This window comes from Bacillus sp. BPN334, assembly GCF_008368885.1.
Lineage (GTDB): Bacteria > Bacillota > Bacilli > Bacillales > Bacillaceae_G > Bacillus_A > Bacillus_A wiedmannii.
Genome location: NZ_QOZW01000006.1, coordinates 690,690 through 735,075, shown reverse-complemented (window position 1 = coordinate 735,075; position 44,386 = coordinate 690,690). Strand labels below are relative to the sequence as shown.

The window sequence follows — 44,386 nt, the reverse complement described above, 5'->3', positions numbered from 1 at the left end:
ACAGGCGCTACTGGACCTCAAGGTGTTCAAGGGAACACGGGTGCCACTGGACCTCAAGGTGTTCAAGGGAACACGGGTGCTACTGGACCTCAAGGTGTTCAAGGGAACACGGGTGCTACTGGACCTCAAGGTGTTCAAGGGCCAACAGGCGCTACCGGTGCCACTGGTATAGGAGTTACTGGCCCTACTGGACCTAGCTTCCCTGTAGCAACAATTGTTGTTACAAACAACATTCAACAAACAGTACTACAATTTAATAACTTTATTTTCAGTACTGCAATTAACGTAAACAATATTATCTTTAATGGCACAGATACAGTTACGGTTATCAACGGCGGTATTTATGTGATTAGCGTATCTATTTCTACAACTGCGCCAGGATGCGCTCCTCTTGGAGTAGGCATTTCAATTAATGGAGCAGTCGCAACTGATAACTTTTCTTCAAATTTAATAGGCGACTCACTTTCATTCACTACAATCGAAACGTTAAGAGCTGGCGCAAACATTTCTGTCCAATCTACTCTTAACGAGATTACGATCCCTGCAACAGGAAACACTAACATTCGCCTTACTGTATTTAGAATTGCTTAAATTTCACTATGTATTGTTTATAGCAAATAAAAAAAGAGCGAGAAACTCGCTCTTTTTTTGTTATGTACAATAATTCATTACTACTCTAATTCAATTGAAACATTTTTTTGTGGTACAAATGTAGAAATTGCATGTTTATAAATAAGCTGTTGCTTACCCTCTGTTTCCAGTAGGACTGTAAAATTATCAAATCCTTTAATTAATCCACGAAGCTGGAAACCATTTAATAAGTACAGCGTAACAAACGTATTTTCTTTACGGAGTTGATTTAAAAACTGATCTTGAATATTGATTGATTGCTTCATGTCGAATCCTCCTCTTTTTCTCTACTTACTATTATTCGACTTTAGTTGTAATTTTCCTTCTATGTATCGTAAAATTTCTGACGTTTTTTCACCGCCTGTAACATCAAACCACGTGACATCCATCTTATTACGGAACCACGTTAATTGACGCTTTGCATAACGACGTGAATTAGTCTTTAATTGTGATACCGCTTCTTCTAAAGAGACACGATCCTCAAAATAATCATATATCTCTTTATACCCAATCGCTTGAATAGATTGACAATCTCGTATCCCTCTATTATACAATCCTTCTACTTCTTCTAATAACCCTTGGTCCATCATTATATCAACTCGTAAGTTAATGCGATCGTATAGCATTTCTCGATCCATTGTCAAGCCAATCAAGGAAACATCGTATAATAACTCGTTTTCTTGTTTTTCAAGTTGATCACTCATTTTTTCACCCGTCGTGTGGAAAATTTCTAACGCTCTAATGACACGACGTACATTATTTGCATGAATACGCTCAGCACTTTCTGGGTCTACTTCTTGTAATTTCTTATGTACATATTCCACACCACGTTCTAATGCTAACTTTTCCATTTGTTCTCGGTATATAGTATCGCCAGCATCATCCGTAAACTGATAATCGAATAAAACAGATTGTATATACAGACCAGTTCCACCAACGATAATTGGCAATTTACCACGCTCTGTAATCTCTCGAATATGCTTACGAACACGTTCTTGAAATTCGGCAACAGAAAATGATTCTTCCGGATTTTTTATATCGACCATATAATGCGGCATTCCATCCATCTCTTCTTCTGTCACCTTTGCAGTTCCAATATCCATCGTACGATAAATCTGCATGGAATCTCCACTTATAATTTCACCATTCAACGCTTTGGCAAGATCAATACTTAACTTCGTCTTTCCAACAGCAGTTGGTCCAATGATGACAGCAACTTTTTCACGTTGCACTTCTCCCATATCATTCAACTCTCTTTATGTAATGTACTCCATCTATTGATTATATCCAATCTTACCAATTTTAACGGCATGATTGCAAGTTCTTTCATTTCGGTACATGAAATTATAAATAAAAAAGAACATAGTTTGTCCAATTCCGCATATACATGATTAAAAATACCTTCGAGAGGATGAGTTGACTATGAAACAATCCACCATTAATTTTTCATCTTTAACAAAAGACCTTATTTTAGCTACTGCTACAAAAGAACAAAATTGTTCACAAGAAGAATTATATTTCGCCTTAAATTGTTTGCTACGTTCTTTTCATTCTACTCTCCAAGAAACAACATTACATCCAGAAAATAAAAATACAGAGTATATACAAAATCAATTTTGCAGTGCCTATAAAATTATTACAGGTAAAACTATTTATCCTTTTCAATAACCTATAAAAGGCGGTTGCTTACATACTTTCAAGCAACCGCCTTTTATATTAATACATATACACTATTTGATCACTTTCACTTTTACAGATTTGCGCCCCCAGCTATTGGCACTACCATCTGAACCGACTAATACATCAATACGATTTCCTTTAATCGCACCACCAGTATCTCCAGCAATCGCTTCTCCATATCCTTCTACCCATACTTTTGATCCAAGCGGAATTACTTTAGGATCAACAGCAATTACTTTCATATTCGGATTTGCTGTTAAATCATGCCCCATTGCAGTTAATACACGACCACCATACGTACCATTCTCACTTGGATGGGCTGTATACGCTGTCGCTTCTACTGTTATTTCACGTCCACCAGCAGGTGCACTTGTTTCAGTAGATTTCGTAACTTGTTTCGTAGTTGACTGTTGTTTTGCGACAGGTTTACTTGATTCTACATTTTTAACAGACTCTTTGCTCTTAACTACTTTATTATTTTTAACTGGCGTATTTACTCTTACTGGCGCCTCTTCTTGCGTTACAACTTCTTTCTTTTCTATTACAGGTGCCGTCCCTGTTAAAAATGGCATGTGAACATATCCCGTTTTTCCATTATAGTCAAATTGTAACCATTCATTTTGAACTTGATTTGTCGTTTCAATTACATCATCTTTATTCAGTTTACCAAGAATTTCAGAGTCAGTATTCGCTCCAGCACGAACATTTAACGCGCCCGCCGTTACATAATATGTACTTTTTGTAAATTCAGCACTTACAAACGCTTCTTTACCATTTAATTTAATTTTTGCCCATCCGTTTTCTGTATTTATAACATCTAATTTATTTCCACTTAACATTTTACCTACAAGCTTTGACTCTACAGTTGGGTTTTCTCTAACATTTAATACGTCTGTTGTTACAATCGTTTCTGCTTTCGCAGAACCTGCAAAAATCCCAAGACCAAAAACTGCCGCCGTTGCTATACCTAATAATTTTTTCATGAATAGCCTCCATTTGCTTTGTTTTCGTATTTTCATTATAGCAACAGATTTTTAAGATTTTTAGAAATCACACAATTACAAACCATTCGTAATACACGATTAATGAGTTGTAACATAAATTTCCATATTAATGAATTCCATTTCTAATAGAATTCCCAATAGTTTTCATATATTTTCTACATATCAGCCCAGAATTTTTTTCCAAAAAAAATTACAGTATTACTTTTTTGTTACAAAAAAACCATATTTCATTACATCTTTTACCAAAATTCATCATTCTCCAATTATTAATCTCCTTTTTTGTAATAAAAAAGAGCAGCTAATAAAAGCTACTCCTTTTTCATGTGTTATTTAACTTTCTTTTTCCAAATCCCCATCATAAGAGCTGAAATAACTGTCCCTATAAATATCGAGAAAATATATAGCACCGGTTTATTTACTAATGCGATAACAAACAATCCACCATGCGGTGCTGGTAATGTAATTTGGAATAACATAGATAATGCACCCGCAATACTTGAACCAACAACACAACTTACTATTACTCGAATCGGATCTGCAGCTGCAAATGGAATCGCACCTTCTGTAATAAACGATGCTCCCATAATATAATTTGTTAAACCAGATTTACGTTCTGCTTCAGTAAATTTCGATTTAAAGAAAGTAGTTGCGAATGCAATCGCTAATGGTGGTACCATACCACCCGCCATAACAGCAGAGTGCACGCCAAAGTTCTGCGCTTCTATTGCAGCAATACCAAATGTAAATGCAGCTTTGTTAATTGGACCACCCATATCAATTGCCATCATACCACCTAATATAAGACCTAGTAATATAGCATTTGTACCGTTCAAACCATTTAACCAACCTGTTAACATTTCATTCAATGCTACTACAGGCGGAATTACTACTTTTTGCATAACAACTCCTGTAATCAACAATCCAAAGACCGGATATAACAATACAGGTTTAATTCCTTCTAACTGTGCTGGTAATCCTGAAAACAATCTTTTCAATCCTAAAACAACATACCCAGCTAAGAAACCAGCAATTAATCCCCCTAAAAATCCAGCATTCGCATGTGCTGCTAAGAATCCACCGACAACACCAGGCATAAATCCTGGACGATCAGCAATAGAACTCGCAATAAATCCAGCTAAAATTGGTACGAGGAATAAAAACGCACCTGTTTTGCCTCCACCAATAGACATTAACAATTCAGCCAATGGTCCTTCTGCTTTTATACCACCAATCCAAAATGCTAGTGCAATTAAAATCCCGCCACCAACAACGAATGGAAGCATATTACTTACACCACTCATTAAGTGCTTATAAATCCCTAATCCTTTTTCTTCCTCTGTACTTTCTGTCTTCCCATCTTCCTTTATTCCTTTAAAGATTGGCGCATCTTGTTTTACAGCTCGATTAAGAAGCGCTTCCGTTTTTCTAATCCCATCAGCGACTGGCACTTGAATGACATGTTTCCCAGCAAAACGGTTCATTTCTACTTGTTTATCTGCCGCAACAATTATAGCCGTTGCGCGTTCAATGTCCTCTTTCGTTAAACCGTTTTTTACTCCTGTTGATCCGTTCGTCTCAACTTTAATTGCTATACCTAGCTCTGCTGCTTTTGCTTTCAAGCTATCCGCTGCCATATAGGTGTGAGCGATTCCAGTTGGGCAAGCCGTAACTGCTAGTACGTATGGTTCGTTTCCTTCTGGTTTTGCAACTTCAATGTCTTCTTCTTCTTTTTCATTCTCTTTTTCATCAAATAAACGAAGAAGTTCCTCTTCATCCTTTGCTTCTAACAATTGCTTACGAAATCCTTCATCCATTAATAATGTAGATAGGCGCGATAACGTTTCTAAATGAGTATTATTCGCCCCTTCGCTCGCAGCAATCATAAAGAATAAATGCGCTGGCTGTCCGTCAAGCGATTCATAGTTGATACCGCTTACACTTCTACCAAAACAAATCGCTGGTTGTTTAACAGCTTTTGTTTTCGCATGAGGTATTGCAATCCCTTCCCCTATGCCAGTTGTACTTTGTGACTCCCGCTTTAAAATAGCTTCTTTAAATTCAGCTTTACTATTTAAACGATTTGCGCCGTCTAATTTCTCAACTAATTCATCTATGACAGCTTCTTTATTTGAAGCTGTCAAATTCATAATAACTGTATCCCTTTTTAATAGTTCTGTAATTTTCATATGTTGCTCCCCCCTATCGCTTAGCTACAATTACTTGCGACAATAATTCTTCTACTTTTTCTTTTTCACATAAATCAGCTGAAAATGCTGTTGCACTCCCTGTTGCAACGCCATATTGAAATGCCTTTTCAATATCTTTTGTCTGTTCATATTTACCCACAAATCCTGCAACGAGAGAATCTCCGGCCCCAACCGAATTAATTACAACACCTTTTGGAACAGTTGCTTCATATATACCTTCTGCCGTAAATAATAAAGCCCCATCTCCAGCCATTGATACGATAACATGCTCTACACCTTGTTCAACTAATTTTCTTCCAAACGGTAAAACATCTTCTACTGTTGAAATCTCTACTCCGAATAACTCACCAAGTTCATGATGATTAGGCTTTATTAAAAATGGTTTATTTTTAATTACATGCTGCAGCGCACTTCCACTTGCATCGACTACTACGCGAATACCTTTCTCAGCTCCGAGCGTTGCGATTGATTCATAAAAAGTAGTTGAGATAGACGCCGGTACACTTCCAGCTAGTACAACACAATCTCCCTGCCTCATACTTTCGATTTGTTTCATTAATTGTTCAAATTGTTCATTTGTCACATTAGGACCTTGCCCATTTAATTCTGTCTCTTCTTGCCCTTTTATTTTCACATTAATTCGGGAATCACCGTCTACTTGGACGAAGTTTGTTGTTACACCTTCCGCCTGTAATACATCTTTAATAAATCGACCGGTAAATCCACCAGTAAATCCAAGCGCTACATTTTCAACACCTAAACGATGAAGAACACGAGAAACGTTAATACCTTTCCCTCCAGGAAATTTCATATCTTTCTCTGCTCGATTTACTGCGCCTAAATCGAAGGAATTAACTTGTACTACATAATCAATAGATGGGTTTAAAGTAACTGTATAGATCATTGTTTATCAGCCTCAATTACATTGGTTTGTCTTTTATATTTTTCTAAATCAATTTCTAAATGGTTTGTAATAATATTCGCTTCTTCAACATTGGCTATTTTCGCAAACGCAACTTCTGAAAACTTACTTTCATCAATTAAGAAATATCCTTCGTTCGCAAATGTTAATGCCATTTGTTTTAAAAGTGCCTCTTCTGGATCTGGAGTTGTAAAACCAAGCTGTTCATGTACACCATTCGCTCCTAAGAAACATTTATCAAAACGGTACTTCTGCATGCTTTCCTGTGCCATAGCACCAATTAAAGCTTTCGTCCTACTTTTCATCATTCCACCTAGTAAATACGCACGAATATTATTTTCAGCTAAAGCTTCAATATGCATAAGTCCATTCGTAACGACAGTAACATCTTTATTTATTAAAAATGGAATCATTTCAAATGTTGTACTTCCTGCATCTAAATAAATGCAATCACCTTGTTCAACAATGCTAGCCGCATAGTTAGCAATTTGTTGCTTTATTTGAATGTTTTTGGATGATTTTTCAACCATCGTTGGCTCTTGCCCTTTTCCTGTTAAAACAGCAGCACCACCATGAACTCTTTTTAATAACCTTTGCTTTTCCAATTGCGCTAAATCACGACGAATTGTTGATTCAGAGCTTTCTGTTCTTTCCACTAATTGCTGTAATTTAACAACCTTCTGCTCTTTTACAAGTTGCAATATCATTTGATGACGTTCAGGAGTTAACATTTTATTCACCTCTTCTTTGATTACAGTATAATGAAAACGATCACAAAAATCAACCATAAACATTCACAAATAACCAAAACCAGTCATAAACAGTTATAAACAATAAAAAAGAAACCCATTTGATTGTTATATCAAATGGGTTTCTTTTTTCGATTCACTTATAAAGAAGCTTTATATATACTTAAAACATCGTCTTTATTTAATTTTTTAAAGTTACCAAATTCACCATAAGCCATCGCTTTATCAGCCATTAAATCAATTTCATTTTCCCCAATACCGTAATCCGCTAACCTTACTGGTGCCTCAATTGAAGTCCAAAATTGACGTAACGCCTCAATTCCTTCTAGCGCAATTTCTCGATCAGCCTTTTCATCTGTTTCTACATCGAATACACGAATAGCGAACTGTTTAAAACGACTTACATTTTCATCTACAACACGCTTCATCCAGTTCGGGAATAAAATCGCAAGGCCACCCCCGTGTGGTATATCATGAACCGCAGATACTGCATGTTCAATATTATGAGTCGCCCAATCTCCTTTTACTCCCATCGCTAAAATACCGTTTAACGCCATAGTACCGCAATATAAAATAGTTTCTCTATGCTCATAATTTTCTAAATCACTTAAAAGCTTAGGAGCAGTTTCAATTACTGTTTTTAAAACAGATTCACAATAACGATCTTGTAATTCTGTATTTGTTCCATGATGGAAGTATTGCTCTAATACGTGCGACATAATATCTACCATACCGTAAATTGTTTGATCCCTCGGCACAGAAACAGTATGAACTGGATCTAAAATCGAAAACTGCGGGAAAGTAACTGGGCTACCCCAGCCATATTTTTCATTCGTTTCCCAGTTTGTAATGACAGAACCAGCATTCATTTCAGATCCTGTTGCCGCAAGCGTAAGTACCGTACCAAATGGTAACGCCCCACTAGCAAATGCTTTTTTCGTTACAATATCCCATACATCTCCATCATATTTGCTACCAGCAGCAATCGCCTTCGTACAGTCGATTACACTTCCTCCGCCAACCGCCAATATGAATTCGACGCCATTATCTTTACAGATTTGAATCCCTTTCTTTACAGTTGATACACGCGGATTCGGTTCAACACCTGTCAATTCAAATATTTCTGCATTTATATCTTTTAAAATAGAAATTACATTATCATAAATACCATTTCTTTTAATACTGCCTCCCCCGTATACGAGAAGAACCTTTTTACCGAACTGTGGAATTTCAGTTTTCAACTGTTCTAATTGACCTTTACCGAAAATAAGTTTCGTTGGATTACGAAATACAAAATTTTGCATATTTCTTTACCATCCCTTCTATATGAAAAGCAACTATACTTTTGTATACCATATTTTTTTCATTTCACAAAAATATTTGCCTAACAAAAAAATCCCAGCCTACAGGCTGAGATTTTTTTATTGGTAATAAGGTGAGATCATTAAGTAAACAATAACACCAGATAAACTTACATATAACCAAATTGGCATCGTCCAACGTACAATTTTACGATGACGTGTTAATTGATTTGTAAAACCAAATACAAGTGCAAACAATGCAAGTGGTACAATAATAGCTGCCAGGATAATATGTGTAATTAAAATAATGAAGTACACATATTTAATGAATCCTTCCCCACCAAAATGTGTTGCCGGCGCCAAGTAATGATACGATAAATAAGAAACACAAAATAGCAACGTCGTTGTAAATGCTGCGAGGATGAAACCACGGTGCATTTTCACATTCTTCTTAATAATAGAGTATAAAGCTGCTAATAAGAATACGAACGTAAAGCTATTAAAAATTGCATTTAACATTGGTAAAATTGTTACATCAAAATGTACTTCTCCTTCATAGCCAACAGGTCCAAAGAACAAAAATAAAATAATCGCATTTACAATTACAGAAAGCGTTATCACAATAGGAGCATAGCTTTTCTGATTCGTTGATTGATCCACCAAAATGGTCACTCCTCTTCCTTCAAATATGTATACGTAACCTCACTATTTTAACATATTATTCACAGTGTAAATGTGACAATAGTTTGACACAGTAAGACAAAGCAAAGAAAAAAATCCTTCTTAATAAAACTTCTTAAGAAGGATTTTATCGCTTTATTATTTAAATAGCAATGTAATTAGTTTTTGTTAAAAAACGTATTGCTATATGCTTGATAAATTTCAGACACTTGATATCCCATTAAAGAAATTGCTGTTAATGAAAAGAAACCAATCATAAGAAATCGAAACCACATATAAATCTCCTCCTTGTATTTAGCTTAAAAAGCAGTCGCTATATTACAAGTTGAGTGGCACTCTTCATCGTCACTTTCCTTTTTCTTTACAATTGCTGTTATAAATCGAAGCATAAAGAAAATCACAAAAGGAAATTGTTCGTAATTTACCTTGGCATAGTTTGGCAACGGCTCGCGTTGCACATCGAACGGAGATGCGAAGGAATAGAACATACCTTGCTCTTCCATATATACAATTACAATTTTCATACAAAACATTATTCCTAGAAACGAAACAATATCTTGCCATTCTGTCGTATATAACAAGTTATACAGCTCTAATACGTACTCTTCCATCGTCATCCCCCTTCCTTTTTTATCATTTTGCTCGCCTTCGTATAAAAAGTCAAGAAAAAAGTTTATATTCACTATGACAATAGTAATTACTTGTTTCTATGATTATATATGATTCTTTTATAGCAATGATTGGGTGTAACTCTCTTCTAAAACAAGAAATTAGAATCGAACAGATTCCTCATTCTTACTTTTAGGATTCAACAATGTACTATTTTTATTTCTATTAAAAATAAAATAAGAAATTATTATAAGAACAGTAACAAGCATTGTTAAAAGCGCTTGTGAACGTAAAGATTCAATTGCGATCATGGCAACTAAAACTGCTATAATCGCAGCAATTGTAACATATGTTACATATGGAAAAAGCCACATTTTCACTTTCAAATTTTGTTGTTCCGCTTTCCCCATTTTTTTACGTATCTTGAAATGTGAAACTGCTATAACGAGATAAACGAGTAACGCAATCCCGCCAGATGCATTCACTAAAAATAAAAATACTTTATCTGGAGATATGTAACTAAAAACAACTCCAATGTAAGCAAAGAAAGTTCCAAATAAAACCGCCCGAACTGGAACACCACTACTATTCAATTTCAAAAATGCCTTTGGCGCATCTCCTCTTTCTGCCATTGAAAAAAGCATTCTTGAGTTCGTATATAAACCCGAATTTAAACAAGAAAGTACAGCTGTTAAAACGATAAAATTCATAATTTGTGCTGCCGCTGGTATCCCTATATGTTCCAGTACCGCCACAAACGGACTTTTTAGTATGTTCGCTGAATTCCACGGAAGGAGTGTAACAACTACAGCAATCGATCCAATGAAAAATACGAGAATACGCCAAATTACACTATTTGTTGCTGTTTTTACTGCTTTTACAGGTTCGGCAGATTCACCAGCGGCTACTGCAACAATCTCAGATCCCATAAATGAAAATATAACGACGGTAATTCCAAGTAGCACCGAACTTATACCATTTGGCATAAATCCTCCTTGCCCTACTAAATTCGAAGTGCCAGGTGCTTCCGTTCCTGGTACAAATCCTAAAATAACAGCGAGCCCAAGACAAAGGAACAAAACAATACTTATTACTTTAATAAATGAAAACCAATATTCAAATTCTCCAAATGATTTCACCGAGAAAACATTCGTCAACGTTAATAAAATCGTTAATATTAAGCTTAATAACCAGAGCGGGATTTCTGGAATCCAATATTGAATAATACCAGCACCTGCTGTAGCTTCTATTGCAATAACAATTACCCAGAAAAACCAATATAGCCACCCAATTGTATAACCCGCCCATGGACCAATTGCTTCTCTTGCATATGTTGCAAATGAACCACTTGTCGGGTTAATAGCTGCCATTTCCCCTAGCATTCTCATAACGAAAATAACTAGAAGTCCTGCTAATGCATATGAAACGATAGAACCTGGTCCGGCTGAATGCACAACCGCACCGCTTCCAACAAACAAACCAGCTCCTATTACGCCACCAATGGAAATCATTGTAATGTGGCGTATTTTGAGGTCTTTCTTAAGATTTTTATCCAACTCTTGTACATCCCCTTCCAAACTTAATTTTGAAATTTATGTAAGAGTATTATGCGAAAAATCTTGTCCTATATTTTAAAATATATCAAAATATTCTGAATTTAACAATCGTAATTCGACCTCCTTCAAAAATTATTTCATTAGGTTTAATAGTTTTCCATATACAATTGTTGAGAAAATTATAATCGACTTACAAAAGAATGAATTTTCAGATATTATTAAACGAACAAGATTATACATCTAGACAACTTTTTGTATAGGAGTGTTGATATGTTAAACAAGTTCAAATTCATTTGTTGCGCTTTAGTAATTTTCTTACTGCTACCGCTAGCTCCCTTTCAAGCACAAGCAGCAAACAATTTAGAATCAAAATTACTCGTTGGATACTGGCATAACTTTGATAACGGTACTGGCATTATTAAATTAAGAGACGTTTCACCAAAATGGGATGTAATCAATGTATCTTTCGGTGAAACTGGGGGTGATCGTTCCACTGTTGAATTTTCTCCTGTGTATGGTACGGATGCAGAGTTCAAATCAGATATTTCTTATTTAAAAAGTAAAGGTAAGAAAATAGTTCTTTCAATAGGTGGACAAAATGGGGTCGTTTTACTTCCTGACAATGCGGCTAAGCAACGTTTTATTAATTCCATACAATCTCTGATCGATAAATACGGTTTTGATGGAATAGATATTGACCTTGAATCAGGTATTTACTTAAACGGAAATGACACTAATTTCAAAAACCCCACGACTCCTCAAATCGTAAATCTTATTTCAGCTATTCGGACAATCTCAGATCATTATGGTCCAGATTTTCTATTAAGCATGGCCCCTGAAACAGCTTATGTTCAAGGTGGTTATAGCGCATATGGAAGCATCTGGGGTGCTTATTTACCGATTATTTACGGAGTAAAAGACAAACTAACATACATTCACGTTCAACACTACAATGCTGGTAGCGGGATTGGAATGGACGGTAATAACTACAATCAAGGTACTGCAGACTACGAAGTCGCTATGGCAGATATGCTCTTACATGGTTTTCCTGTAGGTGGTAATACAAATAACATTTTCCCAGCTCTTCGTTCGGATCAAGTCATGATTGGACTTCCTGCAGCACCAGCAGCTGCTCCAAGTGGCGGATATATTTCTCCAACTGAAATGAAAAAAGCTTTAGATTATATCATTAAAGGAATTCCTTTTGGAGGAAAGTATAAACTTTCAAATCAGAATGGCTATCCTGCATTCCGCGGCCTAATGTCTTGGTCTATTAATTGGGATGCAAAAAACAACTTTGAATTCTCTAATAACTATAGAACATATTTTGATAGTCTTTCCTTGCAAAAATAATAAAAAACAACAATAGGTTTTATATGACCTATTGTTGTTTTTTATTTATGTAAATTACTTTTTCACTTCTACATGATGAAGAGATTCTTTTCCATCTCTTACATAACTATTTACAAGACTTAAAAGTAATTTTCCACCAATTAACATTGCTCGTTCATCAAAATCAAATTGAGGATGATGATGTGGATATGTTGCTCCTATTTCTTCATTACGCGCACCTGTGAAAAAAAATGCTCCTGGAACACATTCTAAGTAATATGCAAAATCTTCTCCACCCATAATAGGTGGCACTTCAATGACCCTTTCTCTTCCAAGGTCACGTTTCGCAATCTCCATAAAATGACTCGTTTCATCTAAATGATTTATTAATATTGGATAGCCTCGTTTATATTGAATACTAACCTCAGCATGAAGAGACTGACAAAGCCCCTCAACAACTCGTTTAAATTCATTCTCCATATATTCTCTCACTTCAGGATCTAGCGTTCGAATGGTTCCTGTAAACGTAGCAGTATCCGCAATGATATTATCCGCCTGACCAGCATGGAATGTACCAACTGTTAATACCGCAGATTGAAGCGGATCTATTTTTCGACTCACTAAAAGTTGTAACTGATTAATTACTTGTGTTGCAACGATAATAGCATCAACAGTATGATGCGGCATACCGCCGTGACCGCCTCGCCCTTGAATCTTTACTTCAAATGTATCAGCTGCCGCCATCATTGCTCCAGCTTTCGCTCCAACCATTCCTATAGGCATTTGAGAAGATAAATGTGTTCCAAACACAACATCTACACCTTCTAAACAACCATCCTCAATCATAGCAATTGCTCCGCCAGGCTCTTTCTCTTCTGCATGTTGATGTATAAGAACTATTTTTCCAGAAAGCTGGTCTCTATGATCACTTAATATTTTTGCAACGCCTAAAAGTGTTGCTGTATGTCCATCATGTCCACAAGCGTGCATTACGCCGGGAACCTTTGATTTATATGAAACTTGCTTTTCATCTTGAATAGGTAGTGCATCAAAATCAGCACGTAGCGCTATCGTCTTCCCAGGTTTTCCACCTTCAATTACGCCGATTACCCCTCTTCCCCCAACATTTGTTGTCACATCAATATGAAAACTTTTTAAGATTTCAGCTATTTTTTTCGGTGTTTCTATTTCTTGAAACGATAGCTCTGGGTATTGATGAAAATCTCTTCGCCACAAAACCATTTCGTTATATAAACTTTCCAATTCTTTATACCATGTTTCTATCATAGAAATGCCCCTTTCTTTTTTAACACTTTAATTAAAAGTTACATAATATTCCGTGTTTAATCAATAAAAAAGAGCACTTTCTTTGAAAGCCCTCCTACTACTCTAAAATAGTCTAGTTACTATTTTGCTTCAATACAAATACTGAAAGTTCAGGTACACTCCAAAATCTAACAGGCATTCGGGTTGTCCCAATACCACGATTTACGTATAAATGTAACGGCTTATTCTTCCCTTCTAATTCATACATACCTTCAACATGACTCTCAGCTAACTTTGTAGTAATTAATGGACCTATAAAAGGAATTTGAACTTGTCCTCCGTGACTATGGCCTGACATTTGAAAATCAACTGGGTAACGAGCTACTCTATCTACAACATCTGGCTCATGTACTAATAGCATATTGAAATCTTGTTGCCTTATATGTTTTAAAGTCGAGTCTATTTGCGGCTTACCTAATAAAAAATCATCCAAACCTGCTATTGTAATATACTTACCGTTTTCCGCTTTTATTTTCTGCACTTCATTTACTAACACAGAGAAACCAGCTTCCTCCATATACTTTTTATAAAATAAACTACCTCCCCCGCCCCTATCATGATTCCCAAACACAGCATATTTCCCTAAAGGCGCATGTATTTTCTGTAAAATACTTTTCGCTTCTTCTCTTTCGGCTTTATACGATCCAAACTTATCTATTAAATCCCCTGTAAAAACTACTACATCTGGATGTAACGCATTCATCTTCTCCACCAAATTTTCTAGTTGTTTCAGTGTAAATTCTGGCCCTAAATGTACATCTGAGAATTGTAATATTTTTTTATTATTAAACTCTTTAGGAATTGTAGATGCTTCTATTTCATTCCACGTAACTGTTACTAGTTTTCGTTCTATTTCTGTCGCATAGAAATACAAACTTACTGAAATCATTATTATACTTATGAAACTGATTGCAAATATTTTTATGATTGATTTTTTTTGTTCTTTTTTTACATGATGCGTATTCATGTTCTCACCTCTAGAAATACTTTAAAGCCTTATTGTTACATTAATGTGACAACATGAACAATGTTAGTTATATCCAATTCTACCCATTCACTTTGACAATTTTATACAGAAGGCATAACATATTTTTATAATACATAGATTCTTAAAAACATTCCTTCTATTTATTCTATCATTTTATTAAGGAGAGATTATTCATGTCTGTATTTACACCAGAAGAAATTACGGAACTTGCTGCGAATTCCGGAAGAAAAAAAGCTCATTTATCATTACTCCCTATGTTAATTCTCGGTTTTTTTGGTGGTGCTTTCATAGCATTAGGGTATTTACTCGATATTCATGTTATTGGAACAATGCCAAATTCTTGGGGATCATTTACTAGTTTTCTAGGTGCCGCTGTATTCCCTATCGGTCTTATACTCGTTATTCTTGCAGGCGGTGAGTTAGTAACTGGCAATATGATGACCGTCTCAATGGCGTGGCTTCACAAAAAAATCGACTTATTTCACTTCATTCAAAATTTAGTTATTGTTACGTTTAGCAACTTCATAGGTGCTGTATTCGTTGCTTATTTTTTCGGTCATATCGTCGGATTAACAGAGGGAGCTTTTTTAACGAAAACAGTTTCTATTGCGCAAACTAAACTACAAGATACACCACTACAAGCCTTCATTTCTGCAATCGGATGTAATTGGCTCGTTTGTTTAGCTGTTTGGCTCAGTATGGGAAGTAAAGAATTTATCGGAAAGATTATCGGCATTTGGTTCCCAGTTATGACTTTTGTTGCGATTGGATTTCAACACGTTGTAGCTAATATGTTTGTCATCCCAGCTGCAATTTTTGCCGGTCATTTAACTTGGATTGAATATTTTCCAAACTTCATTTTTGTTTTCTTCGGAAACTTAGTAGGAGGTATGTTATTTGTAGCATTACCTTATTTCATATCCTATAATAAGAAACTCCCTTCCAATAAAGAGCAAACTGCATTAAAGAAAAAATCTGTATCCGCTTAAATTGAATGTCTATAAAGTAGCTCTCAAAAATATTACAAATTTCATTTTTTTTACGAATATATGTACGTACACTTGTTCTCGAATGTTTTATACGTTATAATAACAACTTAAATAGCATTATTTACATATGAGGTGAAAAACATGAACAAAACAGAATTAATTAAAAACGTAGCACAAAATGCTGAGATTTCTCAAAAAGAAGCTACTGTAGTTGTACAAACTGTAGTAGAATCAATCACTAACACTTTAGCTGCTGGTGAGAAAGTACAACTTATCGGATTCGGTACATTCGAAGTTCGCGAAAGAGCTGCTCGTACAGGCCGTAACCCACAAACTGGTGAAGAAATGCAAATCGCAGCTTCTAAAGTACCTGCTTTCAAAGCTGGTAAAGAACTAAAAGAAGCTGTAAAATAATGAAAAAATAGCCTTCTCGTTTACGAGAGGGCTATTTTTTCATTACATAATTAATAAAAATCTGACCATTATGCTGTTTCTTTTGTTCCTTTATGCAAATAAAACCTTTACTTTCAAAGAAAGGTTTTGCTGTAATACTCGCCTCTGTATATACCTCCCCATGCCCCAAGTTCACTGCTTTTTTTTCTAACTTCTGTAGTATATAGGAAGCTATCCTTTTCCCTTGATAATCTTTATGCGTAAATAAGCGATCTACGTAATGATCTTCATTATAATCCCCAAATCCCACTATCACACCGTTATGATCCGCTACATAACTAATATTCCTCTCTAAAGAATTTAACCAGCTTTCTCTATCTAGTCAATCCGGTGCCCATGCCTGTAGCTGTAATACGTTATAATCTTTTGCATTAATTGTATGAACTGTTTCATAGAACAACTGTAATACTTGTTCTAAATCCTCTTTATGAAATGTTCTAATAATCGTGTCTTTTAACATATACGAACCTCCTTACTAAACTATCATTTAACTTTTCTACCATCTAGTATTCAATATTTCTGCTTTATTATATCTTTTTTCTTTCTATAGAAAGAAAAAAACAATACTTATTTCAAAGTATTGTTTTTTTGTTTGTAAGCATCTGCAATTACTCTATAGATTTTTATTTTTTAAATTTCACTCTTTGCAGTCGTAATGCGTTTAATACAACGGATACAGAACTAAATGCCATCGCGGCTCCAGCAACCCAAGGTGCTAAGAAACCGAACGCTGCAATCGGGATGCCTAAGCCGTTATAAGCTAGTGCCCAAAATAAATTTTGCTTAATATTTCTTATCGTCATCTTACTCATAAAGATTGCATCAGCAATACTATTTAAATCACCACGGATTAACGTAATATCTGCCGCCTCCATCGCTACATCCGTTCCTGTTCCAATTGCCATACCGATATCCGCCGTAGCAAGTGCAGGAGCATCATTTATTCCATCCCCAACCATTGCTACTTTCTTACCTTGTGCTTGCAGTTTTTTCACTTCTTCTGCTTTTCCTTCTGGTAATACTTCTGCAATTACGTGATCAATACAAACTTGCTTAGCGATTGCCTCAGCAGTTTGTGTATTATCTCCTGTAATCATAACAACGTCTAGACCCATTTTCTTAAGTCTTGAGATAGCTGCTTTTGAAGTATCTTTTACAGTATCTGCAACGGCAACTATTCCAGCATACTCCTTATCTATTGCTATTAACATTGCCGTTTTTCCTTCTCGTTCTAGGGCTTCCATCGATTTAGAAACTTCTTCAATATCAATATCGAATTTCTTCATTAATCGACGTGTACCAATTAATAATTGTTTCCCTTCTACGACTGATTCGATGCCGAATCCCGGAATTGCTTCAAACGTTTCTGAACTTGGGATTTCAATTTTCTTTTCTTTAATTCCTTCTACAATCGCTTCTGCAAGTGGATGTTCAGAATTTTTTTCTGCCGCACCTACTAAACGTAGTATTTCTTCTTTGTGGAATCCATCTGCTACAATTACATCTGTTAGCACCGGCTTCCCATTTGTCACAGTACCTGTTTTATCTAAAATAACTGTATCTAATCGGTGCGTTGCTTCTAAATGCTCCCCGCCTTTAAATAAAATACCATACTCTGCTGATCTTCCTGATCCCGCCATAATAGATGTAGGCGTTGCAAGACCTAATGCACATGGACAAGCGATAACAAGTACGGCTATCATTTTTTCAAGTGCTCCGCCAAAATCACCAGGTGTAACAAATAGCATCCACACTGCGAATGTGATAATAGCAATCACAACTACAACCGGTACGAAAATACCAGAAATTTGATCTGCTACCCGTTGAATAGGAGCTTTTGAACCTTGCGCCTCTTCTACTACTTTAATAATTTGAGCTAATGCAGTATCTCTTCCTACCTTAGTTGCTTTCACTTTTAAAAAGCCATTTTTATTTATTGTAGAACCAATTACTACATCCCCAATTGTTTTATCAACCGGAATACTTTCACCTGTTAACATCGATTCATCTATTGCTGACTTTCCTTCTACAATTTCCCCATCTACTGGGATTTTTTCACCAGGCTTTACATAAACGATATCACCAGCTACCACTTCTTCGATTAAAATTTTTATTTCTGTTCCATCTCGTACAACAGTAGCAGTTTTCGCCTGTAATCCCATTAATTTTTTAATCGCTTCTGACGAGCGTCCTTTTGCTTTCGCCTCAAATAATTTACCTAAAATAATTAATGTAATAAGTACTGCACTCGTTTCAAAATACAAGTCTGTCATATGTTCCGAAGAACCAATCGACCTAATACTTAAATACACACTGTAGAAATACGCTGCAGACGTTCCAAGTGCCACGAGAACATCCATATTGGCGCTTTTATTTCGTAACGCTTTATAAGCCCCAACATAAAACTGCCCACCAATGATAAACTGAACTGGAGTTGCAAGAGCTAGCTGCACCCAAGGGTTCATAAGCATATCAGGTAAATAAATAAATGATGTAAATGAGAAATGACTTACCATTGCCCACAGTAACGGGAATGATAAAATAAACGAAATGATAAATTTCTTCTTTTGTCGCTCAATTTCTTGTAAGCGATGATCAGTTGATCCATCTTGCTCATCTGATTTCACTTCTAATTTATATCCTAATTTCGTAATTGCACTCTTCATTTCATTTACATTAATTTCATCAGGATTAAAATCTACTGTAGCTGATTCCAAAGCGAAATTTACTGTCGCTCCGTTCACACCTTCTAACTTATTTAAACGCTTTTCTACTCTATTCGCACATGCTGCGCATGTCATCCCAGAAACAGTAAACTCAGCTTTATCACTGACAATTCCATATCCTAACGATTCAACTTTTTCCTTAAATTGTTGCGGATTTGTTTTTTTGGGATCATACATTATTTTTGTTTTTTCAAGTGCAAAATTTACATTTGCATCATGAACACCTTCTACTTTTTTTAGACCTTTTTCAATTCTATTTGCACATGCCGCACATGTCATTCCTGATATTTGAAGATTGGCCTCTTTCTGTTCATTCATGTCTCTCACCTCTATATACCCTCATAAGGTATAATTATTAACAAAATAAATCGTACTTCCTATAAAGTACGATTTATTTCCATATCTAAAAATAATTATTGAACATCGTACCCTTGATCTTCAATTACAGCAACGATATCTTTTAACGTTACAACTGATGAATCGATAGTAACTTCAACAGTACCTTCTGCTAATTGAACTTTCACTTGCTCAACACCGTTTAGTTCTTTCACACTGCTTTCAATAGAATTTACACAATGTCCACAAGACATACCTTCAACTTGTAATGTTAACTGTTCCATTTAAAATCCTCCTCTTGTTTCTTCATTGTTTGTTAATCACAATTACATCTTACCATACCCCCCTAAGGTAATCAATGGTTTTATATCATGATTTTTCAATTATTTTCTAAAAGTTTATTTTACACACACTTTTTCACACCAATACCTCGAAATCCTATATAAAAATAAACAAAAAAACAAGCCAGTGACATACTAGCTTGTTTTTACGCTTTTGAAAAACGTTCAAATACTGTCATTAATTCTTCAATTGCTTCGTCACCATTGCCATCTTTAATAGCACCTGAAACACAATGACTTGTATGGTTTTTTAATACACCCATTCCTACTTTTTTCATTGCTGCATTAATCGCTGAAATTTGCACTAAAATATCCACGCAATAACGATCATTTTCAATCATATTTTGAATACCGCGGACTTGTCCTTCAATTCTCTTTAATCTATTTATAATTTGTTCTTTTTCTTTTTCTGATCTATGTGTTACCGCTTCATGATCTTTATGATCCATATTATCACCTTCTTAAAGTTTCTCTTCATCCAATAAAACAATTGCTTTTACGAGTATACCAATTATAGCATTAAATATCTACGTATGATACCCCATATGAGTATATTTCTGCTCTATGCTTATTCTTAACAACTTATTAGCTTCTCAGACTCAATTATTATGATACCCTTACCTTTTTTTCAAAAAACAATAATAAGCAGGGATTATTCCTCCCCGCTTATTATTCATCCACAAATATAAAAGTCTCAATTTTCATACGTGTAAATTGAGACTTTTTTCTTCCTATATATAATTATTGCTGATCACATACTTTTGTGTCATTCACTACTGAAGTTCCTTCAACGGTTACCGTATGAAAACAGTCATTTACACGAACTGTCACGACATTATCTTGCCGATCAATGATATGATATTCATTAAAATTTTTATTCAGAGCACTGCGAATTTGTTCTCCTTCATAAATTGGAATGCCATGTGATAAAACCCAAATAAGCCCAGCGATAGCAAGAATAGTTTTCATACGATCTACCTCCTTGAGAATATAGTGAACTTTTAATCCATGCTTTTTCAGCTCTACTAATCATGACTGGAATGAATCAAGCCTTTTTGGAAATAAGTTCATTTCGTCTATTTTATGTTTATGCTAATTGTGACCGAATTGTGACAACTTTTTGTCTCTTTAGACGAAAAGTTGAAACAAAACTTTCAAAAAGGACAATTCTACTTGCACAAACAAAAGGCTATGGAGAATTTCCCCATAGCCTTTTGTTTGCATTTTATTAGACAATCATTTCATTATGTTTAATGTTAAGTGTTTCAATTTGAATTGTAGCATGTTCAATATGGATCTCTTTTTTTAGCATATCAATAATATTTTGAAGTACTTCTTGATCATCCTGTTTTTTATCAATTATTACATGGACACTTAATGCATCTAATCCCGATGTAATTGTCCAAATATGAAGGTCATGTAAATCACGTACACCTTCTACTCCTTTAATTGCTTGCTTCACTTTCTCTATTTCAATTGCAACCGGTGTACCCTCCATAAGTATATGAATAGAATGTTTTGTTACTCCCCATGCGCTCTTTAAAATTAATAAAGCTACAACTACTGAAATAATTGGATCTGCAATATACCATGAGAATAATGACATAAGTACACCAGCTACTAATGCTCCCACTGACCCTAAAGCATCCCCAAGAACATGTAAATACGCGCTACGTAAATTCACGTTATTTTTCACGTCACCTTGTCTCATAAGTGCCCATGCACTAATTAAATTTGCTAATAAACCAATTGATGCGATTAACATCATTGGACCACTTGCTACAGTTGGTGGTTCAAAAAAACGACCAATTGCTTCCCATACGATAAGCCCTGCTACAACAAATAATGTGATTCCATTAATTAATGCTGCTAAAATTTCAAAACGATAATATCCATATGTTTTTGTAGAAGTAACCGTTCTAGCTGCAAGTCCGATTGCAATTAAACTTAATAATAATGAACTCGTATCACTTAACATATGTCCTGAATCTGATAATAAAGCTAAACTATTTGTAACTAGTCCTCCAAAAAATTCAAGAAACATAATAGTTGCTGTAATTACTAAAGCTGTAATTAATCCTTTTTTATTCCCTTTTCTACTCTCCTCAAAATGATGATGTCCATGGGAATGCCCGTGAGCATGCCCATGATGTTGGTGACCGTGATGATGTCCCATATAAATTCCTCCTTTTAATTTTGTTTTATCCTTAATACTTCCTCTATTGAATTTTCATTTTCTTTATAAATGGTTCTTTTCTTACCTGAATTGAACTTGTTGGGCAGCCATCACTAGCCGCCAACATTGCTTGCAAGAAAGTTTTTGGGATCCCCATTATTCCTTGATTACTATCTAATAGACCAAATGATTTTCCTCTTCCATCTAATTGATATATATCAGGTGCTATAGAAGTGCATAATCCACATGACTCACAATTCTTTTTATCTACAACCGTATAATGTAACACTATAAATCTCCTCCGTTATTTATATACAATACATAGGTAGGGTATATAAAACCGTTTGTTTTATACCAAATTTCCTTCCAAAGTTTCTATTTCCCTATTTAAATAATAATGGCATATCGGTTTTAAATCATTATCCAACTCATAAACCAATGGTGTTCCTGTTGGAATGTTTACATTTTCTATTTCTTCATCTGAAATTTGATCTAAATGTTTTACTAAAGCACGTATTGTATTTCCATGTGCTGCAATAATTACTTGTTTACCAGCTTTTACATTAGGAGCTACCTCTTCATTCCAATATGAAACAACTCGTTTCTCTGTATCTTCTAGATCTTCTGTAAGAGGAAATTCATACTCTTTTACATCTCTATATTTCGGATGTGCTGCTTCATATCTTTCGTCATCTTTTGTAAGTGCTGGTGGGCGTACATTTGTTGAACGTCTCCATAAAGTTACTTGCTCATCGCCATATTTTCTCGCTGTTTCTTCCTTATTTAATCCTTGAAGCGCACCGTAATGGCGCTCATTTAATTTCCATGTTTTATGAACAGGTATCCACATCAAATCCATTTCTTCGAGAGTGATCCATAAAGTACGCATCGCTCTTCTCAAAACAGACGTATATGCGATATCAAATGAGAAACCATTCGCTTTCAGCATTACTCCGGCTTCTCTTGCTTCTTCCAAACCTTTATTGGATAAATCAACATCCGTCCAACCAGTAAACCTATTTTCAACATTCCATTCACTTTGTCCGTGTCGTATTAAAACTAGCTTTACCATACTTGCTATCTCCTCTCCTTTTAAAGTTGCATTTTCATAAAGAAGTATCTTTATGAAAATGCGCGATTACATATCAAGTTCTTTATTCTTCATTTCACTACTATGACTAAACGCTAATTCAATTAATCCATTTACGTGAGAATCATCTAATGAATAAAAAACAAGTTTCCCCTCTTTACGCTTTTTCGCTAATCCTATCGTTTGTAATAGTCTTAAGTGATGTGAAGCTGTTGCAATACTACTATGAATAATACTTGCGACATCACGTACACAAAGTTCTTTCTCCGTATACAACGCATAAGCAATTTTCAAACGTGTTTCATCTGCAAGTGCTTTAAACATTTTTGCTACACTACTTATATTTTCTTTCTCTAGCATATCACTTGCATGTTTTACTTTTTGTTCATCATGATAACAAAGTTCACAATGCTCTTCGCTCATATGTAACACCTCTTATTCAAGTATATATTTGATTATGTATGTAGTATACCTTATAAACGAGAAACATTCAAACGTTTATTTGAATGTTTCTCGTTTATCCTAAAAACCCCACTAATTATTAGCCCGCAGTAATCGATCTTATGAGCTGTCCGACCGTTAATACCGGATAAATTAAACCATTTTTCTTTTAGTATTCCCCCTTTAAAAAACAAAACTTAGAAAAAAGCTCCCATATAAGTTCGTTTCTACTGCCTACTCCGACCTTTTCAAAAATTGACTTGAAATGATCCTGAACTGTATACGTAGAAATACACAATTCTTTTGCCACTTCTTTCGTTGACATCCCCCTAACAATTCCTACTATCACTTCTTTCTCTCTTTGAGACAAACTATAAGAATCTGCAAGAAGAGGAAAAACTTCTTCTGGCCGTGCACTTTCGAACAAAACCCTATATCCTGTATGACAACTACTGTAACTTTCTAACCTACTTGCACGAATAACCAAAAATTGTCCACACGTTAAACTTATACAGACTGTTGCTTCTTTATTAGTTTCATTTGCTTTTACTTGCGAACAAACTGCACGTATCGGCCTTGGAATGTCCTCTTCAGTCAATTGTTCATACTTTCTAAAGTTTGATAACCATATGTATCCTGTTTCATCCCAATAATTTAGTTTAAGATTTTCATTTAATATAATCATGCCCATTCCTACTACTTCTATTTTTTCTTCTGAACGGGTTATAAAGGATGTTCTTAAAGTATCTCCTGCCAATAAACCCACCTTCGATAAATACTTACATTCATCATGCTGAAAAGGTATTTTTGTATTATCTCGAAACAAACTTAAGTGTCCAAAACATTTTCCTTTACTCATACAAACCACTCTTACTTCATCTATAAAACCGGCTGGTTTTAAAATATTTCGATACCTAGCGCTTTTTATCGAATTATCATTTGTGACAATACGTATCGCACCAACATGAGGAGGCTTTCGTGCTAACTCTTTAAATTTGTTATAATCATCCTCTAAAAATTCATTCATAAATAACTGCGGATGCAGTTGTTCAATTCTTTGATCTGTATATGCTCCGGTTGATAAAAATGTACGCGGGTCTATAGCGGTGAAGCAGGAAGCATCAAAAGGAATTACCTTTTTTAATATATTTAAAAAATCTTTTTGAAATTGTCTAGTTGAGCTCTCGCTTTTCATTAACAGTGTTATTTCTTTCGTTGCCTGTTCATAAATCATCTTTATTCCCCCCAGATTTATGGGATTGTTTCCTCTAACCATTTCATTTCATAATAAAGTGAAACTTTATTGGAAAAGAGGAGGCTAAAAAATGAGCTGGAATGATCATACTGTACATACATATGAACGAACAATTCCGTTGAAAATCCCTGGATATTTTACCCTTTATAACATGATGAATCATTTTTTACTTACTACACTCCCTAAAGAAAATATGAATCCCAATTTAATAGTTATAGGTGCTGGTGGTGGACAAGAAATTCTCTCAATAGGCAAACAAAATAGCAACTTATCTTTTACAGGTGTTGATCCATCTGAAAGCATGCTACAGTTAGCTAAAAAAAGAATTGAAAACGAAGGCATACAAAATCCAATTCACTTTGTACATGGAACTGTGCATTCATTATTAACCAATCCATTATTTGACGCTGCTACTTGTATGCTTGTTCTTCACTTCATCCCAACTATTAAGGAGAAAAAAGAGTTACTTAATGAAATTAGTAGTCGCTTAAAGCCTGGTGCTCCATTCTTTCTCTCTTCAATAAATGGTGTACCCCATACAAGTATGTTTTCTGCACAATTAAATGCTTGGCACAACCATATGATGCAAAATCAAATTCCATTAGAAGATTGGAACAGATTTGAAAATTCTTTTGAAACGGAAATATTCCCTATTTCCGAAACGAATCTACTAACTATTATGGAGGAATGTGGCTTTACTCAAATTACTCGCTTTTTTACTAGTTTTTTAATTGATGGATACGTTGCCTTTAAACAATAAGGAAAAAAGGTAAGCAATTGCTTACCTTTTTTCTACCTTCTATACGTGACTAATAAATCTTAACCCTTTACTTAAAGAGGTCGGCACAACTGATGCGTGATTCTCCCCTTCAGCCTCATAAAACGTAAATCTAAACTGATCGTGTTTTACTTGAAGAAGGCGCTCTGATAATTCGTTTGCCCCTACAACCATATGCTCTCGTTCTAGTGATCCGACTGTAAGGAACACTCCTGTTTCAAACTTAGCGTTGTTTAATTCACTTATAAGGTTCTCTTCTTTTTCAAGTACGGATTGGTTATTCCACCAAATAGATGGACTACTTATAAAATAATTTTGAAAGGCATTTAAGTTGGTAAATAGTATATGTAAAGCAAATAAGCCACCTAACGAATGCCCAAATAACGTTTGCTTTCCTTTATCAATCTCATAATTATTTTCAATTTGAGGTTTCAGTTCTTCTTCCAGAAATGTAAAGAAGTTATGTGCTCCTCCTGTTTTAGGCCACGGTTTGCCATCTGGTTTTAAAGGTGCATCTTTTGAAATTACACTAGGCGTAAAATCATAGCATCTTTCTTCACCTGAAAATGCCCCTTCAATTGGATAACCAATACCTACTATAATGGCTGGTGAAACACCTGTTTTTTCCGCTCTAACTGATTGTATTTTAACCGCTTCATGGAATGTTTGAAAAAAAGCATTGCCATCTAATACGTATATAACAGGATATCCTGACTCTGGCGCTGGTCGCCTCGGCTTTGAAATATGAATTTGATATTCCTTACCTTCTAATTTCGAATACATTTTCCACTGTTCTGTATTAGTTGTTATAATCTGCTGTTTTTCAATAGTAGTATTCATCTTATATCCCTCCCTCTTAACTCGTTACATATATTTCTACTTTCTCTTCTTGAGAGACAACACTATCGTATCCAAAGCAAACAGGAGATCCATTATACGGATCAATCATGACACGCGCATCAATATGAAATACTTCTTTTAACACTTCATTTGTAATGATTTCTTCTGGGATACCAGTTGTAACGATTTCCCCTTCCTTCATTGCAATAATCTCATCTGAAAACCTTGCTGCATGGTTAATATCATGTAGTACCATTACAACTGTACAATTATGTTCTTTATTTAACTTCTCCACAATTTGTAATACATCTAATTGATGAGACATATCAAGATATGTCGTTGGTTCATCTAGTAGTAACACTTCTGTCTCTTGTGCTAAAGCCATCGCTAGCCATACCTTTTGCCTTTGACCACCTGATAAATTGGCAATTTGTCTCGTTCGAAATTCAGAAGTTTTCGTTATATCTAATGCCCAGTCAATCATCTCTTTATCTTTTGAAGTTAACTTATTTACATTATTTCGATGTGGATAGCGTCCATAAGAAATTAATTCTTCCACTTTAAGTTCTCCTGGTGCAATTGGAGTTTGCGGGAGTAAAGCTAACTGCTTCGCAATTTCTTTCGTTGGAATCGTATTTAAATCCTGTCCTTGCAAATATACTTTACCGCTCTTTTGCTTTAAAATTCTTCCCATCGTTTTTAACAGTGTTGATTTACCGCACCCGTTTGGCCCTATAATTGTCGTTACTTTTCCTTCTTGTATTTCCACATTTAAATCGCGAAACACTGTAAGCTTTTCATAACTCGTTTCTAAATTTTTTGCACTTAAAATACTCACTTTTATTCCTCCTCTTACGCTTTCGCCTTATAAAGTAAATATAAGAAATACGGTACACCGACAATAGAAATAACGATCCCAACAGGTAACTCTACAGGGGTGAAAACTGTTTTTGCAATAAAGTCTGAAGCTATTACAAGGAACATTCCGATTACTCCACACGTAGGAATGATATGCTTATGTTGAATACCAACAAGTCTTTTCGCTATATGCGGTGCCATTAAACCAATGAAACCAATACTTCCTGAAACTGCAACACATGCACTGACAAGTCCGATACTACTTAGTAGTAAAATAGATTTCTCTCTTTCTACCGAAACACCTAAACTTGTAATACTCGTTTCTTCCAATTGAAATAAATCTAATAAATAAGCTTTTTTTTGTATAAGCGGAATTAATATGATAAGCCACGGCAACATAGCAACAATATACTTCCAGTTTGCGCTATATATGCTTCCTGACACCCAAACTGCAGCCATTTCGAAATCAGTTGACTTCATTTTGAGTGATAAGTACATAGAAAATGCTCCAAATCCTGATCCAATTGCAATCCCTGTTAATAAAAGACGTTGCGAGTCTAGCTTACCGTTTTTCCATGAAAACAGATAAATGATGATAGCTGCACCTAATCCGCCGACTAAACCAAACATTGGCATCATCATAATAGACATCCAGTCTGTGCTCTTTAATTGCCCTTGAAAGAAAAACATAAAAATAACGATGGCTGTGCCGGCCCCAGCATTCACTCCTAAAATACCTGGGTCTGCCAATCCATTCCTCGTAATCCCTTGAATAACAGCACCTGCAACGCCTAGGCCTAATCCTACTAATCCAGCGATTACGATGCGCGGAAGACGAAACTCAAAAATAACTAAATCATGATCTGGTACTGGATCTATTCTAAAGAGTGTTTTAAATACATCTTTAATCGTAATATCAAACGTACCATTCGTTAAACTAATATAAATTGCACATAGTATTAAAAATATAATAATCCCCATTGTCATTCCAAAGCGCTGACTCGAACTTTTAAGCATGTCTCTCTCCTCCTCTTGTACGGATTAAATAAAGGAAGAAAGGAATTCCAATTAAGGAGGTAACGACTCCAATTGGTGTTTCAAATGGATAGTTTACAAATCTACTTAAAACGTCACATAACGCTAAAAACACGCCACCAATCACGCCTGCACATGGCAATATCCACTTATAATCTACTCCAATGATAAAGCGAGTAATGTGCGGAATAATTAAGCCTACAAAACCAACTTTCCCCACTAAAGCAACTGCCGTTCCTGTTAAGAAAATAACCGATAAAATAGCCATCGCTTTAACTAGTTTTGTACGCTGTCCTAGATTAATAGAAACTTCTTCTCCTAAAGAAAGAATAGTAATAGATTTTGATATTAACAGCGCTAAAACTATTCCAATTATCCCAAACGGTATCGTGATTTTAATGATATTAGGGTCCACTTGGTCTAACTTTGCATTAAACCAAAAACTAACATTTTGAGAAATTTGGAAATATGAAGCCATTGCAGCAGATACACTACTTAAAAATGTTCCAATAACTGTTCCGATAATCGCTAACCTAACTGGTGATAAGCCATTTTGAAGGAGCGAACCAAAACCAAAAACGATACCGGCTCCTAGTGCAGAACCAATCATTGAACATAAAACCATACCAATTGATGACATTCCTGGAAGAAAAATCATGCAAAGTGTAATAACAAAGGCTGCCCCATCCGTCACACCCATAATAGAAGGGGATGCAAGATAGTTTCTTGTCATCCCCTGCATAAGTGCTCCTGATATGGCTAGAAACGCTCCGACTAAAAGAGCTGCAACTACCCTTGGTAAACGTGAAGTAATAATAATATTATGATTTACATCGCTTGAATCAAAATGAAATAATGCGTTCCACACTGTTTCAGCATCAATACTTTTCGCCCCATACAAAATAGAAAGTATAACTGTAAATAAGATCAGTATGGGTGCTATACATAATATGGTTACTGGTACTGCATTTGTTTTCTGCATATCATTCAACGCACCTTACTTATTGTATTATTTAGATAAATTTTTTACTGCTTCTTTTAAGAATACTGTTTTACTCCAAGCTGTACCACCTTGTGCCATTGGGTCTACAACGTTTACAAATACTTTCTTTTCCTTCGCAGCATTCATACTTTGCCAAATTGGATTGCTTTCAATTTCTTCTAGCACTTTCGGATTTTTATTTTCACTTGCCTCATATTGTAAGAAAATATAATCTGGGTTAAGTTCAGCAAGTTTTTCAAATGAAATTTTCTCTTGTGCTTTTACAGCTTTAAGTTGTTCTGGAGCAGTTAGCCCAAGATCTTTATAAATGACAGGGTTGAAGTATACTCCTTCTGGATATAGGAATAATTCGTTTGCTCTTAGTCTAATGACAAGTACTTTTTTGTCTTTTAACTTATCTCCTAGTTTTGCTTTTGCTTTTTCAGCATCTGCATTGTAATCTTTAATAATTTTTTCTGCTTTATCTTTTTTACCAGTTAATTCTCCCATTAACTTTAAGTTATCTTCCCAATCTGTTGAAACATGTGATACTGGGAATGTCGGAGCTACTTTCGTAAACTTTTCAGCTGTTTCTGCTGGGAATTTCGTACTTGATGTAATAACGTCTGGCTTTAATTGTAGTAATGTTTCAAAATTTGGTTGCATTTTCTCACCAACAGATTTCGCACCCTCTAAATCTTTCTCAAGATACTTCGGTAATTTACCACCTACAGTAATGGCACCTACCGGCTTAATACCAAGTACCGCTGCATCTTCCATTGACTCTAAACTAGCTGTCGCAATTTTATCTACTTTTGCTGGTACTGTATATTCTTTACCTAAATATGTAATTTTTCTTTTTTCGTCTTTTTTCGTTTCCGTAGCTTTTGTCTGTTGCTTTTGTTCTCCTGAAGTTTTATCCGTACTATTGCATGCTGCTAGTCCTACACTTAATACTGTAACCATCCCTAATGTAAATAACTTCTTATTCATCTTTATATATCTCCTCTCGAATTTTCAAACAATATTCTTAATAAAATTTAACTATATGAAACTTATCTTACATATATATTTCATTAAATTAATAATTCTATCCAGAACTCATTCTCGTTCACTTCCCCTAAGCTATAATTCTTTTTACACCTCATCCTTTGATAACCTTCCCCACTGATAATGATTATCGTTACTAAGTATATATTTAATATGCGATTATTTCAAGAAAGATTTGAAAAATTTTAACAAAATGAATAAAAAAAGAAGTATCTGCCTAATCCTAGGAAGATACTTCTTTTTTTAGAAATTTATATGTAATTCAACTGGGCAATGATCTGATCCCATTACTTCACTATTAATTTTCGCCTCTGTTATTTTATCTTTCATTCTTTCCGAAACAACAAAATAATCTAAACGCCATCCAATATTTTTTGCTCTCGCTCCCATACGATACGACCACCACGAATATGCACCTTCCTGATCAGGATACAGATAACGATACGTATCAATAAATCCCTCTTCTAAAATACGTGTGAATTTCTCCCTTTCCTCATCAGAGAATCCAGGATTTTTACGATTACTTTTTGGATTTTTTAAATCGATTTCTTTATGAGCAACATTTAAATCTCCGCAAAAAACAACGGGCTTTTTTTTATCTAATTGCTTAATATAAGCCCGGAAATCATCTTCCCATTTCATTCTGTAATCTAATCGTTCTAATCCACGTTTTGAATTTGGTGTATATAACGTAATTATGTAAAAATCTTCGAATTCTAAAGTGATAACTCGTCCTTCTTGATCATGCTCTTCAATTCCTAAACCGTATGTAACAGCAAGCGGTTCTTTTTTCGAAAAAATTGCTGTTCCTGAATAACCTTTTTTCACGGCATAATTCCAATATGCATAATATCCCTCTGGATTTAAATCAATTTGTCCATCTTGTAATTTAATCTCTTGTAGACAAAATATATCAGCACTTGATTCCTCGAGATATTCTAAAAATCCACCTTTTGCGATAACAGCTCGCAAGCCATTTACATTCCATGAAATTAACTTCACTTATAGCCCTCCTCTTGATGTTTATTTCCAAATTTCATGCTATCACAAAATAGAAAAACAATCATATTTTCACCTTTGTAATCTTGCTCTTACATTTGTGAATACATACATACGCACTTTATTCAGGTTATACTAATTTCAGAGGTGATGTTCTTTGCACAATGAAGGGGTTACGTTAACAAATGAGCATTGGCAAGCAATTATTCATAATGATTCTTCCTATGATAGTAAATTCTTTTATGCTGTGAAATCAACCGGAATCTTTTGCAGGCCATCATGCAAATCAAGAATACCGAATAGAAACAATGTACGAATTTTTCATCACGCAGAGCAAGCATTGAGTGAAAACTTTCGCCCGTGCAAACGTTGTAAGCCAAATGGGATCACTTTACCTAATGAAGAGTGGGTAAAACAAATTAAAGATTGTATCGAAAAAGACTTTAACGAATTATTAACTCTCGACATACTTGCTGAAATGTGCCATGGTAGCCCATTTCATTTACAACGCACTTTCAAAAAAATGACTGGGATAAGCCCAATAGAATATATACAACAGTTTAGGATTGTTAAAGCGGCAGAGCACCTTTTACAAACAAATCAATCCATTAAAGAAATTAGTACTGCTATCGGGATAGAAAACCCAGAGTATTTCGCAACTTTATTTAAAAAGAAAACCGGGTTTACTCCTACTGAATATCGAAAAAAGAACGAAATGAAAGAAGGATACAATAATGAATTCCTCCAAAAATAAATTTATATATTGGACGCTACTTACACATGAAGATTGGCATTTTCATATTGCTGCAACTGAAAATGGACTATGCTTCATTGGATCACAAGATGAAAGCTTTGAAGAACTAAATATATGGGCTAGAAAAAAATTGCCACAACATATATTGGCATGTAATCCAGATTACCTGCCATCATATACGAAAGAAGTTATCGAGTATTTAGAAAGTAAGCGAGAAACTTTTACATTCCCTATCGATGCTTACGGAACTGATTTTCAATTATCTGTTTGGAATACGGTACGTGAAATTCCTTATGGAAAGACATATTCTTATTCAGAAATTTCCGAAAGAATGCACAAACCTACTGCTGTGCGTGCCGTTGCTACTGCTATTGCTGCCAACCCTCTTCTCATTACAATTCCTTGCCATCGTGTTATTGGAAAGAATGGTAAACTAACTGGTTTTAGAGGTGGATTAGGAATGAAGAAAGAGTTGCTTACATTAGAAAAGTCGCAGGTAGAATTCATATGACAACAGAATATACTAACGCATTAACTTTAGCAGTTCCAACAGAATTTAGTTTCCAAGAAAATTTACGCTATCTATCACGTTCTAACAATGAATGTATGTTCCAAATTGAAGATAACAAAATTTATAAAGTTATTCCTGTTCACGATGTAAATCCTTTAGTTGAAATTAGTATGAATACGAATGGTAATATTCAAATACGTTTTTTAGAAGAATTATATACATCTGAAGAATCGGTATGCGAAGCTGTAGCTACTTATGTGAAGGATTGGTTTGATTTAACTACTGATTTAGCTCCCTTTTATACATTAGCTAAACTTGATGTACTCCTTCAAGGACCAATTGAACAATATTATGGCCTTCGTACTTTAGGTATTCCAGACTTATTTGAAGCACTTTCCTGGGGAATTATCGGTCAGCAAATTAACCTCACATATGCTTATACGCTAAAAAGAAGATTAGTCGAGCAATTTGGTAATTATGTAGAATGGAATGATAGAAAACATTGGATATTCCCTTCTCCTGAAACGATTGCACATTTACACGTAGAGGAACTTAAAAAATTAAAAATGACGACTAGAAAATGTGAATATTTAATCGGTATTGCAAAGCTTATTACAGAAGGAAAACTATCAAAAGAATCTTTACTGCAAATACAAGATGTGAAACAAGCTGAAAAACAATTAACTGCTATACACGGTATAGGACCGTGGACTGCCAACTATGTTTTAATGCGTTGTTTACGATTTCCTTCCGCTTTTCCAATTGACGATGTTGGCTTGCACAATGCAATTAAATATATAACAGGTTCTGAAAGTAAACCGACTAAACAGGAAATAAAAGATTTTGCGGCAAATTGGACCAACTGGGAGTCTTACGCAACTTTTTATTTGTGGCGAGTATTATACTAAAAAACCAAGTAGCGCATCCGCACTACTTGGTTCTTTTTTAAGCTTGTTCCTCGAATCGTCTTGCGATTTCCACAATAACTTGAACAGCTTTTTCCATCGTATCCACCGAAACATATTCAAATTTACCGTGATAGTTTTCACCACCTGTGAAAATATTCGGCGTTGGTAATCCCATATACGATAATTGTGATCCATCTGTTCCACCACGAATCGGATGAATGTTTGGTTCGATATTTAAACTTTTCATCGCTTCATATGCAATATCAACAATTTCTCTCACTGGTTCGATTTTTTCAAGCATGTTATAGTATTGATCATTCATTTCTAAAACGACTGCATTTTGTCCATACTTCTCTTGCATTTGCTTCACAATATTTTCAACGTTATGTTTACGCGCCTCAAAATTTTCACGATCAAAATCTCGAATAATATAATACGCTTTACTTTGCTCAACATCACCATTTAATGAAAGTAAATGATAGAATCCTTCATAGCCTTCTGTATATTCTGGTGCCTCTTCTACTGGTAAATATCCATTAAACTCCATAGCAAGTTTAGTTGCGTTACGCATTTTATTTTTCGCTGTTCCAGGATGTGTATTCGTTCCATTAAACGTTAACTTAGCGCCTGCAGCATTAAAACTTTCATACTCTAAACCACCTAATGGACCGCCATCCATCGTATAAGCACATGATGCACCAAACGCTTCTACATCAAAATGCGCTGGCCCACGGCCAATTTCTTCATCCGGCGTAAATGCAACTCTTATTTTCCCATGCTTAATTTGTGGATTATGTATTAAATAGTTCATTGCAACCATAATTTCTGTAAGACCAGCTTTATCATCTGCTCCTAGAAGTGTCGTACCATCCGTTGTAATAATCGTATGTCCTTTATATAATGGTAATTCTGGAAACTGTTCTGGCGTTAACACAACATTTAGCTCTTCATTTAACGTAATCGCATTGCCATCAAAATTTTCATGAATTTGTGGTTTTACGTTTTTCCCTGTAAAATCTGTTGCCGTATCTAAATGTGCTAAAAAGCCGATTACTGGCACATCCTTATCCGTATTAGCAGGAAGTGTTGCCATTACATACCCATTATCATCCATTGTTACTTCTGTTAAGCCAATCTCTTTTAACTCTTCCACTAATAACTTACCAAACTCAATTTGTCCAGGTGTTGTTGGTACTGTATGACTTTCTTCATTTGATTGTGTATCAATCTTTACATATCTCGTAAATCTTTCAATAAGCTCTTGTTTCAAACTCGTTCACTCCCTTTTATATTTCTTTCTCTATTATAATCCTTGAGACGAAATATTTTAACTTTTTTGACTGTGAATGCATAAATTTCATTTGTATTCAACAGTTTTAAACAAACCCTAAAAAGTCGTAATATTTGTACATCAAAACTCTTACATGTAATATACATAATTATACAATATAGGAGGTTTTAAAGATGAGGCTAACTCTCTTTCGCTATTTTCTTTTTTTCTTAGGGTTAATTTTCTTTGGCCTTGGAAATGCTCTTGCAGTCAAAGTAAAATTTCTCGGTTTACATCCTTGGGAAGTTTTAAATATGGCTCTCTACCAAAGATTTGGATGGACCATTGGTACGTGGAGTGTCATATGTGGATTATGTCTCGTTCTCATTTCTTTATTAGTAGATCGAAAATATATAAATGTGGGTACATTTTTAAATGCACTACTTATCGGTCCCATTATGGACTTTTTCTTACAATCAAACATTCTTCCAAACGCTAGTAATTATTTATGGATAAACTTACTCATTTTATTTGCTGGTATTGCAATTACAGGTATTGGGGGAGGGATGTATGTTGCGGCTGGGATTGGTGCTGGCCCTCGAGATGGATTCATGCTTACTATTTCCGACAAAACAGGGCTATCTATTAGTCGTGCTAGAATCATAGTAGAATGTGTTGTACTAGTTATTGGATTTATGCTAGGAGGTCCTGTTTTCATCGTAACTTTTCTTTACACCTTTATTCAAAGTCCAATCTTTCAGCAATCATTTAAGATGTTTCAAGCCCTCTTACATACTTTACATAACAAAGAGAAAGTTAGTGAACATATTTAAAATACAACTTAATACAAAGTATTCACCCTATTTACGATTCTCATCGCAAATAGGGTGTTTCTTTTTTTATCTCACAATTTAAGAATATATACTACTCATTCACAATAAATGTATATATATCATCATAAATACAACCATTTACTTTAATAACATACTTCCCTGGTTTACTAAAACGAATTGTGTATTTATTTAACTGAATTGCTTCTTTATCTCCAGAAAGAATATCAATACTTCTACCACTCAATACATAAAATGCACTTTGATTCATCGTTACATCAATTGCATTGAAATTTTCTTCTTTTACCTGCTGGGTTTCCGCAGCGCTTACACTTGGTTCTAAAAATAGTAGTCCACTTAATCCAACCGTACCTGCTAAAGCTACTCCCGCAAACTTTTTAATCTTTTTCATCACATTGTCCTCCTTATAAATTTTGTATAAAGGTGATTTTCCCCTTTACACCACAAAGCCTATATGTAATGAAATGAAAAGTAAACGGGGACCGTAAGACAAAATTCTACATCTTTTTTTCCAATTGAATAGAAATCCAACGTTTGGAGTTTTGTCACATTTAAAATTGTTTCCTTAAACCAACTTCCATTTATATTATTCAGAAATTGAATAATTACTTATTAATTTAACATTCTAAAAATAGTTGATAAAAATGCATTCTATAAAAAAGAGTGTGTTTTATAAGTACAAATTAAAACACACTCCATATATGCAGTTTCATTCTCCTATCCATAATCTTTCTACATTCATGAATTGCTCCTCTTTAAATTCCAACTTATATATGTCAGGCTTTGATGTATGTATTAAAAATTCAAACCCATATTGGTTATTGAAGTAATTCATCATTAATGTCATTACAAGTCCATGTGTGCCAATTACAATTTTTTGTCCTTGAAAATTCATTAATATTTTCTTTAACATTTTCACTACCCTTACCTGACAATCCTTATATGACTCTCCTTCTGTTAGTGCAAAATCCGGATCAGAGAACATCTTCTTTACAAGTGGATACACCTCTTTATCTGATATAATCTTATCCTCACTTAAAAACATACACTCTTTGAGATTCTCATATACTACTACTTCTTTTTCATAGAAATCGGCTGATTTTTCTATCGTTAACACAGCCCTCTTATACGGACTTGAAATGAAAGTATCGATTCCCTCTGTTTTTAATATGTCTGTTACTCTGTGAGCGTCTAAACTTCCCTTTTCAGTTAAACCACGTGTTCTTTCACTCCCTTCTAATTTTGATGATTCACCGTGCCTAACCATATAAATATATGTATTCATACTTCCTCCTTGAAAATATTCATTCGTTTTTTATAAATTTTGTTGTTTTGTTCGTGTAATCCATTCTCCTACTAAACTCTCGAATAGTTCAGGCTGTTCAATTTGCAAATTATGTCCCGCCATATCAAGCACCGCTAATGTTGCTCTTGGATAATCTTCAATAATTTCTATAATATCTCGATAACCTACCGATATATCTTGTCTTCCTGCTAATAAAAGAACGGGTTTCTCATATTTCTTTCGGTGAAACTCCATAGTAAGAGAATAATTTTTTTGCAACCTTTCAATAAATTCATAATTAGCAACATCTAACCCCGGCTTAATTTCTTCTTTAAATCGTTTATATGTATATTCATTTGCTACCACTGCTAACTCGCTAAATTCTTTTCTTTCGGTAGAAGTTAACGTATTTAAAAACTCCTTATCTTGTACAATTATCTGTTTATCCGGTAAACGTCTTTCTTTTTGCAGCGCAACAACCACAGGACATATTAATAATAATCCATTGACTCTCTCAAACATTTTTGAAAGTATCCCTCTAGCTAAATATCCGCCGAAAGACTCTCCTACTAGTAAAAAATCTTTCTTTGGAATGATTTCTTCAATAAATATAGTTAACACTTCTAATATATGATCTGAACTATTTATCCAATCTGGAGCGTTCGACTTTCCCATTCCAGGTAAATCAATATATATTCGTTGATAACCTTCATATTTTTGAAATACTGATTCCATACATTTCATCATTAACCTATGATCCGGCGCACAGCCATGTATGATAAGGACCGGTTTCCCCTCTCCAACAATTTCATAGTATATTTCCGCACCTTTCATTCGCCATAACATAAAAAGTCCTCCCTATTTAGTGAAAATACTATCCACTCTGTAAGAATACATGTTCTTATTTTATATCCCTTTGTAACATTTTTACAAATGTTAATTTTCAGATTAAAAATAAAAACCTTACTTAAAATAGCCTATAACAATCAAAAGATCAGCTAGAAAGAGGATTCTCATCATTTTATATGCAATTGTGCATCTCCACTTACAAATTACTAAAAAACCTTTACAATTCAAAGGATGACTAAATATACAATTTCCATTTAAAATCTTGATGAAGTACATATTATCAAACTCAATATTTTTCAATTTTAAGAAGTATTAAACTCTTCAATAGTTTCCTTATAAACAAGATTTTTACAAGGAAATCTGATACAATTCTTAAATAATATTATTATGTATAGATATTACGAATATAGTGCATAATTAAAGAAGGTGATTTCATTGAAATTAAATAAAAATTTACAACTATGTATATTAATCGGAACATTAATATGCTATTCAATCTATTTTATATTTTTTTATCTGTTCCCTACTCATTTTTCAAATTCGGATGTACGCTTCGCTTCACTTATCGTTGAAGCCATTACATTTGTATCACTAATTTATTCTATATATTCTAAAAAAGTCAGTTCAAATCCATTTTGGGTATGTATCACAATAGCAATTGGGAGTTTTTTATTAGGAAAAATAGTATATACATATCAAGATAGCTTCTTCGAAATTCCAATACATCGTTTTACTATTTCTGATGTATTTTACATGTTTTTTCTACTCTTTTGTCTTATCGCTTTCAGTTATAAAATTTTAAAAGAATGCGATAAATGGGAAAAAGCGTTCTTTATTTGTGATATATGTATAGTACTTACTTCCATATTCACATTAGAGTGGTATTTATTTAATCAGCCAAATTTAAATATATTCTCTCTTTCACTAGGAGATGTATTCCTTTCATTTCTATATCCAATTGCAGATTTATTATTTCTTCTACTAGGCGTTAGTCTCTTTTTCCGTCCGACAATTTTTAATTCTAAACGGAAGATTTATATCTTTATTTTTGTATTAATAAGTTCTGCAACTTTTAACTATATTTACTTTTACTTAAATAACCATTTATCAACTGAAACGATAACATTATTACGTCTTTTATATAGAATACCTATATTATTTATTGCAATAGCTGGATCTATTTCAGCAGATCGTAATAGCCATAAAAATTATTTCATTGTTAACCCTATAATAGGAAAAAAGGCTTTAGTTGTATTTCCCTATCTTGCTGTTGCAATACTAATTGGGTTTACATTAAAAGAACAAACATCATCTTCAACTCTCATTACAGGAAATTGTATTACTTTTATTTTCGTACTCATTCGTCATTCTATTGTACGTATGCAAAACAATTCCCTAACGAAACGTTTACAGGCATTTAATGCGCAACTAGAAGAAAAAGTGACTTTACGGACTTCTGATTTAGTTCATAAATCAGAGGCTCTATCTCAAAAACAACAAAAGTTTAAATCGTTATATGAATATCACCCTGATCCTATTTTTACAATTGATTTACATGGCGTATTCTTAAATGTAAATCAAGCCGGGAGTATACTACTTGGGGCACCAACGAACGAGTTACTCGGTGAAACATGTTTTTCGATTATTTTAGATGAAGACAAACATAAACTAACATCTGCATTAGAAAAGGTGAAACAACAAGAATCGGCATACTTACAACTAAGTTCTAAATATAAAGATGGTTTTACTTATTTCTTATACGTTACCATCGTCCCTATTATAATAGACGGACAAATTTCAGGAAGCTATATTATGGTAAAAGATATTACCGCACTAAAAAAGCAACAAGAAGAAATAAAGTATTTAGCATTCCATGATACTGTAACAAAAATTGGAAACCGTGCCTTTTTCCATAAGAAATTAAAAAGAGTTATAAAACATGCTAAAACGACAGAAAGCGAGTTTGCATTATTATATTTAGACTTAGATCGCTTTAAAGCGATTAACGATACACTTGGACATTCGGCAGGAGATCACATATTAGAAGAAGTAGCGAAGCGATTCCAATCATGTCTTCCATCACATACTCATCTGTCAAGAATCGGTGGCGATGAATTTACAATCTTAATTGAAAACTATACTGACGAAGATTCCTTATTCGATTTATGCAACCAGTTATTTGAATGCATGGAAAAACCGTTTGTCATACATGAGCATACATTAACTTTATCACTTAGTATCGGCATCGCTATTTATCCACATTCCGGAATCGATACCGCTACACTTTTGAAAAACGCTAATGTTGCAATGTATGATGCAAAGGCAAAAGAGCTTAACTCTGTCTCTATTTATGACGATGTAATCGCTAAAAAAATTGAAAGACGATTACGATTAGAAAAAGATTTACCAAACGCAATACAAAATGAAGAATTGTTCCTTTTATATCAACCTCAAGTAGATAGTGAATCTAATAAAATTATCGGTGCAGAAGCTCTAATCAGGTGGAATCATCCTGAATTAGGCGTTATTTCTCCATACGAATTTATTCCGATTGCAGAAGAAACACTACAAATTATTCCAATAGGAAAATGGACATTGCAGCAGGCCTGTGAGCAAATGAAACGTTGGCACACACTCGGATATTCTCATTTGAAAATTGGTGTAAACTTATCTGCTAAAGAATTTGAACAAGAAGATTTTATAAAGTCTATTTCTTCTACATTAGCAACTACATGCTTACCGGCAAGTTCTCTCGACCTTGAATTAACAGAGCGCATTGCAATGATGGATGAGCGAGAAACATTGATAAAGCTCCGCACACTAAAGAGTTTAGGAGTTCACATTTCAATCGACGACTTTGGTACAGGTTATTCTTCACTAGCGTATTTACCTTTATATCCAATAGATACGTTAAAAATCCCAAGAGAATTTATAACAATGTCTGAAACGTGTGAAGATGGAATGGAAATTATTAAAACGATTATCACATTAGCACATACATTAGAAATGTCTGTCATTGCTGAAGGTGTAGAAACGAAAGAACATGTGAATTTCCTTCAAAAAAATAAATGTCAGTTTATTCAAGGTTACTATTATAGTAAACCTATCCATACTCATGCATTTACTGAGCTATTAGAAATCGGTATTCACCCATAGTATATAGCTAATATGGATAAGTAATAATGAATTTGAACAACTATAGTAAAAAGGAAAGAAGATACCTTCTTTCCTTTTGTTTTTTTATTTAAATTTCTATTACTTCACCACTTCATTTATTATATCTATTAATTGACGAATCCCCTCATCATTTGTTTTCTTATATCCATTCATGTTTTGAATATATCTCTCCTTATTTGTATGCAACTTATTTATTGCATGTATGAATACATTCGTACTTATTCTGTCCTGGAGTATAACTTCCGCATATCCTTGCCGAGAAAAATATTCAGCATTTAAAACTTGATCTCCCCTACTGGAACTGTTAGTTAACGGGATAAGCAACATCGGTTTCTTCAAAAATAGCAATTCAGAAATAGCAGTAGAACCCGCTCTAGAAACTACAACACTCGCCATATTTAGTATATGCGGCAACTCGTCCCCTATATACTCAAATTGCATATAACCCTCCATACCAATAGATGAATCCACCTTACCTTTACCGCACATATGAACAATATTAAAATTTAATAGTAATGTTTCCAAACTTTCCCTTACCATATCATTTATCCACTTAGCACCTTGACTCCCACCCATAATTAACAATACTGGTTTATCTTGCTGAAATTTACAATAGCTTCTTCCCCGCAATACGTTGCCCCTCTCAATTTCTTCCCTTACAATTGGTCCTACATAAACCTTCTTCTCATTACTGACAGTTTCTCCTGTCTGAGGGAATGTTGTGCATAGTTTTGTAGTAAAAGGTAATGCTATTTTATTTGCTAATCCTAACGTACTATCTGGTTCACGTATTATTACAGGCACTTTATTCATCCACGCTCCTATTACTACAGGAACGGACACAAATCCTCCTGCCGAAAAAACAACATCTGGTTTTATTCGTTTCATCAATTTATAACTTTGTATGCAACCTTTTATTATTTTAAAAGGATCTTTAAAGTTCTCCCAATCCCAATATCTCCTAAGCTTCCCCGTTGAAATACTATTGTATTTCACATTTTGAACTAATAGTTTTTCAATTCCATTTTGAGATCCAATATACTCAACTCCCCATCCTTTTTCCATAAATTTAGGAATCAATACCATATTAATCATTACGTGTCCGGCTGTACCGCCCCCAGTAAAGAGAATCTTTTTATTCATAATTTATATCCACCTTTATCATTAAAAATCTTGTTTTATACTAATCTATTAAATGTAAGTAAACTTACTATTATTTATATAAACATGTAACTCAAATCCTATATCTTGCAAAAAATCTTTAATGAGATCATAAAAATCATTTCCATACTCACTACATTCATAATGAGCAAAGACTTGAATTACATGCCTAGTTCCTGGACCTATTACTGGATTTTTCCTATCATCCTTTTTACCTTCCACATAGGCTCGACATTTATTTATCGCCTCATAGATACACAAAACATGCTCTTCCTCATCTTTCCAGTCCAGCGTATCAACAATTAAAAGAAATAGCGTATTTTGATTATCTATTGTTTTATAGCCATTCATATATTTCTTACACCCTTTTTATTTTTCATTGAATGCAGATTTCACTACACTTCGCATACTCGAGTACATCTTTTAATGATTGATGGAATTGAATTTCTGGGACCCAACCTAACCTTTTTATATCCTCTATTACTAAACTCTCATTTGATTCGCTCCCACTATGCTCGGCTTCTTTTATGGAAAAATTCAGCTGTGTTAATTCTTTGTATTGTTCTAGTACATCTAATAAAGATCGTTTCACTCCTGACCCGACATTATATTGTTTTCCATTTATCCCATCTCGTAATAACACATGATACGCTTTAACCGCATCACGTACATCTAGAAAATCCCTACTATCTTTCAAACTGTTTACTTCAATAATTGCTTCACTTTTGTTCGACTCTATAGTTATCATTTTTTTTGCAAGAATAGAACAAATACCATTCGATACTCCTGGACCAATTAAATTCGAGGGCTTTGCAATGATAATATTTGAATTCATTAATTCACTCCACGCCTCTGCAATAATGATTTGCATCGTTTTACTTAAACTATATGGATTTGAAATTTTTATTTTGTTCATACTATCTGCTTGCAAAGCAGATCCTATAACCAATATCCTACAATGAGGTGCTTCTTGCTTAATTGCTTCTAATAAATATAATGTCCCTATTACATTAATCTCTACATATTCAAGAGCGGCTGTCCAAGACTCTATGACCGAATTCTTTCCTGCTAAATGCAATACATAATCTGGCTTTATTTGTTTCATTACCTTCATTACTTCGCTCTTATTAGTTAAATTACAAGTAATACCATTCCCAATTATTTCTCTATGCGCACGATTTTGAAACATGGGAATTACATGAAAACCCTGCTCTAAAAAATATTGGCAAGCATGGCGTCCTGTGAAGCCATTTGCACCAGTTATTAAGAGCTTCGCATTTTTTTTCATCGTAAAAACCCTCCTTTTAATAACATTTGTTTCACCTCGTGTTTTGCAAGTAAGTCTTGTTGAGAACTAAAACTCTTCACATCTACTAGCGGATAACTAGTATAATATTCTTGCAGCCCTTCTATAGGAATAGTCGGTAGTACCACAAAATAATTTTGATCAAAGCTTATACTTGTTTTACTCTCTACCTCAGATAAAAGCATTTCACTTAATTTTTCACCCGGCCTTATCCCTATCTCTTTTAACTTCACGTTTTCTTTTTTTGAATCTTCAATTAACACTTCTGCTAAATCTGTTATTTTACATGCTGGCATTTTCATGACAAAGATTTCTCCACCTCTACCTTGATATACGGCTTTAAATAACAATCCAACAGCATCTTCAATCGTTAAGAAAAATCTAGTCATATTTGCATCGGTAATCCCTACTTGTGAAGATTTTTTAATTTGGTTTTTAAAAAGTGGTACCACACTTCCGCTCGTCCCTAAAACATTTCCACCACGAACACAAATAAATTTTGTTTTCTTCGTTTGCATATTCGCATGAACCATTAACTTCTCACCAATTGCTTTTGTCATCCCATACGTATTTGATGGGTCAGCTGCTTTATCCGTTGAAACATATATAACTTTCTCAACTTGCATCTGTATAGATGCTTCAATTACATTTTGTGTACCATGTATATTAGTTTTTATAGCTTCATAAGGATAATACTCACATACTGGAACATGTTTTAAAGCTGCAAGATGGAATACATAATGTACACCTTGGCATGCATAGGCTATTTGATCTTTATCACGAATATCTCCAATAATAAATTTTAACCTATCATCATTTATAAACTGTTGCTGCATTTCAAACTGAACCGTTTCATTTCTTGAAAAAACCCTAATTTCTTTCGGGGATTTTTCTAATAGTTGTTTTATAAGTTCATGTCCCCACGAACCTGTACCACCAGTAATTAAAATTATTTTATTCAGCATCTCTTTTCCTCCTAC

Annotated in this window: 46 protein-coding genes and 1 pseudogene; 11 read left to right on the top strand and 36 right to left on the bottom strand. The window is 34.4% G+C overall.

Features of this window, described 5'->3' with window-relative positions:
• Window positions 1–591: Gly-Xaa-Xaa repeat protein (locus DN393_RS10840; protein ID WP_149173488.1), on the top strand; the 591-nt coding region annotated here is incomplete at its 5' end.
• Between the two features lie 80 nt (window positions 592–671).
• On the opposite strand, the gene hfq is transcribed toward DN393_RS10840, so the two are convergent.
• Window positions 672–896, bottom strand: coding sequence for an RNA chaperone Hfq (hfq, locus tag DN393_RS10835; protein ID WP_000813896.1), 225 nt, complete (start codon window positions 894–896; stop codon window positions 672–674).
• A gap of 21 nt (window positions 897–917) precedes the next feature.
• Window positions 918–1,871 carry a tRNA (adenosine(37)-N6)-dimethylallyltransferase MiaA gene (gene miaA / locus DN393_RS10830; protein WP_064475075.1) on the bottom strand — a complete coding sequence of 318 codons (954 nt, stop codon included), beginning with the start codon at window positions 1,869–1,871 and terminating at the stop codon, window positions 918–920.
• A 181-nt stretch (window positions 1,872–2,052) separates the two neighbouring features.
• On the opposite strand from miaA, the gene DN393_RS10825 reads away from it, so the two are divergent.
• Window positions 2,053–2,298 carry a hypothetical protein gene (locus DN393_RS10825; protein WP_000814419.1) on the top strand — a complete coding sequence of 82 codons (246 nt, stop codon included), beginning with the start codon at window positions 2,053–2,055 and terminating at the stop codon, window positions 2,296–2,298.
• A 62-nt stretch (window positions 2,299–2,360) separates the two neighbouring features.
• On the opposite strand, the gene entD is transcribed toward DN393_RS10825, so the two are convergent.
• The 8 genes from entD to gabP all read right to left on the bottom strand — a co-directional run bounded on the left by entD (window position 2,361) and on the right by gabP (window position 11,339).
• Window positions 2,361–3,293 carry a cell wall-binding protein EntD gene (gene entD / locus DN393_RS10820; RefSeq protein WP_098103122.1) on the bottom strand — a complete coding sequence of 311 codons (933 nt, stop codon included), beginning with the start codon at window positions 3,291–3,293 and terminating at the stop codon, window positions 2,361–2,363.
• A 347-nt stretch (window positions 3,294–3,640) separates the two neighbouring features.
• The gene (locus tag DN393_RS10815; protein WP_098103415.1) at window positions 3,641–5,500 is read right to left on the bottom strand and encodes a PTS fructose transporter subunit IIABC; all 1,860 of its coding nucleotides are present in this window, start codon (window positions 5,498–5,500) and stop codon (window positions 3,641–3,643) included.
• 13 nt (window positions 5,501–5,513) lie between these two features.
• A complete protein-coding gene (gene pfkB, locus DN393_RS10810) occupies window positions 5,514–6,425 on the bottom strand; it encodes a 1-phosphofructokinase (RefSeq protein WP_088047334.1) in 912 nt (303 codons plus the stop codon).
• Window positions 6,422–7,174, bottom strand: a complete 753-nt coding sequence (locus DN393_RS10805; RefSeq protein ID WP_098103414.1) for a DeoR/GlpR family DNA-binding transcription regulator — start codon at window positions 7,172–7,174, stop codon at window positions 6,422–6,424. The genes pfkB and DN393_RS10805 overlap by 4 nt, the downstream gene beginning before the upstream one ends.
• A gap of 158 nt (window positions 7,175–7,332) precedes the next feature.
• Window positions 7,333–8,496, bottom strand: coding sequence for an iron-containing alcohol dehydrogenase (locus DN393_RS10800; protein ID WP_064475071.1), 1,164 nt, complete (start codon window positions 8,494–8,496; stop codon window positions 7,333–7,335).
• A gap of 117 nt (window positions 8,497–8,613) precedes the next feature.
• On the bottom strand, window positions 8,614–9,156 hold the full coding sequence (locus DN393_RS10795; RefSeq protein WP_000228316.1) for a DUF420 domain-containing protein: 543 nt from the start codon (window positions 9,154–9,156) through the stop codon (window positions 8,614–8,616).
• Window positions 9,157–9,473: 317 nt separating this feature from the next.
• Window positions 9,474–9,785: a hypothetical protein gene (locus DN393_RS10790; RefSeq protein ID WP_064475070.1), complete on the bottom strand. Its 312-nt coding sequence runs from the start codon at window positions 9,783–9,785 to the stop codon at window positions 9,474–9,476.
• Between the two features lie 159 nt (window positions 9,786–9,944).
• The gene (gene gabP / locus DN393_RS10785) at window positions 9,945–11,339 is read right to left on the bottom strand and encodes a GABA permease (RefSeq protein WP_098103413.1); all 1,395 of its coding nucleotides are present in this window, start codon (window positions 11,337–11,339) and stop codon (window positions 9,945–9,947) included.
• A gap of 270 nt (window positions 11,340–11,609) precedes the next feature.
• Here gabP and DN393_RS10775 point away from each other — a divergent pair, with 270 nt between their 5' ends.
• The gene (locus tag DN393_RS10775; protein ID WP_098103412.1) at window positions 11,610–12,692 is read left to right on the top strand and encodes a chitinase; all 1,083 of its coding nucleotides are present in this window, start codon (window positions 11,610–11,612) and stop codon (window positions 12,690–12,692) included.
• Window positions 12,693–12,746: 54 nt separating this feature from the next.
• On the opposite strand, the gene DN393_RS10770 is transcribed toward DN393_RS10775, so the two are convergent.
• Together DN393_RS10770 and DN393_RS10765 are read right to left on the bottom strand one after the other, a co-directional pair.
• Window positions 12,747–13,958, bottom strand: a complete 1,212-nt coding sequence (locus DN393_RS10770; RefSeq protein ID WP_098111007.1) for a M20 metallopeptidase family protein — start codon at window positions 13,956–13,958, stop codon at window positions 12,747–12,749.
• A 112-nt stretch (window positions 13,959–14,070) separates the two neighbouring features.
• Entirely contained in the window at window positions 14,071–14,964 is an 894-nt protein-coding gene (locus tag DN393_RS10765) for a metallophosphoesterase (protein ID WP_088047331.1), read from the bottom strand.
• A 194-nt stretch (window positions 14,965–15,158) separates the two neighbouring features.
• On the opposite strand from DN393_RS10765, the gene DN393_RS10760 reads away from it, so the two are divergent.
• Complete coding sequence (locus DN393_RS10760) at window positions 15,159–15,974, top strand: formate/nitrite transporter family protein (RefSeq protein ID WP_098102220.1); 816 nt, start codon at window positions 15,159–15,161, stop codon at window positions 15,972–15,974.
• A gap of 141 nt (window positions 15,975–16,115) precedes the next feature.
• Entirely contained in the window at window positions 16,116–16,388 is a 273-nt protein-coding gene (locus tag DN393_RS10755; RefSeq protein WP_001043904.1) for an HU family DNA-binding protein, read from the top strand.
• Between the two features lie 31 nt (window positions 16,389–16,419).
• Here DN393_RS10755 and DN393_RS10750 read toward each other — a convergent pair.
• From DN393_RS10750 to DN393_RS10705, 10 genes and pseudogenes are all read right to left on the bottom strand, one after another.
• Window positions 16,420–16,887: pseudogene (locus tag DN393_RS10750) on the bottom strand (GNAT family N-acetyltransferase).
• Window positions 16,888–17,050: 163 nt separating this feature from the next.
• The gene (locus tag DN393_RS10745) at window positions 17,051–19,471 is read right to left on the bottom strand and encodes a heavy metal translocating P-type ATPase (RefSeq protein WP_088047329.1); all 2,421 of its coding nucleotides are present in this window, start codon (window positions 19,469–19,471) and stop codon (window positions 17,051–17,053) included.
• Between the two features lie 95 nt (window positions 19,472–19,566).
• Entirely contained in the window at window positions 19,567–19,773 is a 207-nt protein-coding gene (copZ, locus tag DN393_RS10740) for a copper chaperone CopZ (protein ID WP_000436980.1), read from the bottom strand.
• Window positions 19,774–19,976: 203 nt separating this feature from the next.
• Window positions 19,977–20,279, bottom strand: coding sequence for a metal-sensing transcriptional repressor (locus DN393_RS10735; protein WP_000349635.1), 303 nt, complete (start codon window positions 20,277–20,279; stop codon window positions 19,977–19,979).
• A 292-nt stretch (window positions 20,280–20,571) separates the two neighbouring features.
• Entirely contained in the window at window positions 20,572–20,799 is a 228-nt protein-coding gene (locus DN393_RS10730) for a hypothetical protein (protein WP_000849103.1), read from the bottom strand.
• 259 nt (window positions 20,800–21,058) lie between these two features.
• Complete coding sequence (locus DN393_RS10725; protein WP_149173487.1) at window positions 21,059–22,006, bottom strand: cation diffusion facilitator family transporter; 948 nt, start codon at window positions 22,004–22,006, stop codon at window positions 21,059–21,061.
• A gap of 43 nt (window positions 22,007–22,049) precedes the next feature.
• Window positions 22,050–22,295, bottom strand: coding sequence for a ferredoxin (locus tag DN393_RS10720; RefSeq protein ID WP_064475063.1), 246 nt, complete (start codon window positions 22,293–22,295; stop codon window positions 22,050–22,052).
• A gap of 60 nt (window positions 22,296–22,355) precedes the next feature.
• Complete coding sequence (gpmA, locus tag DN393_RS10715; RefSeq protein ID WP_064475062.1) at window positions 22,356–23,078, bottom strand: 2,3-diphosphoglycerate-dependent phosphoglycerate mutase; 723 nt, start codon at window positions 23,076–23,078, stop codon at window positions 22,356–22,358.
• A 66-nt stretch (window positions 23,079–23,144) separates the two neighbouring features.
• The gene (locus DN393_RS10710; RefSeq protein ID WP_064475061.1) at window positions 23,145–23,519 is read right to left on the bottom strand and encodes an ArsR/SmtB family transcription factor; all 375 of its coding nucleotides are present in this window, start codon (window positions 23,517–23,519) and stop codon (window positions 23,145–23,147) included.
• Window positions 23,520–23,706: 187 nt separating this feature from the next.
• Window positions 23,707–24,771, bottom strand: a complete 1,065-nt coding sequence (locus DN393_RS10705) for a helix-turn-helix transcriptional regulator (protein WP_088047326.1) — start codon at window positions 24,769–24,771, stop codon at window positions 23,707–23,709.
• 91 nt (window positions 24,772–24,862) lie between these two features.
• Between DN393_RS10705 and DN393_RS10700 the strand changes: the two genes are divergently transcribed.
• Window positions 24,863–25,552 (top strand): class I SAM-dependent methyltransferase, encoded by a 690-nt coding sequence (locus DN393_RS10700; RefSeq protein WP_064475059.1) that lies wholly within the window; start codon window positions 24,863–24,865, stop codon window positions 25,550–25,552.
• Window positions 25,553–25,591: 39 nt separating this feature from the next.
• Here the strand turns inward: DN393_RS10700 and DN393_RS10695 are convergent, their stop codons facing one another.
• The 6 genes from DN393_RS10695 to DN393_RS10670 form a co-directional block, all read right to left on the bottom strand.
• Window positions 25,592–26,410: an alpha/beta hydrolase gene (locus tag DN393_RS10695; RefSeq protein ID WP_064475058.1), complete on the bottom strand. Its 819-nt coding sequence runs from the start codon at window positions 26,408–26,410 to the stop codon at window positions 25,592–25,594.
• A 16-nt stretch (window positions 26,411–26,426) separates the two neighbouring features.
• Window positions 26,427–27,248, bottom strand: coding sequence for an ABC transporter ATP-binding protein (locus DN393_RS10690; RefSeq protein ID WP_048545874.1), 822 nt, complete (start codon window positions 27,246–27,248; stop codon window positions 26,427–26,429).
• Between the two features lie 14 nt (window positions 27,249–27,262).
• Window positions 27,263–28,285 carry a FecCD family ABC transporter permease gene (locus DN393_RS10685; RefSeq protein ID WP_064475057.1) on the bottom strand — a complete coding sequence of 341 codons (1,023 nt, stop codon included), beginning with the start codon at window positions 28,283–28,285 and terminating at the stop codon, window positions 27,263–27,265.
• A complete protein-coding gene (locus DN393_RS10680) occupies window positions 28,278–29,285 on the bottom strand; it encodes a FecCD family ABC transporter permease (RefSeq protein WP_001173055.1) in 1,008 nt (335 codons plus the stop codon). Before DN393_RS10680 ends, DN393_RS10685 begins: the two co-directional genes overlap by 8 nt.
• A gap of 27 nt (window positions 29,286–29,312) precedes the next feature.
• Window positions 29,313–30,278, bottom strand: coding sequence for an iron-hydroxamate ABC transporter substrate-binding protein (locus DN393_RS10675; RefSeq protein WP_048545878.1), 966 nt, complete (start codon window positions 30,276–30,278; stop codon window positions 29,313–29,315).
• Between the two features lie 300 nt (window positions 30,279–30,578).
• On the bottom strand, window positions 30,579–31,337 hold the full coding sequence (locus DN393_RS10670; RefSeq protein ID WP_000767613.1) for an exodeoxyribonuclease III: 759 nt from the start codon (window positions 31,335–31,337) through the stop codon (window positions 30,579–30,581).
• A gap of 154 nt (window positions 31,338–31,491) precedes the next feature.
• Here DN393_RS10670 and DN393_RS10665 point away from each other — a divergent pair, with 154 nt between their 5' ends.
• The 3 genes from DN393_RS10665 to DN393_RS10655 are packed head-to-tail and all read left to right on the top strand — an operon-like array spanning window position 31,492 to window position 33,507.
• Window positions 31,492–32,088 (top strand): bifunctional transcriptional activator/DNA repair enzyme AdaA, encoded by a 597-nt coding sequence (locus DN393_RS10665; protein WP_088047325.1) that lies wholly within the window; start codon window positions 31,492–31,494, stop codon window positions 32,086–32,088.
• Complete coding sequence (locus tag DN393_RS10660; protein WP_149173486.1) at window positions 32,069–32,599, top strand: methylated-DNA--[protein]-cysteine S-methyltransferase; 531 nt, start codon at window positions 32,069–32,071, stop codon at window positions 32,597–32,599. Before DN393_RS10665 ends, DN393_RS10660 begins: the two co-directional genes overlap by 20 nt.
• On the top strand, window positions 32,596–33,507 hold the full coding sequence (locus DN393_RS10655) for a DNA-3-methyladenine glycosylase family protein (protein ID WP_064475054.1): 912 nt from the start codon (window positions 32,596–32,598) through the stop codon (window positions 33,505–33,507). Before DN393_RS10660 ends, DN393_RS10655 begins: the two co-directional genes overlap by 4 nt.
• A gap of 37 nt (window positions 33,508–33,544) precedes the next feature.
• Here the strand turns inward: DN393_RS10655 and pepT are convergent, their stop codons facing one another.
• Window positions 33,545–34,777: a peptidase T gene (gene pepT / locus DN393_RS10650; RefSeq protein ID WP_000807012.1), complete on the bottom strand. Its 1,233-nt coding sequence runs from the start codon at window positions 34,775–34,777 to the stop codon at window positions 33,545–33,547.
• A 194-nt stretch (window positions 34,778–34,971) separates the two neighbouring features.
• On the opposite strand from pepT, the gene DN393_RS10645 reads away from it, so the two are divergent.
• A complete protein-coding gene (locus DN393_RS10645) occupies window positions 34,972–35,610 on the top strand; it encodes a YczE/YyaS/YitT family protein (protein WP_064475053.1) in 639 nt (212 codons plus the stop codon).
• Window positions 35,611–35,701: 91 nt separating this feature from the next.
• On the opposite strand, the gene DN393_RS10640 is transcribed toward DN393_RS10645, so the two are convergent.
• The 3 genes from DN393_RS10640 to DN393_RS10630 form a co-directional block, all read right to left on the bottom strand.
• Window positions 35,702–36,019: a hypothetical protein gene (locus tag DN393_RS10640; RefSeq protein WP_064475052.1), complete on the bottom strand. Its 318-nt coding sequence runs from the start codon at window positions 36,017–36,019 to the stop codon at window positions 35,702–35,704.
• Window positions 36,020–36,337: 318 nt separating this feature from the next.
• Window positions 36,338–36,913, bottom strand: a complete 576-nt coding sequence (locus DN393_RS10635; RefSeq protein ID WP_064469414.1) for a histidine phosphatase family protein — start codon at window positions 36,911–36,913, stop codon at window positions 36,338–36,340.
• A 30-nt stretch (window positions 36,914–36,943) separates the two neighbouring features.
• Window positions 36,944–37,759, bottom strand: a complete 816-nt coding sequence (locus tag DN393_RS10630; protein WP_064469413.1) for an alpha/beta fold hydrolase — start codon at window positions 37,757–37,759, stop codon at window positions 36,944–36,946.
• 438 nt (window positions 37,760–38,197) lie between these two features.
• Between DN393_RS10630 and DN393_RS10625 the strand changes: the two genes are divergently transcribed.
• Window positions 38,198–40,918: a sensor domain-containing phosphodiesterase gene (locus DN393_RS10625; protein WP_142289353.1), complete on the top strand. Its 2,721-nt coding sequence runs from the start codon at window positions 38,198–38,200 to the stop codon at window positions 40,916–40,918.
• A 99-nt stretch (window positions 40,919–41,017) separates the two neighbouring features.
• Here DN393_RS10625 and DN393_RS10620 read toward each other — a convergent pair whose 3' ends face one another.
• From DN393_RS10620 to DN393_RS10605, 4 genes are read right to left on the bottom strand one after another with little or no spacing between them, the layout of a single operon-like run.
• Complete coding sequence (locus DN393_RS10620) at window positions 41,018–42,082, bottom strand: undecaprenyldiphospho-muramoylpentapeptide beta-N-acetylglucosaminyltransferase (protein ID WP_064475050.1); 1,065 nt, start codon at window positions 42,080–42,082, stop codon at window positions 41,018–41,020.
• 48 nt (window positions 42,083–42,130) lie between these two features.
• On the bottom strand, window positions 42,131–42,451 hold the full coding sequence (locus DN393_RS10615) for a DUF6572 domain-containing protein (protein ID WP_064475049.1): 321 nt from the start codon (window positions 42,449–42,451) through the stop codon (window positions 42,131–42,133).
• Between the two features lie 25 nt (window positions 42,452–42,476).
• Window positions 42,477–43,388: an SDR family oxidoreductase gene (locus tag DN393_RS10610; protein WP_064469409.1), complete on the bottom strand. Its 912-nt coding sequence runs from the start codon at window positions 43,386–43,388 to the stop codon at window positions 42,477–42,479.
• Window positions 43,385–44,371 (bottom strand): UDP-N-acetylglucosamine 4,6-dehydratase family protein, encoded by a 987-nt coding sequence (locus tag DN393_RS10605; protein ID WP_064475047.1) that lies wholly within the window; start codon window positions 44,369–44,371, stop codon window positions 43,385–43,387. The genes DN393_RS10610 and DN393_RS10605 overlap by 4 nt, the downstream gene beginning before the upstream one ends.
• Window positions 44,372–44,386 lie beyond the last annotated feature (15 nt).

Coding starts and splice junctions, on each gene's coding strand:
- DN393_RS10615 (WP_064475049.1), bottom strand. CDS start 42,451: ATGAATGGCTATAAAACAATAGATAATCAAAATACGCTATTTCTTTTA.
- DN393_RS10655 (WP_064475054.1), top strand. CDS start 32,596: ATGACAACAGAATATACTAACGCATTAACTTTAGCAGTTCCAACAGAA.
- miaA (WP_064475075.1), bottom strand. CDS start 1,871: ATGGGAGAAGTGCAACGTGAAAAAGTTGCTGTCATCATTGGACCAACT.
- DN393_RS10660 (WP_149173486.1), top strand. CDS start 32,069: ATGAATTCCTCCAAAAATAAATTTATATATTGGACGCTACTTACACAT.
- hfq (WP_000813896.1), bottom strand. CDS start 896: ATGAAGCAATCAATCAATATTCAAGATCAGTTTTTAAATCAACTCCGT.
- DN393_RS10705 (WP_088047326.1), bottom strand. CDS start 24,771: ATGATTTATGAACAGGCAACGAAAGAAATAACACTGTTAATGAAAAGC.
- DN393_RS10675 (WP_048545878.1), bottom strand. CDS start 30,278: ATGAATAAGAAGTTATTTACATTAGGGATGGTTACAGTATTAAGTGTA.
- copZ (WP_000436980.1), bottom strand. CDS start 19,773: ATGGAACAGTTAACATTACAAGTTGAAGGTATGTCTTGTGGACATTGT.
- DN393_RS10685 (WP_064475057.1), bottom strand. CDS start 28,285: ATGCTTAAAAGTTCGAGTCAGCGCTTTGGAATGACAATGGGGATTATT.
- pfkB (WP_088047334.1), bottom strand. CDS start 6,425: ATGATCTATACAGTTACTTTAAACCCATCTATTGATTATGTAGTACAA.
- DN393_RS10730 (WP_000849103.1), bottom strand. CDS start 20,799: ATGAAAACTATTCTTGCTATCGCTGGGCTTATTTGGGTTTTATCACAT.
- DN393_RS10765 (WP_088047331.1), bottom strand. CDS start 14,964: ATGAATACGCATCATGTAAAAAAAGAACAAAAAAAATCAATCATAAAA.
- DN393_RS10825 (WP_000814419.1), top strand. CDS start 2,053: ATGAAACAATCCACCATTAATTTTTCATCTTTAACAAAAGACCTTATT.
- gpmA (WP_064475062.1), bottom strand. CDS start 23,078: ATGGTAAAGCTAGTTTTAATACGACACGGACAAAGTGAATGGAATGTT.
- DN393_RS10620 (WP_064475050.1), bottom strand. CDS start 42,082: ATGAATAAAAAGATTCTCTTTACTGGGGGCGGTACAGCCGGACACGTA.
- DN393_RS10605 (WP_064475047.1), bottom strand. CDS start 44,371: ATGCTGAATAAAATAATTTTAATTACTGGTGGTACAGGTTCGTGGGGA.
- DN393_RS10815 (WP_098103415.1), bottom strand. CDS start 5,500: ATGAAAATTACAGAACTATTAAAAAGGGATACAGTTATTATGAATTTG.
- DN393_RS10735 (WP_000349635.1), bottom strand. CDS start 20,279: ATGGATCATAAAGATCATGAAGCGGTAACACATAGATCAGAAAAAGAA.
- DN393_RS10680 (WP_001173055.1), bottom strand. CDS start 29,285: ATGCAGAAAACAAATGCAGTACCAGTAACCATATTATGTATAGCACCC.
- DN393_RS10635 (WP_064469414.1), bottom strand. CDS start 36,913: ATGAATACATATATTTATATGGTTAGGCACGGTGAATCATCAAAATTA.
- DN393_RS10790 (WP_064475070.1), bottom strand. CDS start 9,785: ATGGAAGAGTACGTATTAGAGCTGTATAACTTGTTATATACGACAGAA.
- DN393_RS10725 (WP_149173487.1), bottom strand. CDS start 22,006: ATGGGACATCATCACGGTCACCAACATCATGGGCATGCTCACGGGCAT.
- DN393_RS10800 (WP_064475071.1), bottom strand. CDS start 8,496: ATGCAAAATTTTGTATTTCGTAATCCAACGAAACTTATTTTCGGTAAA.
- DN393_RS10695 (WP_064475058.1), bottom strand. CDS start 26,410: ATGAATACTACTATTGAAAAACAGCAGATTATAACAACTAATACAGAA.
- entD (WP_098103122.1), bottom strand. CDS start 3,293: ATGAAAAAATTATTAGGTATAGCAACGGCGGCAGTTTTTGGTCTTGGG.
- DN393_RS10775 (WP_098103412.1), top strand. CDS start 11,610: ATGTTAAACAAGTTCAAATTCATTTGTTGCGCTTTAGTAATTTTCTTA.
- DN393_RS10640 (WP_064475052.1), bottom strand. CDS start 36,019: ATGAAAAAGATTAAAAAGTTTGCGGGAGTAGCTTTAGCAGGTACGGTT.
- DN393_RS10760 (WP_098102220.1), top strand. CDS start 15,159: ATGTCTGTATTTACACCAGAAGAAATTACGGAACTTGCTGCGAATTCC.
- DN393_RS10745 (WP_088047329.1), bottom strand. CDS start 19,471: ATGAATGAACAGAAAGAGGCCAATCTTCAAATATCAGGAATGACATGT.
- DN393_RS10645 (WP_064475053.1), top strand. CDS start 34,972: ATGAGGCTAACTCTCTTTCGCTATTTTCTTTTTTTCTTAGGGTTAATT.
- DN393_RS10770 (WP_098111007.1), bottom strand. CDS start 13,958: ATGATAGAAACATGGTATAAAGAATTGGAAAGTTTATATAACGAAATG.
- DN393_RS10755 (WP_001043904.1), top strand. CDS start 16,116: ATGAACAAAACAGAATTAATTAAAAACGTAGCACAAAATGCTGAGATT.
- DN393_RS10710 (WP_064475061.1), bottom strand. CDS start 23,519: ATGAGCGAAGAGCATTGTGAACTTTGTTATCATGATGAACAAAAAGTA.
- DN393_RS10805 (WP_098103414.1), bottom strand. CDS start 7,174: ATGTTAACTCCTGAACGTCATCAAATGATATTGCAACTTGTAAAAGAG.
- DN393_RS10700 (WP_064475059.1), top strand. CDS start 24,863: ATGAGCTGGAATGATCATACTGTACATACATATGAACGAACAATTCCG.
- DN393_RS10630 (WP_064469413.1), bottom strand. CDS start 37,759: ATGTTATGGCGAATGAAAGGTGCGGAAATATACTATGAAATTGTTGGA.
- DN393_RS10610 (WP_064469409.1), bottom strand. CDS start 43,388: ATGAAAAAAAATGCGAAGCTCTTAATAACTGGTGCAAATGGCTTCACA.